Here is a 56,607-nt window from a genome sequence, read left to right as displayed (position 1 = left end):
CGCCGATCAGCATGGGATGACGCAGCAGCTGCGCGCCGGTGAGGGTCTTTTCGCCCGTGTTCATATGATCCTCCCTTGATCGCGAAGCTTAAGCCCCGCCCCGGCGTGACGCCGGGTTTCATACGCTTTTACAAAGTGTTGAAGCTCAGCCCTGTTCCCATATGCGGGGCATCTGGGCCACGAGATCGGCGAACACGCGCCCGCCCGTGGTGATGTGTTCATGCATGATGGAATTGGCGGTCGCCCCGTCGCCGCGCAGGATGGCATCGACGATTTGTGCGTGATCCTGATGGGACTGCTCGATCCGCCCGGGTTTCTGGAACGGATAGCGGCGGTAGACGCGCAGCCGCGCCCGCATGTCCTTGATGTTGAATTCAAGGTATTCGTTGCATGCCCCGCGATAGATGCACTCATGTAACCGCGTGTTCGCCAGATCGTACGCGGATGAATCTCCCCGTTCCACGAACGCGGCGGTTTGGGCGTGGATTTCGGCGAGCGCCTTGCGGTCGTCCGGCGGCATGCGGCTCGCCGCCAGCTTGGCGGCCATGCCTTCCATCTCGGTCATCACCTCGAACATGGAGACCACCTGCTCCACGCTGAGCACGGTGACGGTGGCGCCGCGCCGCTGGCGCAGATCGACCAGGCCGAGGGAGGCGAGCTGGATCAGCGCCTCGCGCACCGGCGTCTTGGACACGCCGAAGCGCTCGGAGAGGGGCCGCTCCTCCAGCCGCGCGCCGGGGGGCAGAGCACCGGATTCGATCTCGCCCCGGATCCACTTCGCGATCTCGCCTGTCCGGTTGATCTTCTGCACAGCGGGTTCGCCCATCAAATCGCGTCGTCCTTGCGTGTTGTCTCGCCCGCTCCGCCGCGATGCAAGGCGGATATTCCGAACAGCAGGTTACATATTTTTTTTAGATTGACTCATATTTTTTTTGAAATCAAAAATGAGAGAATGACCAACGCCAACGGGCAACGACCCGCCACTCCCCGCGCCGGCCACAGCGATGAAGGCAGCCCGCCGAGCCTGTCGATCGCAGGGGCGAAAGCCTGCATCCACCTCAATCGGCCACGCCAGCACAACCGCTTCCAGCGGGAGGATCTGGCCCATCTCGCGACGCTGCTGGATGAGGTGGAGCGCGACCGGGCGGTGCGGGTGCTGATGTTCACCGCGAGCGGACCGAGCTTCAGCGCCGGCTTCGATATCGGCGGCTTCGAGGCGGGCGGCGCGTCCCAGCCCCACGCCTTCGGCGATCTGTGCGATCGGGTGGAGGCGGTGAAGATCCCGACCCTCTGCGTGCTGAACGGCAGCGTCTATGGCGGCGCCACCGATTTCGCCCTGGCGTGCGACATCCGCATCGCCGTCGAAGGCGCGCGCATGATGATGCCGCCCGCCCGGCTGGGCATCCAATATTATTACGGCGGCCTGCGCCGCTATGTGGAGCGGCTCGGCCCGGCGGCCGCCAAGCTGCTGATCCTCACCGGCGAGCCCATCGACGCGCAGGCCATGCTGCGCATCGGCTTCGTGCAGGAATTGGTGGCGGCCGACGCCTTGATGGCGCGGGCCGATGCGCTCGCCACCGCCTGCGCCGAACGGGCGCCCGGCGCGCTGCGCGGCCTGAAGGCCTCGCTCGATGCGCTGGCCCAGGGCAAGGCCGACCCAGCGTTGATCCAGGCGCGCTTCGATGCGAGCCTGACCTCGGCAGAAGCGCAGGAAGGCCTGCGCGCCTGGGCGGAAAAGCGCCCTCCCATATTCAAGGACGAGGTGCCGGCGGCCTGAAGGGGCTCCCGCGGACAGGCGAAGGCGGTTCGAGCAAGAACGGCCGATTCGCGAAAACAGAACAAGCCGCGCGGTCCGCAAGAGACCGGCCGGCGCGAGGTGGAAACGAAACGGGCGGACGATCGTCACGCCCGCAAAACTGGGAGGATGAACCATGCGCCTTGGATTGATCGCGGGGCTCGCAGCCACGTCGCTGCTTGCGCTGACCGCCGCGAATGCCGCCGACGGCCCCGTCCGCATCGGCGTGCTGAACGACCAGTCGGGCCTCTATAGCGAGTTCGGCGGCATCGGTTCGGTGGAAGCCGCGAAGATGGCGGTCGAGGATTTCGGCGGCAAGGTCCTCGGGCGGCCGATCGAGATTCTCTCCGCCGACCATCAGAACAAGACCGACGTCGGCGCCGCCACCGCGCGCAAATGGTTCGACGAGGAGAATGTGCTCGCCATCGCCGACCTGACGAATTCCGCGGTCGCGCTGGCGGTGCAGGGCATGGCGAAGGAGCGCGGCAGGATCACCCTCTCCTCCGGCCCCGCCACCACCCGCCTCACCAATGAGGATTGCTCCCCCACCGGCTTCCATTGGCCGTGGGACACCTATTCCCAGGCGGTCGGCACGGCCCGCGCGGTGCTGCAGGACGGCGGCAAGAGCTGGTATCTCGTGGTCGTGGACTATGCGTTCGGCCACCAGATGTCCGCCGACATCGCCAAGACCGTCGCCGCCGGCGGCGGCACGGTGGTCGGCCAGGTGCGCTATCCGACCGGGGCTGCGGACTTCTCCTCCTTCCTGCTGCAGGCGCAGGGCTCTAAGGCGCAGATCATCGGCCTCGCCAATGGCGGCATGGACACCATCAATTCCATCAAGCAGGCGGCGGAATTCGGCATCACCGACGGCGGCCAGCGCCTGGTGGGCCTCGCCATCATGATCAGCGACGTCAACGCCCTCGGCCTCAAGGCCGCCAAGGGCCTGATCGCCACCACCGCCTATTATTGGGACCGCAACGACGCCAGCCGCGCCTTCGGCGAGCGCTACATGAAGAAGACCGGCCGGATGCCGGACATGATCCAGGCCGGCGTCTATTCCTCGGTCCTGCACTATCTCAAGGCCATGCAGGCGGCGAACAGCGACGACGGCAAGGTGGTCGCCGAGAAGATGCGCGAGATGCCGGTGAACGACTTCTTCGTCACCAACGGCAAAGTCCGCGCCGACGGCCGCATGGAGCACGACATGTACCTGATCCAGGTGAAGGATCCGAGCGAATCCAAGTATCCCTGGGATTATTACAAGATCCTGCGCACCATTCCCGCCGCCGAGGCCACCATGCCTCTGTCGGAAAGCAAGTGCCCGCTGGTGAAGAAGTGAGAAAGACGGCGGAAAGCCGTTTCAAAATGCGCTGAGGCCGGCGCATGCGGGGCTGGATGGGGGTACGCCGTCGTCACGACGGGGTTCGCCTATCCAGCCCCGACGGCCTGAACGGATTGTCCGAGGGGACACGCGCGGAGCTGTCCGCAGGCCGGCGCGAAGCCGGGCTTGCAGGCGGCGAGAGCAAGCAGGCGAAACCTGCCGCCGCACGGTCCCGATACGCTCTAAGGGGAGTTGAAATGCCAAACGTCACCTTCATCGGGCTCGGCAATATGGGCCGGCCCATGAGCCGAAACCTCATCAAGGCCGGCCACGCCGTCACCGGGTTCGATCTCTCGCAGGCGGCCCGCGAGGCTTTGGTCGCGGAAGGCGGTCGCGCCGCCGCCAGCATCGCGGAAGCGGTCGCCGGGGCAGACGCAATCGTCACCATGGTGCCCACGGGCAAGCATGTGCGCGAGGTCTACGAGGGGCCGGGCGGCATCCTCGCCAGCGCTTCCAAGGGGGCGATCCTGATCGACAGCTCCACCATCGACGTGGACAGCGCGCGGGCGGTCGGCAAGGCTGCTGCCGCCGCCGGCTTCGACATGGTGGATGCGCCCGTTTCTGGCGCGGTACCGGCGGCGGAGGCGGGCCGGCTCACCTTCATGGTGGGCGGCACCAAGGCGGCCTATGCGCGCGCGCTGCCGATCCTGGAAGGCATGGGCGCCAATTTCTTCCATGTGGGGGATTCCGGCCTCGGGCAGGCGCTGAAGATCTGCAACAACATGATGTCCGGCATGACCATGGTGGCCATCAGCGAGGTGTTTACGCTCGCCGAGAAGCTCGGGCTCGACAACCAGACCGTCTATGACGTGATCACCAAGTCGTCGGGCAATTGCTGGGCGCTGCAATCCTATTGCCCGGTGCCCGGCCCGGTGCCGACCTCACCGGCCAATCGCGATTATGCGCCCGGTTTCACCGCCGCCATGATGCTGAAGGACATGCGCCTGTCCCAGCAGGCAGCGGGCGCGGGCGGCGCGGCGACGCCGCTTGCCGGGGCTTCCGCCGCCATCTACCAGATGGTCGTGGCCGCCGGCTATGGCGACCGCGACTTCAGCTGCGTGTTCAACCTGCTGTCCGGCCGCATGGCCGCGCCGCAGAAGAGCTGACCCAAGCCGCCGCGTCCCATGCGGATGCGGCGTTTTTGCCCCAAACCGGAGCAGGCAGATGAGCAAGGCGATCCGCGTCCACGAGGCCGGCGGCCCCGACGTGCTGAAGCTGGAGGAGGTGACGCTGCCCGCCCCCGGCGCCGGCGAGGTGCTGCTGCGGCACACCGCCATCGGCGTCAATCTGGTGGATACCTATCACCGCTCCGTCACCTCCGGCCAATATCTCATCCCGCGCCCCGCCACCCTGGGCGTCGAGGCGGCGGGCATCGTCGAGCAGGTGGGGCCGGACGTGACGGACCTCGCAGTGGGCGACCGCGTCGCCTATTGGAACGTGCTCGGCGCCTATGCGGAGCGGCGCATCCTCCCCGCCTGGCGGGCGCTGAAAATCCCGGACGGCATCGACGATGCCACCGCCGCGGCCGCCCTTCTGAAAGGCGCCACAGCCTTCTATCTCATCCATCGCATCTATCCGGTGAAAGCCGGCGACACGATCCTGGTGCATGCGGCCGCCGGCGGGGTCGGGCGCATCCTGTGCCAGTGGGCGACCCATCTCGGCGCCAAGGTCATCGGCACCGTGGGCTCGGCCGGCAAGGCGGAAGTCGCCCGTGCGGCGGGCTGTGCCCATGTGGTGGTGACGGGCGAAGAGGATTTCGTCGCTGAGGCCCGCGCCTTCACCGATGGCGCGGGGGTGGATGCGGTGTTCGATTCCATCGGCCGCGATACGTTCGACAAGTCGCTCGATACGCTGCGGCCGCTCGGCATGATGGTGAATTTCGGCCAGGCGAGCGGGCCCGTGCCGCCGCTCGATATCAGCGTGCTCGCGCAGAAGGGCTCGCTGTTCCTCGCCAAGCCCACGCTCGCCACCTTCGTCAAGGATCGCGCGAGCATCCTCGCCCTGGCGCAGGGTGTGTTCGGGGCCCTGCTGTCCGGCGCAATCAAGGTGGAGATCGGGCTCAGCGCCCCCCTCGCGGAGGCCGCGCGGGTGCATCGCGAACTGGAGGCGCGGCGCACCACCGGCTCCATCGTGCTCGTGCCGTGAGCGCTAAGATGTCTGCCAATCTCTACGATGTCCTCTTCCCCGCCTCGCTCCCCGGCACGGCGACCGCCCTGACCATCGGCGCAAGCGATGTCTGGAGCCGCGCGCGGCTCGCCGACACCGCCGGGCGCATCGCGGCGGTGCTGCGCGCGGCCGGCGTTTCGCCCGGCGACCGGGTGGCCGCGCAGGTGGAGAAAAGCGGCGCGGCGGTGGCGCTCTATCTCGCGTGCCTCAAGGCCGGGGCGGTCTATCTGCCGCTCAACACGGCCTATACGCCGCACGAGATGGCGGCCTTCCTCGGCGATGCGGAGCCCACGGTGTTCGTCGGCCAGCCGCACGCCATGGCCGCGCTGGCGCCCCATCTGCCGGAAGGCTGCACGCGTTTTACGCTCGATGCGGCCGGCGGCGGCAGCCTGAGCGATGCGGTGGACGCGCAATTTCCCCTGGTCGAGGGCGTGCCGCGCGGGCGCGACGATCTCGCCGCCATCCTCTACACCTCCGGCACCACGGGCCGCGCCAAGGGCGCGATGATCACCCATGGCAACCTCATCCACGCCGCCGAAGCGCTCAATGCCTTGTGGGGCATCACGGGCGACGACGTGCTGCTGCATGCGCTGCCGGTGTTCCACGCCCACGGCCTGTTCATCGCCATCAATTGCGCGCTCTCCGCCGGCGCGCCCATCTGGTTCCTGCCGAAATTCGCGGTTGACCCGGTGATCGACCTTTTGCCCCGCTCCACCCTGTTCATGGGCGTGCCGACGCTCTACACGCGCCTGCTGGGCGATCCGCGGCTGACCCGCGACCTGTGCGGGCGCATGCGCCTGTTCACCAGCGGCTCGGCGCCGCTCTCGGGCGCCACCTTCGATGCCTTCCGCGACCGCACCGGCCACGCCATTCTGGAGCGCTACGGCACCACGGAAACCGCGATCATCTCCTCAAACCCGCTGATCGGCGACCGCATCCAGGGCACGGTCGGCTATGCCATGCCGGGCGTGGAGGTGCGCATCTTCGGCGAGGCGGGCGAAGAGATGCCCCGCGGCGAAGTGGGCGAAGTGGTGCTGCGGGGCCCCAACGTGTTCGCCGGCTATTGGCGCATGCCCGAGGAGAGCACCGAGGCCTTCACCCCGGACGGCTTCTTCCGCACCGGCGATCTCGCCCGCATGGACGCAGACGGCCGCATCACCATCGTCGGGCGGTCGAAGGACCTCATCATCTCCGGCGGGTACAACGTCTATCCGCGCGAGGTGGAAGCCGCCCTCGCCCGGCTCGACGGGGTGGAGGATTGCGCGGTGATCGGCGTGCCCCATCCCGATTTTGGCGAGGGGGTGATCGCCGTTGTGGAGCGCAAGCCCGGCCTCCCGGCGCCGGAGCCGGCGGCGCTGCTGTCCGGCCTCTCCGGCGCGCTGGCCCGCTACAAATTGCCGAAGCACGTGATCGTGCAGGATGCGCTGCCCCGCAATGCCATGGGCAAGGTGCAGAAGACCGAGCTGCGCCGGATCCATGCCGGGATCTTCCAGGACGGCAGCGACGCGGCCTGATCGCGGCCGGCCTCGGTCTCGGCCGCTACCGGCCGTGAGCCCCGATCCTATCCCTCGCTGGCGTAGCGGCGGATGAGGTGGGCCTTGAACACGGCGGCATCCAGCGGCCGGCCGGTGGCGCGGGTGAGCAGCTCGTCGGTCTCGTAGAGCGAGCCCTGGCTGTGGATGTTGGCCCGCAGCCACGCTACCAGAGGGGTGAAATCGCCTGTGCCGATGCCCGGCAGAATATCCGCATCGGCCTTGCAGGCGGCGTCGAACACCTGCGCCGCCGTCATGGCGCCGAGCGTATAGGTGGGGAAATAACCCCAGCCGCCGCTCGGCCAGTGGATGTCCTGGAGGCAGCCCAGGCGATCATCCGGCGGCGTCACGCCAAGCAGCTCCTGCATGCCCGCGTTCCAGGCGGCGGGCAATTCGGACAAGGGCATGGTGTCGGCGATCAGCGCCTTCTCCAGGCGATAGCGCAGGATCACATGGGCGGGATAGGTCACCTCGTCCGCATCGACGCGGATGAAGCCGCGCTCGACCCGGGTATAGCGCCGCCACAGCGCATCCGCCTCCCAGCCCGGCCCGCTGCCGCCGAAGGTCTCGCGCATGATCGGGGCAGCATAGCGGATGAATTCGCGCGAGCGGCAGGCCTGCATCTCCATCAGCAGCGATTGGCTCTCGTGCACGCTCATGCCGCGCGCCATGGACACCGGCTGGGAGAGATAGGCCTGCGGGCGGCCCTGCTCGTAGAGCGCATGGCCGGTCTCGTGCATCACGCCCATGAGGGCGCTCGTGAAATCCGCCTCGTTATAGCGGGTGGTGATGCGCACGTCGTTGTCGGCACCGCCGCAGAACGGATGGGTGGAAACATCGAGGCGGCCGCGCTCGAAATCGAATCCCACCACGCCCATCATGCGGATGCCCAGCGCGCGCTGTGCCTCCACCGCGAACGGCCCTTCCAGCATGCGGTCGGCGGGCCGGCGGGCCTGGATCGCCAGCACATCCTCGGTGAAGCCGGGCAGGAAGTCGGCGAGATCGTCGAACAGGGCGTCGATGCGCGCGGAATGGCCGCCGGGCTCGTAATCATTCAGCAACGCGTCATAGGCGGACAGGCCGAGCTTTTCGCCCTTGGCGCGGCCGATCTCGCGCTGGAGCTTCAGCACTTCGGAGAGATAGGGCAGCAGCGCCTTGAAATCGGCATCCGCGCGCGCCTGGCGCCAAGCCATCTCGCAGGCCGAGACCGCCTTGCTGGAGGCTTCCACCAGATCCGGCGGCAGCGCGGTTTCCACGGTCCAGATCCGGCGAATCTCCCGCAGGTTCGCCCGCTCCCAGGCGCCGAGGGCGTTGTCTTCCTCGGCGCGATCGAGCCAGTCGCCGATGCGCGCGTCGGTCACCATGCCGTGGCGCAGCACCTGCAGCAGCGCCATGCTCTCGGAGCGGGTGGCGGAGGCCCCCCTCGGCATCATGGCCGAAGTGTCCCATTGCAGGATGCCGACGGCGTTGGACAGAGCGGAAATGCGATCGAAATGGGCGGAGAGATCGGAATAGGCGGTCATCACAATTTCCTCGGCTGCGCGGTTCCGCGCGCGCCGCACCGTGATAGCCCACTTTTCCGCCGATCTCGACCTTGTCCCGCAACCCCGCGCAAATCGCCGGGGCCGCGCCGCCCCGCGGCCCCGGCGGACGGCGCGTCCGAGGGGATCAGGACGCGCTGACGCGACGTTGCTGGGGCAGGATGGTATTGCCGATCATCTCGCCGAACGGCCCGCGATGGGGCGTGTGCACCGCCGGGCGGCCGGTGGTCGCGGCGAGCGGCAGCAGGGGGAACACGCCCTCGGCGAAGCGATAGGCCTCTTCCAGGTGCGGATAGCCGGAGAGCACGAAGGTATCGATGCCGAGGCTCATATATTCCTTCATGCGTTCGGCGACCGTCTGCGGATCGCCCACCAGCGCCGTGCCGGCGCCGCCGCGCACCAGACCGACGCCGGCCCAGAGATTGGGCGAAACCTCCAGCTTGTCGCGCCGCCCGCCGTGCAGGCGCGTCATGCGCTGCTGGCCCACCGAATCCATGCGGGCGAACACCTTCTGCGCTTCCGCGATGGTGGCGTCGTCCACATGCTGGATCAGCTTGTCGGCAGCGGCCCAGGCTTCCTCATTGGTGTCGCGCACGATCACGTGCAGGCGGATGCCAAAGCTCAGTTCGCGGCCGGCCTTGGCAGCGCGCTGGCGCAGGTCGGCGATCTTCTCGGCCACCTGCGCCGGGGGTTCGCCCCAGGTGAGATATTTCTGGATCTGGTTCGCCGCCACATCCAGCGCCGGCTCGGAGGAGCCGCCGAAGAACAGCGGCGGGTGGGGCTGCTGCACCGGCGGATAGAGCAGCTTGCCGCCCTCCACCTTCAGATGCTTGCCGGTGAAGGTTACATCTTCGCCCTTCAGCAGGCGGGCATAGATGTCGAGGAATTCGGCGGTCACCTCATAGCGCTCGCCATGGTCGAGGAAGAAGCCGTCGCCCCGGTTCTCCACCGGATCGCCGCCGGTCACCACATTGATGAGCACGCGTCCGTTGGAGATGCGGTCCAGCGTCGCCGTCATGCGCGCCGCCACCGCCGGCTCCAGCAGGCCGGGGCGCACGGCGATGAGATAGCGCAGCTTCTCGGTCAGCGGGGCGAGCGCGGAGGCGACGATCCAGCTGTCCTCGCACGAGCGCCCGGTGGGAATGAGCACGCCGAAATAGCCGAGTTGGTCCGCCGCCTGCGCCACTTGGCGCAGATAGCCGAGCGAGACCTCCCGCGCGCCATAGGACGTGCCGAGATAATGCCCGTCGCCATGGGTGGGAAGGAACCAGAGCACATTGGCTTCGGTGGCGGGAACGAGGGAAGACGTTTCAGTCATCATGCAACTCTCAGTGCGAATTCATTCGGCGGCCGAAGCGAAGGCCGGGCGGCGATGGGCGGCGGCGGGATGGGGCGCGGCGAGGCGCGGGCCGCCCCCCGTGAGCTTTTCCCGCAGGGTTCCGGGCGCATAGGCCCGTTTGTAGCGGCCGCGCCGCTGCAGCTCGGGCACCAACAGGTCCGCGATGTCCGCGAAGGTCTCCGGCGCCACCACATAGGCGAGGTTGAAGCCGTCGATGCCGGTGGCGTCCGCGAACGCTTCGAGCGCGTCCGCCACCTGTGCGGGATCGCCGACAAACACCGGGCCGACGCCACCGATGCCCACGTGCTCGGCCACTTCCCGCACCGTCCACACGCGGCTCGGATCGGCGCGGGTCATGTTGTCCATGGCGCTGCGGCCGGCTTCGTTCTGAATGTGCCGCACCTGCTGGTCGAGCGCATAGGTGGAGAAATCCACCCCGGTCCAGCCGGAATAGAGGGTCAGCGCGCCCTCCAGGCTCACGTAGCGGCGATAGTCTTCGAGCTTCGCCCGGGCCTGCGCCTCGCTCTCGCCGAGGATCACCGTCGCGAGCGCGAACACCTTCACGTCGCGCGCCGCGCGGCCGTTCTCCACCGCCGCCTGCCGCAGCGCCGCGACGCGCGGGGCGATGACCTGGACCGAGGGGCCGGAGACGAACACCGCCTCCGCATGGCGCCCGGCGAAGCTGCGCCCCTTCGGCGAGGTGCCGGCCTGGTAGAGCACCGGCGTGCGCTGTTTCGATGGCTCGGAAAGATGGATCGCGTCGAGGCGGAAATTCGGCCCGTCGTGATGCACCGCATGCACCTTGGCGGGGTCGGTGAAGACGCCGCGCACGCGGTCGCGCACCGCCGCCTCGTCGTCCCACGATCCTTCCCAGAGCTTGTAGACCACGTCCATATATTCGTCCGCCACGTCGTAGCGGTCGTCATGGGCTTTCTGCCGGGTGAGCCCCATGCCTTTTGCGGCGCTGTTGAGATAGCCCGTGACGATATTCCAGCCGACGCGTCCCTCGGTGAGATGGTCGAGCGTGCTCATGCGCCGCGCGAACGGATAGGGCGGCTCGTAGGACAAGGTGGAGGTGACGCCGAAGCCGAGATGCGCGGTGACCGCCGCCATGGCCGGCACGATCATCAAGGGATCGTTGACCGGCACCTGGGTGGCGTTGCGCAGCGCGGCGTCCGGCGTGCCGCCATAGACATCGTAGACGCCCAGCACATCGGCGAGGAAGAGCCCGTCGAACAGGCCGCGCTCCAGGATGCGCGCGAGGTCGATCCAATAGCGCAGCGTGTTGTATTCGCCCGAGCGGTCGCGCGGGTGGCGCCACAGGCCGGGCGACTGGTGCCCGACGCAATTCATGGCGAAGGCGTTGAAGCGGATCTCGTTGCTCATGATCGCGGCCTCACACAGCACCGTGGCGGGGCGGGGCGACACCGTTCAGCCAGTAATTGCCCACCACGTGATATTTCCAGCGCACCGGATCGTGCAGCGTGTGGGTGCGGGAGTTGCGCCAATACCGGTCGAGATTGAGGCTGGTGAGGGTGGAGCGCGTGCCGGAGAGCTCGAACAATTTGTTCGCCGCATGCAGCGCCGCCTCGGTGGCCGCCACCTTCAGTTCCGCCACCGCGATGGAGGCATCGACCGAGCGGGCCTCGGGATCGAGGAAGGCCTCGTCGATGATACGCCCGGCCCGGCGCTGCAGCGCCTCGGCGGCGCGGATGCGCACGCGGATATCGCCGATATCGGAGATCACGTACGGGTCTTCCCAGGCGTGCTCCCTGCCGCTGTCGGCCCAGGGCCGCGAATGGGTGCGCACGAAGGCGACGGTCTCGGCAAGCGCGCCGCGCGCGATGCCCACCTCGATGGCGCCGTGCATGATCTGCGCGACCGCGCCCATGGGGGTCGGGCGCTCGAACGCCTGATAATGTGGCACGATCTCGAAGTCCGTCGCGCGCACATTGTCGAAGCTGGTGGTGCCGCTGGCCGTGGTGCGCTGGCCGAAGCTGGCCCAGTCGTTCACGAGCGTCAGCCCCTGCGCGCCGCGCGGAAGGAAGACGAGCACCCGCTTGCCGGCGGAATTGAGCGCGGTGACGACGATCCAATGGGCGAACAGCGCGCCGGTGGAATAGAATTTCCGCCCGTTCACCACATGGCCCGCGCCTTCCGGCAGCACGGTGGTGGCGATCTGCCCCTGGCGCTTGGCGTCGCGCTCGGACAGCGCATTGCCGAAGCGGTCGCCCGCCAGCACGCGGGAGAAGAAGAAGCGCTTCTGCGCCTCGGTGGCATCGAGCCGCAGCGCTTCCACCAGATAGAAATGGTTCTGCGGGATCTGGCCGAGATTGGGATCGGCGGCGGAAATGATGGCGATGACTTCCGCCAGCGTGACGGCCGAAACACCGGCGCCGCCATAGTCCTTGGGAACCGTGATCGCCCACAACCCGCTTTGGGAAAACGCCTCGACCTCGGCGAGCGGCAGGCGGCCCTCGCGGTCGCGCTCGCTCGCCTCGCGGGCGAAGACCAGCGCCAGCGCGCGGGCGGTCTCGATGGCCTCGGCGTCGCTGGCAATGCGGTGCGCGGGCGTCGCGCGCTCCGCCAGGACGGGCACTGGACCGGGCGCGGCGGGCGAAGACGCCGCGGGCGCGGGAAAGGGATGGATCGCGTTCATGATACGCTCCTCACAGCCAGGAATGGCGCGGCGGCTTCAAGCCGTTCAGCGCGTAATTGCCGATGGCGTGGAATTTCCAGCGCACCGGGTCGTGCAGGGTGTGGATGCGGGCGTCGCGCCAATAGCGGTCGAGATTGTCCTGCGCCAGCGCGGCGCGGGTGCCGGACAGTTCGAACAGCTTTGAGCCCGCGAGCAGGGCGATTTCCGTGGCGAGCACCTTCGCCTCGGCCACCGCGATGGAGGCGTGGGCGACGCTGTCCTCGGTCTCGTGATCAAGCGCGGCGTCGATGGCGAGGCCGGCCTCTTCCAGCACCGCCTCGGCGGCGTGCAGGCGGATGGCGAGGTCGCCGATGTCGCGCAGCACGTAGGGCTCCTGCGCCACCGCCTCCACGCCGCTGTCGGGCCAGGGGCGGGCGCGGGTCTTCACGAAGCGGATGGTTTCCTCCAGCGCGCCGCGCGCGATGCCGGCGTCGATCGCCGCCTGGATGATCTGCGCCACCGGCCCGTGCACCGAGGGCCCCTCGAAGGCGCGATAGCTCTCGATCACATGGCTCGTCGGCACGAACACGTCGTCGAGAACGACGGTGCCGCTGGCGGTGGTGCGCTGCCCGATACCGGTCCAGTCGTCGAGGACGGAAAGGCCGGGCGCATCGCGCTCCAGAAAGGCGAGGCGGCCCTTGCCGTCCTCGCCGATGGCGTTGACCGGCACCAGATGGGCGAAGGCCGCGCCGGTGCAATAGAATTTCTCGCCCCGCACGATGAAGCCGTCGCCGTGCGGGATCAGCCGGGTGTGAAAATCAAGGATGGTCTTGCCGGCGCGCTCGGAAATGGCGTTGCCGAAGCGCCGCCCCTCCAGCGCCGCCCGATAGAAGAAACGCCGCTTCTGCACGCTCGGATCGAAGCGGATCAGATCGATGATGCTGAGATGGTTCTGGGCAAGCTGCGCGATCGAGGCGTCCGCGGCCGCGATCAGGGCGAACATTCGCGCCAGGGTCGCATAGGACACCGCCGGGCCGCCCTCGGCCTTCGGCACATTCACGCTCCACAGGCCGCTTTGCGAGAAGCGATCGAGTTCCGCGATCGGCAATTGCCGCCCCGCATCGCGCGCTGCCGCGCCGGGTGCGAATTCGGCGGCGAGCGCCCGCGCCACGGTGAGCGCTTCGGCATCGGAAGCCACCACATGCGCCGGCCGGGCAGGCTTTGGCAGCGGCGCGAAGGCGGAGCGCTCCGCTGCGCGGGCGGGCTTCACATCATTCACGACCAGATCCTCCTAAATATATAAATTCGATAAAATCAGTGAACATTATTGACTAAACAAAATTCCGATGTCTATCATAATTTAACACATATTTTCCATGTAATTCGGAGACATGCCGTGAGCGAGAGCCGCCATCCAGCGCGACCGGGACGAGAGAAACGCGGATTTCGAAGCGTCCTGGCCGCCGCCTGCTTCTCGCTCGTGGCGGCCGGCGCGCAGGCCGAGGAACCCCACAAGGGCGGCACGCTGACCGCTATCATTCAGCCCGAGCCGGTGATCCTCACCGCCGCGCTGAACACCGCCGCCCCCACCGGCGTCGTTTCCGGCAACATCTTCGACGGGCTGGTGGATTACGACGCCAACCTGAACCCCGTGCCGGCCCTCGCCGAGAGCTGGGAAACCTCGGCCGACGGCCTCACCTTCACCCTGCACCTGCGCAAGGGCGTGCAATGGCACGACGGCAAGCCCTTCACCGCGGCGGATGTGAAATGGACGCTGGAGGAGGTGTGGCAGAAGATCCACCCGCGCAATCAGGCCATCTTCGGCAAGGTGACCTCGGTGGATACGCCGGACGATTCGACCGTGGTGCTGCACCTCAGCCAGCCCTCGGTGGCGATCCTCTCCTCGCTGAATTCCAACGGCGCCCAGGTGCTGCCCAAGCACCTCTATGAAGGCACCGACCTTCTCAACAATCCCTACAACAACAAGCCGGTTGGCACCGGCCCGTTCGTGTTCAAGGAATGGAGCCGGGGGAATTACATCGTCCTGGAGCGCAATCCAAATTATTGGGACAAGACCAAGCCCTATCTGGACAAGGTGATCTTCAAGGTGATCCCCGACGCCGCGGCCCGCGCCGCCGCGCTGGAGAAGGGCGAGGTGCAATATGGCGTGCTGAGCCCGGTGCCGCTGAAGGATGCCGAGCGGCTCTCCAAGCTGCCGTCGCTGCGCGTCACCACCCAGGGCTATGAGTGGCTCTCGCCCTTCCTGTTCGCCGATTTCAACGTGGACCGCGCGAACATCAAGGATGTGAAGGTGCGCCAGGCCCTGGCCCATGCCATCGACCGCAAGACCATCGCCAACGTGGTGTGGTTCGGCTTCGCCAAGCCCGCCGTGAGCCCGGTGCCCTCCACGCTCACCGCGTTCCACGACGCCGGCGGGATCGCCTACGATTTCGATCCCAAGAAGGCCGAGGCGCTGCTGGACGAGGCGGGCTACAAGCGCGGCGCCGATGGCGTGCGCTTCACGCTCGACATCGATTACATTCCCTATGGCGACGATTTCAAGCGCACCGCGGAATATCTGAAGCAGGCGCTCAAGCGCGTGGGCGTGGAGGCCAATGTCCGCTCGCAGGATACGGCCGCCTATACCAAGCGCGTCTATGGCGACCGCGATTTCGACATCGCCATCACCTGGTTCGCCGCCTTCTCCGATCCGCAGGTGGGCGTCAACCGCGCCTATTGGTCCGGCCCGATCGGCAAGAACATTCCCTGGACCAACGGCTCGGGCTATCGCAACGCCAAGGTGGACGCGCTGATCGCCGCCGTGCAGGGCGAGGCGGATCCGCAGAAGCGCATCCAGGAGTTCAAGGACCTCCAGAAGATCGTGCTCACCGACCTGCCGACCCTGCCGCTGGTGGAACTGAAGTTCTTCACCGTCGAGGCGGCGAACCTCAAGCACCCGACGCCGCGCGGCGACCAGGTCTACGGCTCGTTCCGCGACTTCTGGTTCGACGACGCGAAATCAAACTGAGCGCAGCACTCCGCAGCTGCCCCCTCTCCCGCGTGCGGGGGAGGGTTGGGAGGGGGAATTCCCCACCCTCGGAAGCGCTCCCCAAATCGCGACGCACGGCACCGGTGCCTGCGTCACCAGACAGACAGACTTTCGGAAACCCGACCATGGCCGCCTTCACCCGTCGCTTCTTCCTCGCTGCAGGCTCCTCGCTCGCGCTCGCCGCGGCCCTCGGCCTGCCGGCGTCCGCCGCCGAAACGCTTGCCGAAACGCCGAAGCGCGGCGGCACGCTGACGGCCATCCTCCAACCCGAGCCGGTGACGCTGACGCCCGCCAACAACACGGCCCAGCCCACCCAGTTCGTCGCCGCGAACATTTTCGACGGCCTCGTCACCTATGATTTCGACCTGAAGCCCCAGCCCTCCCTCGCCACCGCCTGGGAAGTGGCGCCCGATGGACTCACCTTCACCTTCCACCTGCGCAAAGGCGTGAAATGGCACGACGGCCAGCCGTTCACCGCGGCGGATGTGAAGTGGAGCCTGGAGAACGTGTGGAAGACCATCCACCCGCGCAATAAGGCGCTGTTCGAGAACGTGACCAGCGTGGACACGCCGGACGACCAGACCGTGATCCTCCACCTGTCGAAGCCGTCCCTGCCGATCCTGGCGGTGATCAATGGCGTCGGCGCGCCGATCCTGCCGAAGCATCTCTATGACGGCACGGATATCCTCAACAATCCCGTCAACAACAAGCCGGTCGGCACCGGGGCGTTCGTCTTCAAGGAGTGGAAGAAGGGTGAATATATTCTTCTGGAGCGCAATGCCGATTACTGGGACGAGGGCAAGCCCTATCTCGACCGCATCCTCTTCCGCGTCATCCCCGACGCCGCGGCCCGCGCCGCCGCGCTAGAGAAGGGCGAGGCGCAGTACGCCACCTTCAATCCCGTGCCGTTCCGCGACGTGGAGCGCCTCGCCGCGCTGCCGAACCTGAAGGTGGACACGCGCGGCTACGAATGGCTCTCGCCTTTGCTCTATCTCGATTTCAATGTGGACAATCCCTACTTCAAGGATGTCCGCGTGCGCCATGCGGTGGCCCATGCACTGGATCGCGAGGCCATCGCGAAAGTGGTGTGGTTCGGCTTCGGCAAGCCCGCCATCAGCCCGGTTCCCTCTACCCTGCGCACCTTCCACGACGCGAACGTGCCGCGCTATCCCTTCGATCCCAAGAAGGCGGAGGAGTTGCTGGATGCCGCAGGCTTCAAGCGCGGCACGGACGGCGTGCGCTTCTCCATCACCCACGATTTCCTGCCCTATGGCGACGATTACAAGCGCACCGGCGAATATATCAAGCAAGCACTGAAGCGCGTGGGCATCGAGGTCAATATTCGCAGCCAGGATACCGCCGCTTTCATTAAGCGCGTCTATGCCGACCGCGATTTCGATCTCTCTTCCTCCTATAACGGCGCCTTCCCCGATCCGCAGATCGGTGTGGTGCGCGCCTTCTGGTCCGGCTGGCTCGGCACCAAGACGCCCTGGACCAACGGCTCGGGCTATCGCAACCCGCAGGTGGACGCGCTCATCCAGAGCGCCGCCATCGAGGGCGACCAGAACAAGCGGGTGGAGATCTTCAATCGCTTCCAGGACACCGTGGTGGGCGATCTGCCCACCTTGCCACTGCTGGAACTGCGCTTCTTCACGATCCATGCCGCCAATCTGAAGGGCATCGTCATCCAAGGCGACCAGACCTATGGGTCGGTCAAGAACGCCTGGTTCGACGACGCCCCGAAGCAGAATTGAGGGCGCCCCGTGCTGACAGCCCGTTATCTGCGCCGCGGCCTCGCGCAGCTCGCCTTCGTGGTGTTCGGCATCGCCGTGGTGAACTTCTTCCTGCTACATCTTGCGCCCGGTGATGCGGCGCAGGTGATGGCGGGCGAGGCCGGCTCGGCGACGCCGGAATACATGGCGGCGCTGCGCAAGCAGTTCGGCCTCGACCAGCCGCTCTACATCCAGTTTTTCCAGTATCTTAAGAACATCCTCAGCTTCAACCTCGGCTATTCCTTCCGCCAGGGCCTGCCGGTATCGGAACTGCTGTTGCTGCGCCTGCCGGCGACGCTGCTGCTGATGGTCACCAGCATCCTGTTCGCGGTCAGCGTCGGCGGCACGCTCGGCTTCATCGCCGCGCGCCATGCCGGCAAGGCAATCGACACCGCCATCTCCACGCTCGCGCTGGTGTTCTATGCGACGCCCGTGTTCTGGATCGGAATCATGTTCATTGTGGTGTTCTCAGTGGGGCTCGACTGGCTGCCCGTGGGCGGCATGGCGAGCATCGAGAAGGGCTATACCGGCTTCGACCATGTGCGCGACGTGGCGCACCATCTGGTGCTGCCGGCGGCGACGCTCGGCCTGTTCTACCTTGCCATCTACACGCGGCTGATGCGCGCCTCCATGCTTGAGGTCTACGGGCAGGATTTCGTGCGCACCGCCCGCGCCAAGGGCGTGCGGCCACGGCGCATCGCGGCCCGGCACGTGCTGCGCAACGCGCTTCTGCCCATCGTCACCACGCTCGGCGTGCAGATGGGCTCGGTGCTGGGCGGGGCGATCCTGGTGGAAACCGTGTTCTCCTGGCCCGGCCTCGGCCGCCTCGCCTTCGAGGCGCTGTTCCAGCGCGACCTGAACCTGCTGCTGGGCATCCTGTTCTGCTCGTCCATCGTCGTGGTGCTGGTCAATCTCGCGGTGGACCTGCTCTATACGGTCATCGATCCGCGCATCGAATTGGCCTGACCATGTCGCTGCTCGATGTGGCGGCCGCGCCGCCCTCCCTCGCCACGCCCCGCAACGGGCTTTTGACGCGCCTGCTGCGCCGCCCCTCGGCGCTGGTGGGGCTCCTCCTGCTGGCGCTCATCATCGCCATGGCCGCCTCCGCTCCGCTGCTGTTCCCGGACGACCCGCTGGACATGGTGGCCCAGCCGTTCCTGTGGCCGGGCGCCGATCCCGCTTATCCGCTCGGCACCGACATGCTGGGGCGCGACCTTGCCTCCGGCATTTTCCACGGCGCCCGCGTCTCACTACTCATCGGCGCGGTGGCGACCCTGGTTTCGCTGGTGATCGGCACCGGCACCGGCGCGCTTGCCGGCTATTACGGCGGGCGGGTGGACGCGGTGCTGATGCGCATCACCGAGCTGTTCCAGACCATCCCGCCGTTCCTGTTCGCGCTCGCCATCGTGGCGATCCTGCAGCCCTCCATTCCCACCATCACGTTCGCCATCGGCATCACCTCCTGGCCCAGCCTGGCGCGCCTCGTGCGGGCGGAAGTGCTGAAGCTGCGCCACGGCGAGCTGGTGCAGGCCTCGATCGCGCTCGGCGCCTCGGACGCCCGCATCATCGCCCTGCACATCCTGCCGAACACGCTGGCGCCGATCATCGTCTCCTCGTCCATCCTGGTCGCGAGCGCGATCCTCACCGAATCCAGCCTCGCATTCCTGGGCCTGGGAGATCCCAATGTGGTGAGCTGGGGCGGCATGGTGGGCGCCGGCCGCGAGGTGCTGCGCACCGACTGGTATGTCGCGACGGTGCCCGGCCTCGCCATCGTCGCCGCCGTGCTGGCGCTCAACCTGCTGGGCGACGGGCTGAACGATGCCCTCGACCCCAAGGGGGAGCGCCGGGCATGAGCCATATCCCCGCGAAAAATCCCGTGCTCAGCGTCGAACATCTCGCCATCGGCTTCCGGTCCGGCGCGCGCACCCTGCGCGCGGTGCACGACCTCTCCTTCCAGGTGGCGCGCGGCGAGACGCTGGCCATCGTCGGCGAAAGCGGTTGCGGCAAGTCGGTGACGGCGCTTTCCCTGCTCGGCCTCGTGCCGCCGCCCGGCGTGGTGGACGGCACCGCCATCCGCCTGGAGGGCCGCAACCTGCTGGGCCTGCCGGAAGGCGAGCTGCGCCGCCTGCGCGGGGCGCGCATCGCCATGATCTTCCAGGAGCCCATGACTGCGCTCAACCCGGTGCTGACCATCGGCGAGCAGATTGTGGAGGCCATCCGCGAGCACGAGACGGTCTCCGCGAAGGCCGCACGGGGCCGCGCCATCGAATTGCTGCACCGGGTGCGCATTCCCGATGCCGAGCGGCGCTTCGCCGATTTTCCCCATCGCCTGTCCGGCGGCATGCGCCAGCGGGTGATGATCGCCATGGCGCTCGCCTGCTCTCCCGCTGTGCTGGTGGCGGACGAGGCGACGACGGCGCTGGACGTGACCATCCAGGCGCAGATCCTCGAGCTGATCGACACGCTGAAGCGCGAGAACGGCACGGCGGTGGTGCTCATCACCCATGATCTCGGCGTGGTGGCCGAACATGCCGACCGGGTGCTGGTGATGTATGCCGGCCGCAAGGTGGAGGAGCGCGCGGTCGCGGACCTGTTCGCCGATCCGCTGCATCCCTACACCCGCGGCCTCATCGCCGCGCGGCCGCGCCTCGGCGGGGCGGACCGCACGCGCACCCGGCTCACGGAGATCCCCGGCACCGTGCCGAGCCTTGCGGCGATGCCGGGCGGCTGCGCCTTCGCGCCGCGCTGCGGCTTCGCCCGGCCCGCCTGCGCGGCCGCCACCCCACCCCTCATGCCAGCGAAGAGTGGCGGCGTTGCCTGCCTTCGCGCGGGAGAGATTGATGCTGCAGAACCTGCCCGCCTTCGTGCCGTCGGCGCGTGAGCCGATCCTCAGCGTGGATGACCTCGCCGTGCGGTTTTCCACGGCGCGCGGCACCGTGCATGCGGTGGACGGGGTGTCGCTCTCGCTCGCGCCCGGCGAAACGCTCGGCCTCGTCGGGGAGAGCGGCTGCGGCAAGTCCACCCTCGGGCGCGCCATCATGCGGCTGATCCCGCCCAGCGCCGGCCGCATCCGCCTGGACGGGGAGGATGTGACCCATCGCACCCGCCACGAACTGCGCGCGGCGCGGCGCAAGGTGCAGATGGTGTTTCAGGACCCGTTCGCCTCGCTCGACCCGCGCTGGAGCGTGGGCGAGCTGATCGCCGAGCCGCTGCACATCCACGGCATCGGAACGCGGGCCGAGCGGCGCGCGCGGGTCGCCGACCTGCTGGACAAGGTGGGCTTGCCCCAGGACGCGGCGCGCCGCCAGCCGCATCAATTTTCCGGCGGCCAGCGCCAGCGCATCGGCATTGCCCGCGCGCTCGCGCTCGACCCCAAGCTGGTGGTGCTGGACGAGCCGGTCTCGGCCCTCGACGTCTCGGTGCAGGCTCAGATCCTCAACCTGCTGGTGGACCTGCAGCGCACCCTCGGCATCGCCTTCCTGTTCATCAGCCACGATTTGTCGGTGGTGGAATATATCTGCGACCGGGTGGCGGTGATGTATCTCGGCCGGGTGGTCGAAATGGCCGATCGCGAAACCCTGTTCCGGGCGCCGGCGCATCCTTATACCCGCGCGCTGCTGGACGCGGTGCCGCGCCTCGTGCCCGCCCCCGTGCGCCGGCCGGCGCCGCTGGCCGGCGACCTGCCGAGCCCCTATGCGCCGCCCCCCGGCTGCCATTTCCACACCCGCTGCCCCCATGCCGCCGCCCGCTGCCGCAGCGAGGCCCCGGCCCTGCGCGCCCTTGAGGACGGCCACCGGGTGGCCTGTCATTTCGATCTTCCGCCGGCGCACGGCGCCGATGCCCCTCCCCCGGCCGCGCGCGCCCAAGCGCCCCTCGCGACCCTCATTCCGGAGCCTTCCCATGGCGCGCGTCTCTGATATCGAGCTTGAACACACCAGCGGCCGGGCGCACGAGATCTATGCCCGCATCCAGGGCGAATACGGCCCGTTCGGCAACATGCTGCGCGTGTTCGCCCATCGCCCGCCGGCGCTGGAGCACATCTTCGGCCTGCTGCTGGACTCCAAGGCGGATGCGCTGATCTCGAAGCGCCATCTGGAAATCGTCCTGGTGGCCGCCTCGGCCGCCAATGCGTGCGCCTATTGCGTTTCCCACCACGCCCCGCGCCTGATCGCGGAAGGGCTGCCCTTCGATGCCGCCGACCGCATCCTGGAGGCGCAGGTGCCGGGCTTCGACGCGCTCGACCATCTGGTGCGCGACTACGCGGTGCAGGTGAGCCGGGAGGCCCGGCGCGTCTCCGACGCCCTGTTCGAAGGCCTGCGCGCCCATTTCAGCGAGGCCCAGATCGTGGAGCTGACGGTGCGGGCGGCGCTGTGCGCCTTCTTCAGCCGCTTCAACGAAGCCCTGCGGATCGATGTGGAAGAGGATGTCCTCGCCCTCGAGCTGACCCCGCCGGACCATTCCGCCGCCGCCTGAGGCCCCAGCCTTGCGGCGCCGGAGCGCCGACGCCATCTGAATGAAATCGAACCGAGTCTTGCCATGAATGCCCATTCCCACGCCCAGCCCGCCCGGCCCCATCCCGCGACGAGCGAACCGGCGACCGTCGCGCTGGCCTATCGCGCCGCCATGCGCAAGCTGGCGGGCGCCGCAAGCATTCTCACCGTCGGGGAGGGGGACAGCCGCAACGGCCTGACCACCACTTCCGTCTCCTCGCTCAGCGTCGATCCGCCGACGCTGATCGTGTGCGTGAACAAGGCCGCCTCCGCCCGCGCGGAACTTGCCCGGCGGCGCAGCTTCGCGATCAACGTGCTGCGCCCGCATCACCGCTTTCTCGCCGACCAGTTCGCCGGCAAGGACGGCGTGAAGGGGGCCGCGCGCTATGCAGGCGCGACCTGGACCAAACTTGAAACCGGCGCGCCGGTGCTGGCGGATGCGCTGGCCTCTTTCGATTGCGAGCTGGAAGAAGCGATCGAGCGGCATTCCCATCTCATCGTGCTCGGCCGGGTGGTGAGCGCCCGCATCACCGAGAATGCCGCGCCCCTCGCCTATTGGGCCGGGGACTACCGCACGCTCGCGCTTTGAGCGGCCGGCGCGCGGCCCCGGGCCGCGCCGTTCCGGCCATGGACAGGGCCGCGCGGATAGATTTTTCCATTGCCCTTGTGTTTTGCCGCCGAGGGTCTATATTCAGCTGGTCGATAGACAGCCAGATGACTTGGCTTTGCGCCGATTAAATTCCGCGCCGAACTAAAACTCTTCTTGCCTGAAAACGCGATTTCGACAGCACGCGGCCTTCGTCGCGGGCCAGCAACACTATGTTTATGAAGAGGGATTCCCATGTCTACGGGAACCGTGAAGTGGTTTAACGCTCAAAAGGGCTTCGGATTCATCGCGCCCGACGATGGCGGCAGCGATGCCTTCGTGCATATCAGCGCCGTCGAGCGCTCGGGTCTGGGCGACCTTCAGGAAGGCCAGAAGGTCGGCTTCGAGCTCGTCCCCGACCGCAAGAGCGGCAAGATGTCCGCCGACAAGCTCACCATTCTGGACTGATTGCAGCGTGGCCCGGCGCGGTTCTGCCCGCCGGCCGACGTTTCGCGGATGAGAAGACGCCGACCACGGATGTACTGGCGGCCCTTCGTTTCCCCCGCGACCGCATGATGCCTGAAGAGGCGCTCTGCGCCTGAGGGCCCCGCACCTTATCCAAGGTCGCGGGGCTTTTTTTTGCTCCGACACGCGTTTTGAAAACGCAGGAGATCCCCATGGCCAAATCGCAGAAACGCAGCAGCCGGGAAGTCCGCAAGCCCAAGGCCGTGAAAGTCGCCGCCCCGGCCGCGACCGGCAGCCTGATGACGAAGGGCCTGCTGACCCCCGTCACCATGCCGAAGAAAAAGGGCTGACGCCCGCCCGCGCTGGCGACGTCACGCCGCCGGCGCCACCTCGAACAGGCAGAAATCGTGACCCTCGCCGGCGCACTGCACCTCGCGGGATGCGAGCGTGCGCGGCGCGCCCTGCTGTTCGCACACGAATTCCAGCGCGCCGGCCAGCCAGGGCGCGAACATGTAGCAGAGCTTGCGCCCCGCCCCCTGCGTCGCGTCCGTGACGAACGAGGAATGGTCGAGCCGGATGGTCGCCGTGCCCGCCTTCGGATCGATGGCGAGGATGGAGAACTGGCCCCATCCGCGCTGCGACAGGCGCTTCATGTAATGGGCGAACACGTCCACCCCTTCCAGGCCATAAACCTCGCTCTGCTTCTTGCACCACACATAGGCCGAGGTGTGCCCCGCCGGCGCCAGCGCCGCATCGAACGCCTCCGCCCCCAGCGCCGCTTCGATGGCGAAGTGGTTGTTGTTGTAGAAATGCTGGGGCACCAGGATCATGGGCATCTGGTCCACGAACCAGCGCCCGGTTTGCGGGTCCACGTCGATTTCGACTTCCGGCTTGGCCATATCGCGTCTCTTGTCTCGTCTCGTTCAGCGCGCGGCGGGAGGGCGGCGTGCGGGGCTTAACTGCCCCACACGTCCTTCAGCAATTGCAGCCAGTTGCCGCCCATCACCTTCTCGATGCGCGACGTGCTCCAGCCGCGCTGCTCCATGGCGGCGGTCAGGTTCGGGAAATCGCCGATCTCGCGGAAGCCTTCCGGATTGATCACCGCGCCGAAGTCCGTGAGCTTGCGGCCGAAGCCCTTGTCGTGGGTGATCCAGTCGAAGAACGGCTTGCCGTAGCCCTGGGTGAAATCGGTGCCCACGCCGACGATGTCCTCGCCGACGATGTTGATCACATATTCCATCGCCTCGACATAATCGCCCACGTTCGCCTCCGGCCCCTTCTTCAGGAAGGGCGGGAACATGGTGACGCCGACAAAGCCGCCCTTGTCCGCGATGAAGCGCAATTGCGCGTCGGTCTTGTTGCGCTTGTGCTCCTTGAGGCCGGACGGCAGGCAATGGGAATAGGCGACGCGCTGCTTGGACGCGAGGATCACGTCCTCCGAGGTCTTCGGCCCCACATGGGAGAGATCGCAGAGAATGCCGAGCCGGTTCATCTCCGCCACCACGTCGTGGCCGAAGTCGGAGAGGCCGCTGTCCGTGCCCTCATAGCAGCCGGAGCCCACCCAGTTCTGCGTGTTGTACGTCATCTGGATGATGCGCACGCCCAGCTCGTGGAACAGCTCGAGATATTCGATATGGTCCTCGATGCCGGAGGTGTTCTGCCAGCCGAGGATGATGCCGGTCTTGTTCTCCGCCTTGGCGCGCAGGATATCGCCCGTGGTGTAGACCTGGGTGATGAGGTCGGCATTCGCGCGGAGGTTTTCCTTCCATTTCGCGATGTTGCGCATGGTTTCGGTGAAGTTTTCCCATACGCAGCAGGTGCAGTTGGCGGCGGTGAGCCCGCCCTTGCGCATGTCCTCAAATACCGGCCGGCTGAAATCGGAGATGATGAGCCCGTCGATGACGACGAGCGAGTCATGAAGCTTGGACACGTTCCTGTTCCTTATGCACGAAATTTGTGAAACCCACGGCGCCTAGAGCGGCACCAGGACGCCCGCTTCGGGGCGCCACGACATCTGAACCTTCTCTCCGGCGGCGAGCGGCGCGGGGCCGCCCACCGCAGGAGAAGGACGGCGGGCGATCACGGTGAGGCCGCTCTCGGTCTTCAGCCGGTAGTCGATGACGAGTCCGCGATAGGTGGCAAGGTCGATCTGCGCGAACAGGGCATTGCGGGCGAGCGGGTCGCCGGCATTGAGGCTCACGCTTTCCGGCCGCACCGCGATGGCGAAATCGCCCTCGGCGGGGCTCGCGGCGGCCACCGATACCACCTCTCCGCTGGCGAGGCGGAACAGGTCTGTTCCTTCCGGCCGACCTTGGAGCAGATTGGTGACGCCCATGAATTCGGCGACGAAATGCGAGCGCGGATGGGCGAACACCTCGTCCGGCGTGCCCTGTTGCTCGATGCGGCCCGCGCGCATCACCACCACCCGGTCGGCCACCGAGAGCGCCTCGTCCTGATCATGCGTGACGAAGATGGTGGTGATGCCCAGCGAATGCTGGATCTCGCGGATCTCCAGCTTCATGTCATTGCGCAATTGCGCATCGAGATTGGAGAGCGGCTCGTCCAGCAGCAGCACGTCCGGTTCGATGACAAGCGCGCGGGCCAGCGCCACGCGCTGCTGCTGGCCGCCGGACAATTGCTTGGGCAAGCGCTCGGAAAGATGGCCAAGGCGCACCCGGTCCAGCGCCACCTTCACCTTGCGGGCGATATCGGCCTTGGGGATCTTGCGCATCTCCAGCCCGAAGGCGACGTTCTCGCCGACGCTCATGTGCGGGAACAGGGCATAGTTCTGGAAGCCGAAGCCCATATTGCGCTTGGCGGGCGGCAAGGTGGTGAGGTCACGCCCGCCCACCGTGATGCGGCCCTCGCTCACCGGCACGAAGCCCGCGATCATGCGCAGGATCGTCGTCTTGCCGCAGCCCGAGGGGCCGAGCAGCGCCACCAGCTCGCCCTGGCGGATGTTCAGCGAGACATTGTCCACGGCGAGCATGCTCTCGTAGCGCTTGACGATGGAATGAAGGACGACGTCGGACATGGCTCACCCGTTTCCCTCGGCCGGCCCTTTTTAGAAGGCGCGGGCCAATCGTGCGTAGCGGTCGCTGATCAGGAGCAGCGCGCCGATGATGAGGATCTGGACCGCGGCCACCGCCGCCACCGTGGAATCGAGATTCCACTCCAGATAGGAGACCAGCGCAATCTGCAGCGTCGTGCGGCCCGGCCCGACGAGGAAGATCGACTTCTCCAGATCGATGAAGGAAATCACGAAGGAGAACAGCGCCGCCGCCACCAGCGCCGGCTTGATGAGCGGCAGCGTCACGCGGAAGAACACGGTGAGCGGCCCCGCCCCGAGGGAGGCCGCCGCCTCCTCGAACGAGCGATTGGTGCCGGCGAGCGAGGCCGTCACCAGCCGCACCGTCCAGGGCAAGGCGATCAGCCCGTGGGCCACCAGCAGTCCCGGCATGGTGCCGGCGATCTCCACGTCGAACAGCACTTCCAGCTCGATGAAGGTCATGAACAAGGCCGCGCCGCCGACGATGCCCGGCACGATCATGGGCGCGAGCAGCAGGGTCTGGATCGCATCCCGCCCCGGAAAGCGGTAGCGCACCAGGGCAAGGCTCGCCGGCACGCCGAGCGCGAGCGAGATGACGACCGCGCACAACGCTGTTTCCACGCTGGTGATGAAGCCGTCGCGGAAGGCATCCTGTTCCCAGGCGCGGGCATACCAGGAGAGCGTGTAGCCGGTGGGCGGGAAGGAGAGGATCTTGTTGGCGAAGAAGCTCACCCACACGATCGCCACCAGCGGCAGCACCACGAAGGCAAGCACCAGCATGGAGAGCGCGGCATAGATGCGGTTGACGGCGATCTGTCCCATCTCATTCGCTCCAGCGCCGGTAGCGCCGCTGCACCAGCACGTTGGCGATGGTGGTGAGCACCAGCGTCACGGCCATGAGCACGAAGGCGAGCGCCGCGCCGAACGGCCAGTTCATGGCTTTGGCCACCTGCTGATAGACGGTGGGCGCCATCATGTGGAAGCTCGGCCCGCCGATCAGCACCGGCGTTGCATAGGCGTTCATGGAGAGGATGAAGCACAGCATGGTGCCCGCCAGCAGCCCCGGCAAAGCGAGCGGCAGCACCACCCGCTTGAGGATCGTCAGATGCCCCGCCCCGAGGCTCGCGGCGGCGGCTTCCAGATTCTCGTCGATGCCTTCCAGCACGCTCTGCAAGGTCACGATCATGAACGGCAGCATCACCGAGACCAGGCCGATGATGACCGCGAGCGGCGTGTACATCAGCTTCACCGAACCAAGGCCGAGCGTGCCGATGGCGGCGTTGAACAGCCCCTTGTCGCCGAGGATCACCATCCAGGCCGCCGTGCGCACCGCATTGCCCATGAGCAGGGGCAGGATGATCAGCAGCAACAGCCGGCCCTTCCACTTCGCGCTGGCCTGCCGCACCAGGAAATAGGCGACCGGAAAGCCGGCCAGCAGGCACAGGAGCGTGGAGACGGCGGAGACCCACAGCGTGGTGAAGAGCACGTCCTGATAGAAGCTGTCGGCGAAGAACTTCTGGTAGTTCGCCAGCGTCAGAGCCTCCACCATCATCTGCCCCGGCACGAACCGGTTGAGGCTGTAGCGGAACATGAGGGCGAGCGGGCCGAGCAGCGCCAGCAGCACGAACAATGTCGCGGGCGCCGCCAGCCCGAAGGCGGGCGAACGGCGCCCGACCTCCCGCGCGCGCGGCGCGGGAAGAGGCACGGTCGCGGTGGAGGATGTCATCGCCGCCTCGGTCATCGGGCGATGTTCTTGTTCCACCATTCGAGCCATTCCGCCGTATTCTTGGCCACGTGCTCGTAGTCCGGGAACTTCAGGGCGGCCGCCTCGGCCGCGGTGAAATCCACCTTCGCCTTCAGCTCGGGCGAAAGCTCCGCCTTGCCGTTGGCGGGCGCATAGAAGCTGGCGCCGGCAAGGCCCGCCATGGCTTTGCGGTCCAGCATGGCGTTGAAATAGATGTAGGAGAGATCCGGGCTCGGCGCGCGGGTCGGCAGGGAGGCGCCGAACATGACGGCGATGGCGCCTTCGGAGGGATATTGGATCGCGAGCGGGGCGCCGTCATTGGCCCATTGCAGGCCGCGCGCCTTGTAGTTCACCGCGATGTCCACCTCGCCATTGACGAGGCCGGCGCCGAGCTGCTGGTGGGCGGCATAGATGCGCGGCTGGGTCATCTCCTTGAGCTGGATCAGCCGTTCCTTGCCCTGCTCGGTATTGGTCACGTTGCCGCCTTTGATCAGGCCGGCCATCATGATGTAGTTGAAGTAAAGCTGGTTGGTGAGGCCGAGCTTTCCGGCCCATTTCTTGTCCCACAGCTCTTCGTAGGATTTCGGCGGGTTTGGCACCTTGTCCTTGTTGTAGATGATCGAGACGCCGCTATAGAGCCACGGCACGAAGAAGGGCTTGGACTTCAGCGCCGGCACCACGTCCGCATAATTCGGCACCTTGGCGAAATCGATGTTTGAGATCACCTCCTGGCCGAACAATTCGACGCTGTCGCCCTCGTTGATGTGGATGACATCGATGCTGCCGCGCTTCAGGCGCTTCTCGGCGATCAGCTTCGCCTTGCGCTCCGGCTCCATGCCGAGATCGCGGACGATCTTGATGCCCTGGCTTTCCACCAGGGGCGCTTCGACGAACTTGATGGTGCGCTCATTCCAGTCGCCGCCCCAGTTGGAGACGACGAGCGTGCCCTCCACCGCCCGGGCGATGCGCGGGGCGGCCAGGGCGAATGCGCCGGCGCCGACCCCGGCGAGGACGGCACGCCGCGAGGGCGTGCCGAGCAAGGTTTCAAAAGGTTTCGTCATGTCCGCCTCTGGATTTTTATTGGGGAGCGGGGTGCGAATACGGATCAGGCGGCGGCGCGGGTGCCCACGTCGTCGAGATAAGCGATGCAGCGCGAGAGTGGCTCCACGTCGGCGAACTTCGCGTCGATGTCGAACAGGTTCCACGCCACCGCGCCGGGCACGCGGTCACCGATGCATTCCTTCACCGCGATGGTGCGGAAGCCTTCCGCGAGGCCGTCGCACAGCGTGGTGCGCACGCAGGCCGAGGCGGTGACGCCGGTGACCAGGATGGTGTCCACATTGTTGGCGCGCAGGAAGCCCGCCAGGTAGGTGCCGTGGAAGGCGGAGGCGCGCTTCTTGATCAGCACCTGCTCGCCCGGCACCGGCTCGATGCGGCTGTCGATGGCCCACAGTTCGGGCTTGGCCTGGTCCACCACCTCGATGGGGATCTTCTTGTGCCACAGGCCCATGTCGGTGGCGTCGCTATGGGTGTCGGTCACCTGGTAGCAGGTGGTGACGTGGACCACCGGGTGGCCGTTGCGGCGGCACGCGGCGAGCAGCGCCTGAACGCCGGGGATGATCTCCTCGTCGATCTTCTCGCAGGTGAAGGGATTGCCGGGGCGCGTCCAGGCATTGGCGAGGTCCACATTGATCAGCGCCGGGCGACGCCCGAAGCCGACGCGGCGCTGGAAGCCGCGGCCCTGGTAAAGGGAAGTCGCCTGAGTGAAGGCAGCCGCAAGGGCTGCTTCGAGATCGCTCTCGATGGCCATGTGTGTGTTTCCTGCTGTCGGGCGCCCCTCTTGACGGGCGGCTGACAACAGGTTGCGCATCCTATTTGAAAATGAGAAATTCTAATTTCGCGCTTATTAATACCAAAGGCGATATAGATAATGCGGTTCGATCTGCGCCATTTGCGGTGTTTTGTGCTGCTCGCGGAGGAGCTGCATTTCAGCCGCGCGGCGAAGCGGGCGCACATGACCCAGCCCGGAATGAGCCGTCTTATCAGTGAGTTGGAACAGGATGTGGGCGTGCCGCTGCTGCGGCGCACCACCCGCACCGTCGAGCTGACCGAGGCCGGCAAGGGCTTCCTCGCCGAATCCCGCCTCGCGCTGGAGCGGCTGGAGCGGGCGGTGACGCTCGCGCGCCGCACGGCGAGCGGGGAAACCGGCGTGCTGCGCATCGGCTACATGGATTTCGCCATCAACGGCCGCCTGCCGGAATTCCTGCGCGCCTTCAGCCGCTACCGCCCGGAAATCCGCCTGGAGCTCCTGTTCATCGCCACCTTGAAGCAGCAGGAGGCGCTGCTGGCGGAGCGGATCGACATCGGCTTCATGATCGGGCCGTTCGACCAGCCGCGCATGGCAAGCTATACGTTCGACGACAATCGCTATGTGGCGCTGCTGCCCATCACGCATCCGCTCTCCAACGTGCGTGCGCTGCGCCTCTCCGATCTGGCGCGCGAGCCGTTCGTGCTCGGCTCCGGCGACAATTGGGGCGCCTATCGCGCCAGCCTGTTCTCGCTCTGCCATCGCGCCGGCTTCACCCCGAACATCGTGCAGGAAGCCTCGTCCTCGGAAGGCATCTTCGGCCTGGTGGCGGCGGGCGCGGGGGTGAGCGTCTATGCCAGCTGTGTGCGCAACGTGCAGCGCCGCGGCATCGTCATCCGCGATCTCGACGACATACCGGAGAAGCTCTACACCTGCGCGGTCTGGGCCACCCCCGTGCAATCGCCCAGCATCGCGGTGTTTACAGAATTTCTTTCCACCATATGGGGCGGGAACTGAACGACATCTTTCCCCGCGCATGGGAGCACTGTGCCAAGCGCCCTTGTCTTCTTGCGCGAAATGAAGGATGAACCCGGCCCTGACGGTCCCGAAGCGGACCCGCAGCAGGCGAATATCCCATGCCCCTGACCCCCGACGACGTGCTGGATTTCCTCGAGCGCAACCAGATGGACGCGCGCACCTTCAGCCATCCGCCCGTCCACACGGTGGCCGAATCCCAGGCCCTGCGCGGCGATATTCCTGGCGCCCACACCAAGAACCTGTTCCTGCGGGACGGCAAGAAGACCTATTTCCTGGTTTCCATCGAGGAGAACACGCCGGTGGACCTGAAGGGCCTGCGCGCCAAGATCGGCGCCCGCGGCGGGCTTTCCTTCGGCTCGGCGGAAGCGCTCTACGAGCACCTCGGCGTGCTGCCCGGTGCGGTCTCGCTGCTGGCGGCGCTGAACGACACGCAGGGCCATGTGACGGTGGCGCTGGACGCGGCGCTGCTGGCGGCGCCGTTCGTCAATTGCCATCCCCTCACCAATGAGAAGACCACCTCCCTCACCCCCGAGCGTCTGCTCGCCTTCCTCGCCCTGACCGGGCATGAGCCGCTGCGCATCTCCCTGACGGGCGAGGACCAGACGCAGGCGGACGCGCCGGCCTGAGGCGTTCGGAACGCCGCGCGGGTAGCCGAAATCATCATCGGCGAAACTTCGGCCGAAAAGGCGGTTTCATCGGCCGAAGAGCCGCGGAGAAGGCCCAGAAAACCGCTGTTCGTCTGCGCCAAGCCCTTGTTTCACGTGAAACATTTTCCGCAAAACGAGGGCGCGCCACATGCCGGCGAAGATGTCGGCGGCGGGCGGATAGGGGCCGCGTCACGGTTCATTCAAACACGCGGCGGTCGGCATTCTCTCCCCCGCCCCGCCCCGACGGCGCCTTCGCTGACTTTCGGAACGCGGCCGGCGTGGCGCCGAACCTGGCCTTGAACGCACGGCCGAAATGCGAGCCGTCGGCAAACCCCAGCTCCGCCGCGATCTGGCCGGCGGAGAATTGCGTATTGGCCAGCATCCAGCGCCCATGCTTGAGGCGCAGCGCCAGATAGCTCTCCTGCGGCGTCTCGCCCAGCCGCTCGGCGAACAGGCGTTCCAGCTGCCGCACGCTCACATGCAGCGCCGCGGCCAGAGCCGAAACCGGCAGCGGCTCGGCGATGTTCTGCTCCATCAGCAGCAGCGCGCGCGACACCCGCGCATCATCGCTCGCCCCTTCAGAAAGGCGCGGCGCGGGCTGCGCGCTTTCGGCCGAGCGGGGACGGTCGATCAGCAGGATGTTCAGCGCCTTGTGCGCCGTTGCCGGGCCGAGATGATCGGCCACCAGCTTCGCCGCGAGGTCCGCCACACCAGCCCCACCGGAACAGGTGATGCGGTCGCCGTCGATCACGAACAGGCGGTCCGCCACCGGCACAAGAGCCGGGAATTCCTCAAGGAAATCGCGGTAATGATACCAGCTCACGCAGCATTTGCGCTGGCTCATCAGGCCGAGCCGGCACAGCACGAACGACCCGGTGCACACGCCGATCAGCGTCACCCCGGCGCTGGCCGCCGCCTCCAGATAGCGGGCGATGGCGGGCGGCAGCGGCGGCATGCCGTGCAGCAGGCCGCCGACCACCACGATATAATCGAAGCCGGCCGGGTCCAGCAGGTCCGCCGTCGGCTGGATCTCGATGCCGCACGAGGAACGCGCCGGGCGGCGGTTCGGGCTCATCAGATGCCAGGAGCAATCGATGGGCCGCGAGCGGTCACCCTTGTCGCCGGCGAGGCGCAGCACGTCCACGAAGCTGGAAAAAGCCGTGAGAGTGAAATTGTGCATCAGCACGAACCCCACCCGCAGCTTCGCCGCCGGCGCCGCAGCACGCCGTGCGCCGGCCCCGTCGCTCGGCCGCAAGAGGGGCGCCGCGGTCACCGGCATCGCCGCCCCACGCCGGTTTCGGCGCGCGCACAGGCCCCCAAGGTGGCACGGAGGAGAAGATGCGCGGGTTGGTCGCTTGCATGTCGCATTTGTTCCAGATGCTAGTCGTACCCGGCCGAGATGCAAGACACGCGTTCGGGCAAGGTCGAACCAGAGCCGGAAGAGACCGGCCGAACGCGACCAGGGAGGGCGAGAAGCAATGATCAGCGTGTTCGACCTCTTCAAGATCGGCATCGGCCCGTCCTCCTCCCATACGGTCGGCCCGATGGTGGCGGCCAAGCGGTTTCGCGACGCCTTGCCGGAGACCACCCACAGGGTGACCGCCGAGGTGTTCGGCTCGCTCGCCTGGACCGGCAAGGGCCATGCCTCCGACCGCGCCATCTGTCTCGGCCTCATGGGCGCGGTGCCCGCCGCGCTGGATCCGGACGACGTGCCGGCCCTGGTGGCCCGCCTCACCATCGAGAAGGCGATCTTGACCAGTTCCGGCCAGCGCGTGGCATTCGATCCCGACGCCGACCTGATCTTCGATTTCGAAACGCTGCTGCCCTTACATTCCAACGCCATGCGTTTCAGCGCCTTCGATGCGGACGGCGCCGTGGTGAAGGAGACGGTGTTCTATTCCATCGGCGGCGGCTTCGTGGTGGAGGACGGGGAAACCCTCGTACCCGATGAAAAGCCCGTGCCCCACCCCTTCGACAGCGCCGTGGATCTGCTGACCGCTTGCGCGCGCGGCGGCCTCTCCATGGCCGAAGTGCAGATGGCGAACGAATGCGCGCGGCGGCCCCGCGCCGAGGTGGAGGCGGGCCTCGATGCCATCGCGCAGGCCATGTTCGCCTGCATCGATCGGGGCTTGAGCGTCGACGGCAGCCTTCCGGGGCGGCTGCGGGTGAAGCGCCGCGCCAAGGCGATCCGCGAAAAGCTGGAGGCCGATCATTTGCGCAACCAGCGTCCGCCGCATGAAATCATGGATTGGGTGTCGGTGTTCGCCATCGCGGTGAACGAGGAGAATGCCGCCGGCGGCCGGGTCGTCACCGCTCCCACCAATGGCGCCGCGGGCATCGTGCCGGCGGTGCTGCGCTATGCCCGCGATTTCTGCCCCGGCGTGACGCGCGAGCATCTGCGCGCCTTCCTGCTGACGGCGGCGGCGGTGGGCGCGCTCATCAAGCGCAACGCCTCCATTTCCGGCGCCGAAGTGGGCTGCCAGGGCGAGGTGGGCTCCGCCGCCTCCATGGCCGCCGCCGGGCTCGCTTGCGTGCTTGGAGCGACCCCGGAGCAGATCGAGAACGCCGCCGAGATCGCCATGGAGCACCATCTCGGCATGACCTGCGACCCCATCGGCGGCTTGGTGCAAATCCCCTGCATCGAGCGCAACGCCTTCGGCGCCAACAAGGCCATCGCCGCCGCCTCGCTGGCGCTGCGGGGCGACGGAATCCATCACGTCTCGCTCGATCAGGTGATCGAAACCATGCGCCAGACCGGCGCCGACATGCAGTCCAAATACAAGGAGACCTCCCAGGGAGGCCTCGCGGTGAACGTACCCGAATGCTGAGGCGCCGCCCCGCCTGAGGGGCCCCCGCCCGCACTGAAGAACGGCCCGGCTCAGCCGCGCGCCGAACGATTTTCTATTGCCCGCGTCCAGAGGAAAAAAGCCATGAACATCCAGGTGAAAGCCGCCGCCGTCCCGTTCGCAGACACCGCCGTGTTCGACGCCATCGGCGCCGAACTGCGGCGCCAGCAGGACCAGATCGAGCTGATTGCCTCTGAGAACATCGTCTCGCAAGCGGTGCTTGCGGCCCAGGGCTCGGTGCTCACGAACAAATATGCCGAGGGTCTGCCCGGCAAGCGCTATTACGGCGGTTGCGAGCATGTGGACGTGGTGGAGGAAATCGCCATCGACCGCGCCAAGGCGCTGTTCGGCTGCGGTTTCGCGAATGTGCAGCCGCATTCGGGCGCCCAGGCCAACGGGGCGGTGATGATGGCGCTGCTGCAGCCGGGCGACACCATCCTCGGCATGTCGCTGGCCGCGGGCGGCCATCTCACCCACGGCGCGCCGCCCACGCTCTCGGGCAAATGGTTCAAGGCCATCGGCTACGGGGTGAAGCCGGACACGGCGCTGATCGATTATGACGAGGTCGAGCGTCTCGCCCTGGAGCATCGCCCCAAGCTGATCATCGCCGGCGGCTCCTCCTATCCCCGCATCATCGATTTCGCCCGCTTTCGCGCCATCGCGGACGCCGTCGGCGCGCACCTGCTGGTGGACGCGGCCCATTATGCCGGCCTGATCGTGGCCGGCGCCTATCCCTCGCCCTTCCCGCACGCCCATATCGTCACCACCACCACCCACAAGACCCTGCGCGGCCCGCGCGGCGGGCTGATCCTCACCAATGACGAGGCGCTGGCGAAGAAGCTGAATTCGGCGGTCTTCCCCGGCCTCCAGGGCGGCCCGCTGATGCATGTGATCGCCGGCAAAGCCGTGGCCTTCGGAGAGGCGCTGGAGGAGGATTTCCGCACCTATGCCCTCCAGGTGGTTTCCAATGCGCGGGCGTTGGCGGCGCGGCTCTCCGCGCGCGGCGCGGCGATCGTCTCGGGCGGCACCGACAGCCACATGGTGCTGGTGGACCTGCGCCCGTTTGGCGTCACCGGGAAGGCAGCGGAAGCCGCCTTGGAGCGCGCCGGCCTGACCTGCAACAAGAACGGCATACCGTTCGACCCGCAGAAGCCCGCCATCACCTCCGGCATCCGTCTCGGCACTCCGGCGGGAACCACGCGTGGCTTCGGCATCGCAGAGTTCGAGCAGGTGGGCGACCTGATCGCCGATGTGCTTCAGGGCCTGGCGCAGAGCGGGGATGAGGGCAACAGCCTGACCGAGGCGCGGGTGCGCGGCGAAGTCGCCGCCTTGTGCGCGCGCTTCCCGATCTATGCGGCGCTTTAGGCGCGCGGGTGCCCGGCTGAAACCGGGCGCCGCTCACGCGGGGCGCGGCCCGACATAAATGGCGCGGGGCCGGATGAGGGATTGCGTCGCCCGCTGCTCCCGGGCGTGGGCGATCCACCCCACGCACCGACCGATGGCGAACAGCAGAAAAGCCGCGCCCTCCGGCAGGTTCAGCGCCCGCCGCACTGCGACCAGCGCGAAGTCGACGGAGGGGTGGGTGCCGGTGAGATCGGCCACATGGGCAATGATCTCCCGCGCCTGCGGCACACGCAGAAGTACCTGCGCAAGCAGCGCCTTGGCGCGCACGTCCCCGTGGGGATAGAGCGGGTGGTGAAAGCCCGGAACCGCTTCGCCGCTTTCCAGCCGCCGGCGGATCTTGCCCGCCATATCTGCGCCCGACACGGAGTCCCAGAAATGCTCCACCCGCACCGTCATCGAGCCATGGCGCAAGCCGCTGAGTGCCGCCAGCCCGCCAATCACCGCCGCGCGCAAAGAGGCGCCGGTGGAGGCGACGCAGCGGGCGGTGAAGCCGGAGGCGTTCAGCTCATGATCGGCGCACAAAACCAGCGCCCGGCGGATGAGATCCGCACCGGCCGCATCGGTGTCGAACGCGCGGGCCAGCTGGAGATGCACCGGCGCCGCCGCAGGCGGCCCGCGCAAAGCCACGGCGGTGAGATGGCGCAGCAGCGCCCCTGCGCCCCGCGCCTCAAGGCTCGGATCCTGGCGCCACGCAGCGGTGGCGTCATCATCGGTGGCGGCGGCGAATAGGGTCAGCAGTGTCTCGTTGGCCGGCAGTGGCGCGAGCATGGGCAGCAGCGCCCCGTAGGCGGGAGAAATCTGCGGCGCCTCGGCCGGAAAGGCGAGGTCCAGCGGCACCTGCCAGAACAGGCCGGCGATGTCTTCCAGCGTCGCCTGATCCGCGAGGTCCACCGCATCGTGCCCACGGAAATAAAGACGTTCGCCCTCGATGAGCGTGAGCGCGGATTCCAGCACCGGCATGCCCCAATCGAGCGTCGATTGGGCAATCTCCTTGGGCCGGCGGCCGCGCCGCCGCTCCTTGGCCAAGCGGTCGACATCCTGCGCCAGGTATCGGCTCTGGCGCGGGTCCGCCCCGCCAAATGCCTTCAGCAAGCCGCGGCTGACATAGGCATACAGAGTCTGCCGCGAGACGCCGAGCCGGCGGGCGGCCTCCTCTGCCCCGAGATAGCAATCCATGGCACGCCGGATGTTGATTGAGATTATCAATATTGACGATATATGGTTCCGGTTCTCATGTGAAGCGCATCCGCACGACAGGAGCGCGCCATGCCCACTCCCCTTCCCGCCCACGCGGCAGAGCCCTTTTCCAACGCCCTGGCCGCCGCCTGGACCGCGCTGGGCGGCGATCCGGCGCGCATCGGACCGGCACGGCAGACCGGCGCGCAGAGCCTGCCCTCGGCCTTTGCGGTCAGTGACCTGGCGGCGGCGTCCGTGGCCGTGGCAGGCTTGGCGCTGGCGGAATATGCGGCCGATGGCGGCAGCGTGCCGTTCCTGGAGGTGGACCGGCGTCTTGCGTCCCTGTGGTTCGCGACTTCACTGGAGGCATCGGGCTGGACACCGCCGCCCGCATGGGATCCGGTTGCCGGGGACTATTCCACCACAGACGGCTGGATCCGCCTTCACACCAATGCCCCGCATCACCGCGACGCGGCGCTCGCTGTGCTCGGCGTCGCGGCCGAGCGTGAGGCCGTCGCCGCGGCGGTGGCGCGATGGAACGGCGAGGCGCTGGAAACCGCCATCGTGGAACAGCACGGCTGCGCTGCCGTGATGCGCGCCCGAAGCGAATGGATGGCGCACCCGCAGGGCCAGGCGGTTGCCGCCGAACCCCTGTTCTGGCGGGCGGAAGGCGCGGCAAGCGCGCGGCCCGAATGCCCGATCCGCAGCGCACGCCCGCTTGCCGGCCTGAAGGTCCTGGACCTTACGCGCGTTCTTGCCGGCCCCACCGCCACGCGTTTCCTCGCCGGTTTTGGCGCCGACGTATTGCGCATCGATCCGCCATTCTGGGACGAGGCCGCCGTGCTGCCGGACGTAACCCTCGGCAAACGCTGTGCGCGGCTCGACCTGCGCGAGAGAGACGGGCGCGACCGGTTGACGGCCCTGCTCGCCGAAGCGGACGTGTTGGTGCACGGCTATCGCGCGGATGCGCTAGAACGCATCGGCTTTGGGTCGGCGGAGCGGCAGGTGATCCGGCCCGGCCTGGTGGACGTCTGCCTGGATGCCTATGGCTGGACCGGCCCTTGGGCGAAGCGGCGCGGCTTCGACAGCCTGGTGCAGATGAGCTGCGGCATTGCCGAGGCCGGCATGCGGGCGTTCGGCACAGATCGGCCCAAGCCCTTGCCGGTGCAGGCGCTGGACCATGCAACGGGCTATCTGCTGGCAGGGGCTGTGCTGCGCGGCCTCACGCTGCGGCGGACGACGGGGCGCGGTTCACTCTGGCGCAGTTCCCTCGCGCGGGTGGCGGAGTTGCTAGTCTCTCTACCGGCAGCGGCCGCGTCGGACCAGCTGGATGCGCCGCAGGCTGCGGACTATGCGTCGGGCCTGGAGCAGACCGGATGGGGGCCAGCGCATCGCCTGTGTCCGCCGCTTCGTGTGCAAGGCTGCCCCATGTTCTGGGAGCTGCCGGCCGGCCCGCTGGGTACAGCGGCCGCGAGCTGGTAGCCGCGCGGCGTCAGGTCCCGCGCCGCAGCAGGCCGCGATAGATCTCGTCGTCGTCGCACAGGCCGGCAAGGCGGCCGAGTTGGTCCACCAGCAGAATCGGATGATCAGTCTGGCATTTGAGCGCGATGGCCGCTTTCAGCTTCAGGTCCACCGGCGCGACGATCACATCCGCATGGGGCGCGACCGCTCCGCTCTCCGGGTCCGCCGCGACCAGCCGCCCCTGATGCCCGTTCAGCGTAACGGAGACCGGGCGCCCCTCGCCATCCATGGTGACACGCACCTGCCCTTCCTTGCCGAGCAGGATCACGCCGTCGTCGCGCCGGAGCGCGCTCGCCGGCGTCATCACCGCATTGCCGCGCAGCACGTTCAGCGGGTTCATGTGCTTGACGAATTCGGCGACGTAATCGTTCGCCGGCCGCAGCAGGATGTCTTCGGCCGTGCCGGCCTGGACGATCCGCCCGCCCTCCATGATGGCAATGGTGTTGCCGATCTTCAAAGCTTCATCCAAATCATGACTCACGAAGACGATGGTCTTCTGGATACGCTTTTGCAGATCCAGCAATTCGTCCTGCAATTTGTCGCGGATCAGCGGGTCGAGCGCGGAAAACGGTTCGTCCATGAGCAGGATGTCGGCGTCGGTGGCAAACGCGCGGGCGAGGCCCACGCGCTGCTGCATGCCGCCGGAGAGTTCATTGGCATATTTGTCCGCCCACATGGAAAGCCCCACCATGGCGAGCTTCTCGTCCACCAGGCGATTGCGCTCGGCGGCGGGCGTGCCGCGCAATTCCAAGCCGAAGCCCACATTCTCGCGCACCGTGCGCCAGGGCAGAAGGCCGAACTGCTGGAACACCATGGAGACCGTGTGCATGCGGATTTCGCGGAGCATGCGTGCCTCGCAGCGCGCGACGTCCACGAGCGTGCCCTCGTGGCGCACGAACACCTCGCCCCGCGCCACGGTGTTGAGGCGGTTCACCGCCCGCAGGATGGTGCTCTTGCCTGAGCCAGACAGGCCCATCAGCACGCAGATTTCCCCACGCCCGATCTTCAGGTTCACCCCGGCGGCACCGAGCACGCATCCCGTCGCCTCCAGGATCGTGTCGCGCGTCGCCCCACCGTCGATCATGCCGAGCGCGCGCTGACGCTGCCGGCCGAATACGATGTCCACATTGCGGAATTCCACCGATGTGGAAGCGGGCGCCGCTTCCTGTTCCGGCGCGGAGAGGCTCACGGGAAGCGCGGTCATGGCTCAGGCCTTCCTGGAACGGCGCGCCCGGTGCTCGGGCCGCTTGCACACCCGGTCGAGCACGATGGCGAGGATGACGATGGCCATGCCGGATTCAAATCCCATGGCGACGTTCACGGTGTTGAGCGCCCGCACCACCGGCTTGCCGAGCCCGTCGGAACCGACCAGGGCGGCGATCACCACCATGGAGAGGCTGAGCATGATGCATTGGGTGATGCCGGCCATGATGGTGGGCAGCGCATAGGGTAGCTCCACCTTGAACAGCAATTGCCGCTTGGTGGCGCCAAAGGCTTCCCCGGCTTCCACCAAAGCCGGCGGAACCGAGGAAATGCCGAGATGGGTGAGGCGGATCGGCGCCGGCAGGGCGAAGATGACCGTTGAGATGAGCCCCGGAACCACACCAAGGCCGAACAAGACCAGGGTCGGAATGAGATAGACGAACGTGGGGATGGTCTGCATCAGGTCGAGGATCGGCCGGATGGCGGTGTAGAGCCAGGCCCGGTGCGCGGCCGCAATGCCCACCGGCACGCCGATGATGACGCACACGAAGGTGGCGCACAGCACCAGCGACAAAGTCTCGATGGTGGCGTTCCAATAGCCGAGATTGGCCACCAGCAGCAGCGCCGCCAGGATGAATGCCGCGAGCCCGAAGGAGCGGTGCACCAGATAGGCGCCGACCGCGCAGAGCGCGATCAGCAGCAGCGGCGGCACGAACAGCAGCAGGTCGGTCAGCCCGCCGATCATCGCTCCAAGCACCAGCGAGATGAGATCGAACACCGCCTGCGCATGGGTGCTCAGGAAATCGACCACCGCCTTGAGCCACTGGCCGAGCGGAATCTTATGTTCGGTGAGCCAGTCGTACATGGGCCAATCCCCGCCTGCGCTGCGATGATGACGATGGTCGCTGCCCACGGGCACCCCTGCCCGCAGAGGACAGCCGCGGCACGCATGCCGCGGCCCATGCTCAGATCTTCAGAGAGGCCTTCACGGCCTCAAAGCCCGGCTTGCCGTCGATGGTGGTGACACCCTTCAGCCAGGGCTCCCACACCTTGGGATTGGCCTTCAGCCACTTCTCGGCGGCCTTGTCGGCTTCCATGCTGTCGAAAAGGATATAGCCCATCACGACGTTTTCCAGCGGCAGCGAAAACTTGAGGTTCTTGATCAGCGTACCCGCATTGGGGCATTCGCCGAGCCAGCCGGCGCGCACATTGGTGTAGATGGTCGCGCCGCCCAGATCCGGGCCGAATACGTCGTCGCCGCCTTCCAGATACTTGATGGAGAACTTGGTGTTCATCGGATGGGGCTCCCAGCCGAGGAACACGATGGGCTCCTTGCGCTTGGTGGCACGTTCCACTTGCGAGAGCATGCCCTGCTCGCTGGATTCGACGATCTCAAACTTGCCGAGGCCGAACTTGTCGTCCTTGATCATGCCGATGATCAGCCGGTTGCCGTCATTGCCCGGCTCGATGCCGTAGATCTTGCCCTTCAGCTTGTCCTTGAACTTGGCGATGTCGCCGAAGGTCTTCAGCCCGGCATCGTAGAGATAGGTCGGCACCGCCAGGGTATATTTGGCGCCTTCCAGATTGGCGTTGAGCACTTCGACCGACTTGTCGTCCACATAAGGTTTGCGGTCGGCTTCCATGGTCGGCATCCAATTGCCGAGGAAGACGTCGATGTCCTTGTTCTTAAGGGAGGTATAGGTCACCGGAACGGCCAGCACCTGCACCTTCGGCGTATAGCCCAACCCCTTGAGGATGGTGGAGGTGATGGCGGTGGTGGCGGCGATATCGGTCCAGCCCACATCGGCGAAGCGCACCGTCTTACAGGACGGCGCGTCGGCGGCCCCGGCGGGCGTCCCGCCGAAGGCGAACAGCGCGGCGCCCAGGGCGAGCGCCGCGGTCAATGTCTTGAACACGCGAAAGCCAGTCATGTCGGTTCCCCTGCGAAAAGGCCCGGGGCCGGCCATGCGCGCGGCCCCTCACTCCGTAAGAAGGTGGCGGCCGCTTTTGACGGGCCGTCTTGTTTCACGGGTCCCATTGGAGGGACTCCATTGAACGACCATTCAACACATGAAACGCCAACTTGTCACGCCCATTATTTGCGCGTTCAACGCTCCAAAGATAGGCATTACATGGTGCAACGCATGACGACTGATAAAGTGAAGGAACGCGGGCCGTGCCGCACATTTGCGCTGGGCATATGACTGATTGAACGTATAATCAACGAAGCGGTCAAGATGGGAGACGAGCATGGCAGAGGCAGCGCAGGCCCGGTTCGAGGCGGAAGACGCGCGCCGCCAGCAACTGATCGACGCGACCATCGCCTGCCTCGCGGATATCGGCTTCGTCGCCACCACTTTGGTGCAGATCGCCCGGCGCGCGAACGTTTCGCCCGGCCTCGTGGCGCATTATTTCGGCGACAAGAACGGGCTTCTGGAAGCCACCTTGCGCCATCTCGCACGCCGCCTCGCCACCGGCACCGCAAGCCGACTTGCCGCCGCCCGCACCCCCCGTGAGCGCGTCCAGGCAGTGATCGAGGCCAATCTCGCCCCCGCAGAATTCGACCGCCGCACCTCTTCGGTGTGGCTCGCCTTCTGGGGCCAGGTGATCCACGAGAAGCGCTTCGCGCGGGTGCAGAACGTCTATCAGCGCCGCATGATTTCCGATCTCGTGCATGCGCTGAAAAAGCTTGTGCCGGCAGCCGATGCCCAGCGCATCGCCGTCTCCATCGCCGCCGTGATTGACGGCCTGTGGCTGCGCGCAACCCTTTCCAGCGACGGCGAGCCGGACAGCGCCGCCGCCCGCGCCATCGCCACGGCGTTCGCGGATTCCCAGCTCGCCGCAGCCGGGCCATTGAACGCGCCCGTCGGCGCGCCCGAGACCAAGACGGCCGGCGCGCCGATCCGCAACCAGATCGGCGGCGGCCCCGTGGGCACACGGGAGAAGGCCACCTTCACCACCGAAAACCCCGCCACCGGCGAGATCCTGGCGGAAATCGAGATCGCCGGCGCCGCCGAGATCGATCGCGCCCTCGCCGCCGCCACGGCGGGACAGAAGATATGGGGCGCCATGACCGGCACCGAGCGCGGCCGCATCCTGCGCCGCGTCGCCGATATCCTGCGCGCCCGCAACGGGGAACTGGCCCATCTGGAGACCCTGGACACCGGCAAGCCGATCCAGGAAACCAGCGTGGTCGATGTCATTTCAGGCGCCGATTGCCTGGAATATTTCGCCGGTGTCGCCCCGACCATTACCGGCGAACACCTCGACCTCGGCCCCGAGGCCTTCGGCTATACGCGGCGCGAGCCGCTGGGCGTGGTGGCGGGGATCGGGGCCTGGAACTATCCGCTCCAGATCGCCTGCTGGAAGGCCGCGCCCGCGCTCGCCTGCGGCAATGCCATGATCTTCAAGCCCGCGGAACTGACCCCGCTCACCGCCGTGAAGCTCGCGGAAATCATGAGCGAGGCGGGCGTCCCTGACGGCGTGTTCAACGTGGTGCAGGGCTTCGCCGATACCGGGCGCCTGCTGACCCGTCATCCCGACATCGCCAAGGTCTCCCTCACTGGCGAAGCCGGCACCGGCAAGAAGGTGATGGCGGACGCCGCCGGCACGCTCAAGCAAGTCACGCTGGAACTCGGCGGAAAATCCCCGCTGATCGTGTTCGAGGATGCCAATATAGAGGATGCGGTCTCCGCCGCCATGTTGGGGAATTTCTATTCGGGCGGGGAAATCTGCTCCAACGGCACGCGCGTCTTCGTACACGCCTCCATCCGCAAGGCCTTTCTTGAACAGCTTGTGGCGCGCACGCAAAAGATGATCGTGGGCGACCCGCAGGATCCGAAAACCCATGTGGGCGCGCTCATTTCCCGGGCGCACATGGAAAAGGTGCTCAGCCATATCGAGGCAGCCAAAGCGGCGGGCGCCAAACTGGTGACGGGCGGGCATCGCATCGAGACAGGGGCGTTGAAGAAGGGCTATTTCGTCGCCCCCACCATTTTCGCCGATTGCAGCGACGACATGCCGAACGTGCGCGCGGAGATCTTCGGGCCGGTGATGTCGGTGCTGGAATTCGCGAGCGAGGAGGAGGTGATCGCCCGCGCCAACGACACCGTTTTCGGCCTCGCGGCGGGCGTCTTCACCCGCGACCTCGCCCGCGCCCATCGTGTGATCGCGCGGATCGAGGCTGGAACCTGCTGGATCAACCAATACAACATCACGCCGGTTGAAATGCCGTTCGGCGGATACAAGCAATCGGGCATCGGCCGAGAGAACAGCCGCGCGGCCATCGCGCATTACACCCAAATCAAGAGCGTCTACGTCAATCTCGGACGCGTGGACTCGCCCTATTGATGGAGCGCATCGTGCCCTTTTCGCAAGCAAGCGCGCAAGAATTCGATTATGTCATCGTCGGCTCGGGCTCGGCCGGAGCGGTGCTGGCGGACCGGCTCTCCGCCGATGGCAAGAATAGCGTGCTGGTGCTGGAATTTGGCGGCTCCGACCGCTCGGTGCTGATCCAAATGCCGGCGGCGCTGTCCATGCCCATGAACATGCCGAAATACAATTGGGGCTTCGAGACCGAGCCGGAGCCGGGCCTCGGCGGGCGGCGCCTCGTGTGTCCGCGCGGCAAGGTCATCGGCGGCTCGTCTTCCGTCAACGGCATGGTCTATGTGCGTGGCAACCCTCACGATTTCGACCGGTGGGAGGAAGAGGGCGCGCACGGCTGGGGCTATCGCGACGTGTTGCCCTATTTCCAGCGAGCGGAAGGCCGGCAGGACGGCGGCGATGAATATCGCGGCGCCTCCGGTCAGCTCGCAACAAGTTACGGTCCTATCGAAAACCCGCTGTACAAAGTCTTCGTAGAGGCCGCACAGCAGGCCGGCTATCCCGCGACCTCCGACATCAATGGCGCCCAGCAGGAAGGCTTCGGACGCATGGACATGACGGTGAAGGACGGGGTGCGCTGGTCCACCGCCAATGCCTATCTCAAGCCCGCCCTGAAACGCCCCAACCTCAGCCTGATCACCCATGCGCTGGCCTCGCAGATCCTGTTCGATGGCCGCCGGGCGGTCGGCGTGCGGTACGAGCGCGAGGGCACGCAGCATGTGGCGCGGGCGCGGCGGGAGGTGATCGTTTCCAGCGGCCCGATCAATTCGCCCAAGCTGCTCAAGCTCTCCGGCATTGGCGCGGCGGGTGAACTTGCGGAGCTGGGCATCGATGTGGTGGTGGATCGTCCTGGCGTCGGTGAAAACCTTCAAGATCATCTGGAATTCTATTTCCAGGTGGCCTGCACCCAGCCGATTACGCTTTATTCCAAGACCGGATTCATCCCGCGCACATTGGTGGGCGCGCAATGGCTACTGACGAAGACCGGGCTTGGGGCCACCAACCATTTCGAAACCTGCGGCTTCATCCGCTCCCGGCCGGGCATCCGCTATCCCGACATCCAGTATCATTTCATTCCCTTGGCCGTGACCTATGACGGCAAAGGTCTTGCGAGCGAGCATGGCTTCCAGGCCCATGTCGGCCCCATGCGCACCAAAAGTAGAGGCTTTGTGCGGCTGAAATCGCGCGATCCCAAGGAGCATCCGCGCATCCTCTTCAACTATCTCAGCCATGAAGATGACATGGTGGAGATGCGCGCTTGCGTGCGGCTGACCCGCGAGATCTTTGCCCAGAAAGCGTTCGATCCCTATCGCGGGCGGGAGATCCAGCCGGGTGCCGACGTCACCGGCGATGAGGAGATCGACGCCTTCGTGCGCGCCCATGTGGAGAGCGCCTATCACCCCTCATGCAGCTGCAAGATGGGCCGGGCGGACGACCCCATGGCGGTGGTGACGCCGGACACAAAAGTGATTGGCGTCGAGGGGTTACGGGTGGTGGACAGCTCCATCATGCCGTCCGTGACGACGGGAAACCTGAATGCGCCCACCATCATGATCGGGGAAAAGGCGGCCGATATCATCCTCGGCAAGCCGGCGCTGGCGGCGTCCAACGCCCCGTATTATACGGCGGAAAACTGGCGAACCGCCCAGCGCTGAGCAAAATGTTTCATGTGAAACATGGGCTTGGCAAAGACGAACGGCGGTTTAGAGCAAGATGTCGGCGGCTCGTCCGCGCTCTAAACGGCAATTTCGGCGCATGTTCAGGGCACGGATGTCAACACGCCGATCTGGCGCAGGAAGGCGAGGATCTCGCGTGCCGCGTCCTCCGGCGCGGAGCCGACCAGCACCCGCCCGCCGGCCGTCGAGCCTCCGGTCGCGGCGGCGAGGCGCTCCGCCGCCGTTCCACCCGCCGGGCGCGCCGCCAGTTTCGGCCGCTTGCGATAGGGCCGCTCCTCGCCCTCGGGAGCGCACACCGGCCCCTGCGCCGCCCGCACCGCAATCTCCCCGCCCCGGGCCTTGGCGAAGGCGAACGGCAGGGGAGCCGGGGCGCCGGCATGAACCGTGACGACCATGGGCAGGCGGACCGTCACGCGGCGGCGCGCGCCCTTGGGCAGGGCCTGCTCGACCACCATTGTGCCCGTCTCGACGCCCGGCATGAGCGCCACCGCGTCGGGGATCAGCGGCCAGCCGAGGCGATGGGCCAGCGCATAGGGGACGAGCCCGGTATCCTCGCCGCCCTGGCCGCGCGGGCCGGCGAGCACCACATCGGGTGCCGCCGTCGCGATCTCGGCGGCAAGCGCCGGAACCGGATCGGCATCCGCCGCCATCCGCAAGTGCGTCAGACTGGCGAGCCCGCGCCCGAGGGCATCGCGGGCGGCGCCGAGCGCGGGCCCGGCGTGCAGGCCGGTCGCGCGCGCATCGAGCCCGGCCGCAAGGCGCGCCGCCTGGGCCTCGGCGCGCAGCAGGCAGGGCTTGCCCGAAACCGGATGGCGGCCTTGCGAGAGCAGAACCAGCGCCTTCATGCGCCCTCCTCCTGCAGCGCCTGGAGCAGCGCGGGCATGACCAATTGCGCATCCTGCACGATGGCAAGCCCCGCCCGCTCCACCATGGCGGCGTGCAAATCGGTGTTCACCGCCAGGACATGCTCGCATTTGGCGATGCCTTGCAGGTGCTGCGGCGCGCCGGCGATGCCGAGGGCAAAATAGCAGCGCGCCTCCAGCACGGTGCCGGACGCGCCCACCTGCGCGGCGCGGGGCATGAGGCCGGCGTCGCACACCATGCGGCTCGCCCCCGGCGTTGCGCCGAGCGCCGCTGCCAAGGCGCGAAAGGCGGCGAAATCACTCACGCCATTGCCGGCGGAGAGCACGAAATCCGCCTCGCCCAAGGCCACCGTCGCGGGATCTGCGGGCACGGTTTCCACCGCCAGAATGCGGCTGTCGCCCGCTTCCTCGGGCAGGGAAAGATCCAGCATGCGCGCCTCGTGCGGTGTGCGGCCATGGGGCGCCGCCGCGCCGTCCGCGAGCGTGATGAGGCGCGGCGGCGCGCATCGCCGCTCCACCGTTCCGCCCTGCGCCGGCCGCGCCACGCTCTTGGCGCTGACCTGCTCCGCGCCGCAGAACAAGGGTTCGCCAAGGCGCACCGCCACGCGCCGCGCGAGGTCGCCGCCCACCTGGGTCTCGGGAAACAGCACATGGCGCGGGGCAAGGGCGCTGATGGCCGCTTGGATCGCGCCGGCACGGGCCTGCGGATCGGCGGCCCACAGCACGCCCACGCGGTCCGCGCCGGCCGTGCCCGCGTCTTCCGGCAGGAGGGGCGCGAGCAGCAGCACCGCTCCGCCGCCGGAATCGGCGAGCAGACGCGCGGCGCCGAGGAGCTGACGGTCCTGCGCCGTGAGATGGCCGCCCGGCGCATCGGCGAGGGCGAACACAAGGAAAGCGGGATCTTCGATGATCCGAACTGGCGGCGCCTTCGGCGCGGGTTCGTCCGCGGGCGCGAGCACCGCGGGGCCACCGCCCTGCCCCAGCAGGCTGAGGTCGAACCGAAGCCGTGCGCCGCCCGCCACGCGAGCGGCCGCCCAATGGGCGCGGGGATCGCGCCGCGATACCGGAGCGGCGGGCGATGCGAACAGATCGAACCGCGGGCGCGCGCCCGCTCCCGCTGGCGCCGCCGCGATCTGCCGGGCCATGCGCTCGGCCCTCGGGTCGCGGCGCGGGCGGCTCACCGCTGAAGCTCCAGGGCGCGGCGCCGGGGCGTGGGCGCGGTTTGGCCGGCTTCGAAGGCGGCCAGCACCAGTTCGGCCACATCGCGCACCTCGGGCCGGGCGCCGGCGACACCCTCCAGCATGGCGGTGCAGGTGGGACAAGCCACCGCCACCACGGCGGCGCCGGTCTCCCGCGCCTGGTCCATGCGCATGTCGGGAATGCGGCGCTCGCCCTCGATGTCGCTCAGCGGCGCGCCCCCGCCGCCGCCGCAGCACTGCGCGCGCGTGCCGTGGCGCGCCATCTCGCTGCGGTTCAAGCCGAGCGCGTCCAGCAGCCGGCGCGGAGCGTCCACCTCGCCATTGTAGCGGCCGAGATAGCAGGGGTCGTGATAGGTCACCGCGAGGCCCCCGAGCGCGCCGAGCGCAAGCTTTCCCTCGGCCACCAGCGCATCGAGGAAGGCGGTGTGGTGCCACACCTCGTAATGGCCGCCGAAGGCGGGATAATCGTTGCGCAAGCTGTTCAGCGCATGGGGATCGGCGGTGAGGATGCGGGCGAAGCGCAGATGGGAGAAGGTGGCGACATTCTCCCGTGCGAGCCGCGCGAAGGTGGCCTCGTCCCCAAGGCGGCGGGCAAGATCGCCGCAATCGCGCTCGTCCGCGCCGAGAATGGCGAAATCAACCTTCGCCTCCCGCAGCAGCCGCACCAGCGCCCGCAACGTGCGCCCATAGCGCAGGTCATAGGCGCCTTCCCCGAGCCACAGCAGCACATCCACCGGAACGCCCGGCCGCGCGACCGGCAGGTCCAGCCCGGCGGCGAAATCGGCGCGAGCGGAAAGCGCCCGCCCGCCCGCCTCGTCGGTGTCGCGCAGATCGTCGAGCGGGATCGCGGCCTTTTCCGGCACGGCGCCCAGCATCAAGGTCTGGTGGCGGCGCAGGTCGATGATCGCGTCCACATGCTCGATCATCATCGGGCATTCCTCGACGCACGCCCGGCAGGTGGTGCAGGACCACAGCGTATCGGGATGGATCATCGCCGCCGCGCCGACCAGGGGCGCATCGGTACCGCCCGTGCCGGCCGCCGGCCGGGCATGGGGATGAGGGCTGCCGGAATAGGTGCCCGCGCCGCTGCCTTCCATGGCGCCGACGAGATCCTGGATCAGCCGCTTGGGATTGAGCGGCTGGCCGGCGGCAAAGGCCGGGCATGCGGCCTCGCAGCGCCCGCATTGCACGCAGGCATCAAAGCCCAGGAGCCGGTTCCAGGCGAAATCCGCTGGCGTCTCCACGCCGAGCCGCTCCGCCTCAAGATCCACGGGCGCCAGCGCGACGGCGCGCGACCCGGAAAAGCGCGCCGGGCGCGGATGCACCGCAAGATGCAGCGCGCCCGCCAGCGCATGGCGCATCGGCCCGCGTCCCGTCTGCCATGCCAGCGCGAGACCCGCGGCGGCGGCGCAGGCGAGCGGCACGAAGCCGCCGGGCACGCCCAACGCCGCGAACGCCGCAACCATCAGCGCGCCCGCCGCATAGCCCAGGAGCAGCAGCGGCAAAATCTGAAACCGCCCGCCGGAGAGCCGCGTGGGGCGCCTTGGATAGCGGCGCAAGCCGGCCACGCCGGCACCGGTGAGCATCACGGCGAAGGCGAGCGCCACAAGCGCCCAATAGGCGCGCGATCCGCCGAGGCCCGGAACGATGCCGAGCGCCGCCAGGCCCGAGCCCGCGAGCAGCCCGCCCGCCACCAGCATATGCATGCGCGCGGCGCACACATCCCTCTGGACGATGTGATGCACATCCACCAGATAGCGCTTCGGCATGGCCAGGAGGCCCGCCACCCAATCCACCCGCGCCGCCCGGCCCTTGCGCCAAAGCCCCGCGCGCGTGGCGATGCCGGCGAGCGCGACCAGCGCCATCAGCCAGACGAGGAGGGACAGGCCGAAGGCGGGGCTCATCGCTCAGATGTCCTTGCAGAGGCGCAAGGCGTCATAGATGGCCGCGTGGATGTTGCGCCCGGCGAGCGCATCCCCCACCCGATAGAGTGCGAAGCCCTTGGCGAGATCGAACGGCTGCGGCGCGCCGGCGACGATGGCGTCGAGATCGATCTGCCCCGCATTCACCGAACGGGCTTTCAGCGCGCGATAGAGCCCGTCCACCGGCAAGGTGCCATATTCGACGACCACATGATCGACGATCCGCTCCTCCTCCGCATCGGTGAAGGTGTTGCGCAGCGCCGCCACGAGGCGATTGCCCTCGGGATAGATCTCAATCAAATCGAGATTGGGCGAGAACACCACGCCGAGCTTGTAGAGCTCGCGATAATGGATCGGTTGGTTGGTGGTGCCCACCTCCTGCGCCGGATAGCGATCGGACGTGACGAACTCCAACAGGCACCCACGCTTCGCCAGCATTTCGGCGGTGGAGGCGGCATTGTGCTGGCCCATTTCGTCGAACAGCAGCACCGAGCCGGAAAGCTCCACCTTGCCGGTGAGCACATCGCTGGTTGAAACCGCGCGCTCGGCGCCCTTGGCGTGGCCGAGGCTCGGCGTGCCGCCGGTGGCGAGGATCACCACGTCCGGGGCTTCGGCGAGGATGGCTTCTTCGCTCGCCTCGGTGCCGAGGCGCAGGTCCACCCCCAGCTTGGTGACCTGCCCGACCAGCCAGCGCGGAATGCCCGAGAGCGCCTCGCGCCAGCTGGCCTTCGCGGCGATGTTGATCTGCCCGCCGGCGGCCGCGTTCTTCTCGAACAGCACCACCTTATGCCCGCGCGCAGCGCACACCCGCGCCGCCTCCAGCCCGCCCGGCCCGGCGCCGACCACCACCACCTTGCGCCGCACGTCGGCCTTGGGGATCACATGGGGCATGCTGGCTTCGCGGCCCGTGGCGGCGTTCTGGATGCACAAAGCATCGCCGCCCACATAGATGCGGTCGATGCAATAGCCCGCGCCGACGCACTGGCGGATATCGTCCTCGCGCCCCTCGCTCAGCTTCTTCACGAGGTGCGGGTCGGCAATATGGGCGCGGGTCATGGCGACCATGTCCACATGGCCTTCCGCCACCGCGCGCGCCGCGCTGGCAAGGTCGGTGACGCGCTGGGCATGGAACACCGGCACCTCCACCTCGCGCTTGATGGCGCTCGGCAGGTGCAGGAACGGCGCGACCGGGAACGCCATGTTGGGCAAGGAAACGGCATGGGCCATGTCGTCTCGCGCCTGCCCGCCCAGCACATTGATGAAATCCACCAGCCCCTCGCGGGCGTAGCTGGCGGCGATCTCCACGCATTCCTCGTGCGCGAGGCCGTCGGCGATCATCTCGTCGCCCGACATGCGGATGCCGATGACGTAATCGTCGCCCGCCGCCCGGCGCATGGCCTGGAGCACTTCGCGGCCGAAACGCATGCGGTTTTCCAGGCTGCCGCCATAGCGGTCGGTGCGCCGGTTCACGGCCGGCGACCAGAACTGGTCGATGAGATGGCCGTGGGCGGCGGAGACCTCGCAGCCGTCGAGCCCGCCTTCCTTGCAGCGCCGCACCGCCGCCGCGAAATCCTTGACGATGCGGGCGATGTCCTCCTCCTCCAGCTCCTTGGGAATGGTGCGGGAGGCCGGCTCGCGGCGCGGCGAGGAGGAGACGGTGGGAAACCAGTTCTCGGTGTCCCATTTGGTGCGCCGGCCCATGTGGGTCAGCTGGATCATCAGCTTGGCGCCGTGCCGGTGGATGCGCTCGGAAAAGCTCTGGAAGAAGGGGATGACGCTGTCGTCCGCCACCGACACCTGGTTCCAGGGCGCGGCGGGGCTGTCCAGCGCCACCGAGGAGGAGCCGCCAAACATGGTCAGCCCGATGCCGCCCTTGGCCTTTTCCTCGTGATAGAGCTGGTAGCGCTCCTGCGGCTTGCCGTCCTTGCCATAGCCGGGCGCGTGGGAGGTGCTCATCACCCGGTTGCGGATGGTGAGGCCCTTCAGCGTCAGGGGTTTGAGCAGGGCGTCGGCATTCGCGATCATGAGCGGGCTCCGGCGCCGCGGGCGCAGGCGTAAGGGGAAATCATGCGGCACGCTCCGCCTTGGGGGAATGGCCGTAGCGCCGCCCATAGGCGACGGAGAAATGCGCCGCCGACTGGAAGCCGCAGGCGAATGCCACATCGGTCACCGGCAAGGGCGAGAGGCGCAGCAATTCGCGGGCGCGGCCGAGCCGCAGGCCCAGATAGAACACCCCCGGCGACTGGGCGAGATGATGCTGGAACAGGCGTTCGAGCTGGCGCTGGGAGAGCGCGACGGCGGCCGCCACATCGGCCACCGACATGGGCTTTTCCACATGGCGCGCCATCAGCTCCACCGCCTTGGCGAGCGCCGGCTGGCGCGCCGCGATTTCCGGCGAAACATGGGCCTTGCGCCCCTCCGGGGCGCCGCTGCGCCGCACGATGAACTGGTCGGCCACGGCGCCCGCCGTGCGCGGGCCGAGCGCGGCGGCGATCATCACCAACATCATCTCCAGCGGCGCGACGCCGCCGGTGCAGGTGAGGCGGTCGCGATCGATGACGAAGGCATCCTCCTGGAACGCGACATCGGGGAATTCCTCGCGGATGGCGGCGAGATTCTCCCAATGGATGGCGCAGCGATAGCCGTTCAATAGCCCGGCCTCGGCCAAGGCAAACGTGCCGGTGCAGAGCGCGCCCAGCGCCACGCCCTTGCGCGCCGCGCGGCGCAGGGCATCGCGCGTGGGCCGCGCCACCGCATGGCGCACGTCGATGCCGCCGCACACGATCAGCAAATCCAGCGGACCTGCCTCCGCGAGCCGCACGGTGGGGCTGAGGCTGAGGCCGTTGCTGGCGGGGCACGCCGCGCCGTCCACGGTCAGTACCTGCCAGGAATAGGCCTCCCCGCCGCTGACATAATTGGCCATGCGGCAGGCTTCGAGCGCATTCGAGAGCGCGATCATGGAATAATTGGGCAAGGTGAGAAAGCCGATGCGCCGCATCCGGGCCATCGGCGCGTCGGCCGGTTCCGGTGCCGCGGGCGCGGCGGATTTCAGGGCGCCGTGCATGCTCACCGCTCGATCACGAGGTCGCTGGTGGGCTTGGAACAGCAGATCAGCACCATGCCCGCGTCGATCTCCCGCTGGCGGATGCCGCCGCCGTGCTTCATCTCCACCGTGCCCTCCACCATCTTGCTTTTGCAGGTGCCGCACAGGCCCTTGGTGCAGGAGGAGGGTAGCCGCAGGCCGGCGCGGCGCGCGGCTTCCAGCACGTTCATGTCGGCCGCGCATTGGATGGTGCGGCCGGATTTGCGGAATTCGACGCTGTAGGTCTGCACCGCCGGCGCCCTGTCCATGCTCGCCTCTGCCGCGATGACGGCCTCGGCCACCTCCGGCTCCGCACCGGCGAGGGCCGCGAAATCGAAGCTTTCCTCGTGATAACGCGCCATGTCGAAGCCGGCGCCGGCCAGCATCGCGCGCACCGCCGCCATGTAGGGCGCGGGGCCGCAGACGAAGACTTCCCGCTCGCGGAAATCGGGCGCGGCAATCTCCAGGTGCGACGGGCGCAGCCGCCCCATGAAGCCGTGCCAGGGATGGAATTCGCTTTCCCGCTCGCAGATCGCCGCGAAGCGGAAGGCGGGCTGATTGCGCGCCATCAGCTCCAGCTCGGCGCGGAAGATGATGTCGTCCGGCGTCCTGGCGCTGTGCAGGAACACGATGTCAGCGCCGCTCGAAAGATCATGATGGGCGCGGGCCATGGACATGAGCGGGGTGATGCCGCTGCCGCCGGATAGAAACAGATATTTCTCCGCCTTATGTCGCGCGCAGGTGAAATCCCCCATGGGGCCGACCGCGCGCAGCACGCTGCCCTCGCGCACATGGTCGTGCAGATGATTGGACACCGGCCCGCCCGGCACCCGCTTCACCGTAATCGAGACCGTATCCGGCCGGGTGGGCGTGGAGGAAAGCGTATAGCAGCGGTTGACGCGCTCCCCCGCGATGTCGAGATCCAGCGTGATGAACTGCCCCGGCTCATAGGCGAAACGGGCGGGCGTCGCCGGGGCGACGACGAAGGTTTTCACATCCGCGGTCTCGGCGCGCACCTGCCGCACAATCAAAGCATCGTCGCGCTCGCAATCCCAGAGCGGGCGTTCGGCCGCGAGGGTTGCCAGCAGCGGGTCGGGGCGGAAGGCGGGCGCGTCCATCGCTCAGCGCGCGCCATGGGCGCGCATGCGGCCCACGTACCAATTGCAGAATTTCTCCACCAGCATCTCGGTGTGGGGCGAATAGGGGCCGGGCTCGTAGGCCGGGCTTTGCGCGCCCTGCTGGCAGAAGCCCACCAATTCGCTGTCCTGCGCATTGGTCGCCTCCCACACGGCGGTGAGGTTGGCGATATCGTAATCGACGCCCTCCACCGCATCCTTGTGCACCAGCCATTTGGTGCGCACCAAAGTGCGCCCGGCATCCAGCGGAATGGCCGAGAAGGTCACCACATGGTCGCTCATGAAATGGTGCCAGCTGTTGGGCTGGGTCCAGAAATGCAGCGCCCCGTGGCGGGGATCGTTGATGGCACCGAGCAGCTTCTTGCACGCCGCCTTGGTGTCGCCCGTGTGGCTCTCCCCCGCCCCGTCCAGCGGCAGGCGCTCGGTGCGATAGCCGGTGACCTTGTCGTCCAGATGCTCGATCATCTGCGAGGGGAAGCCGCAGCTTTCCCAATTGCCGTGGCTTTCCTTGACGAGATCGGCATAGCGCGCTGCTTCAAGGCGGCCCATCTCGTCCAGCTCCTCCGGTGCGAAGCCGAAGCCATAGGCGAACAGCGGCACGGTGAGCTCGGGATGATTGCCCGCGCAATGATAGCATTCGCGGTTGTTCTCCATGGTGAGCTTCCAATTGCCGGGCTCGATCAATTCGCTTTCGAACGCGACCTTGGCGTTGCGCAGATCGTGCGGCGCCAGATACGGCGCCATGCGCTGCGCCATCTCCTCGAAATCCTCCGGCGGACGCTCGGCGAGGCAGATGAACAAAAGCCCTTCCAGCGAACGCAGATGCACCGGCTTCAGGCCGTGGCAGGCGGCATCGAAGTCCTTGCCCATATGCTCGGCGAACAGCAGCTTGCCGTCGAGATCATAGGTCCAGGCGTGATAACGGCACACGAGGTTGCCGACCGTGGTCTTGTAGTCGTGCAGCAGGCGCGCGCCGCGATGGCGGCAGACATTGTGGAAGGCGCGCACCTCCCCATCGTCATTGCGCACGATGATGATGGAAGTGGCGCCGATATCCACCGCCATGGCATCGCCCGCTTCCGGCACATCCGGTTCCACGCCCACATAGATCCAGTGGCGGCCGAAGATGATGTCCATGTCGGCGGCGAAGATGGCGGGGCTGGTATAGAACGGCGCTTCCAGGCTGTAGCCCGGCCGGCGGCGGCGCAGCAGGGTTTGCAGGTCCGTATCGGTGGTGTCCAGCATGTCGCTCTCCCGCGCGGTGCGATGATCCGACTTCGGCGCGCCGTGACTGGAATTGTTCGACTTAAAAGCGTCGCCCGCTTTTCCATTTGCGACGGATTTTATCCTAAAATCGTCAGCTTCACGAGTACGCGCGCAAACGAGGGCTTTGCCGCATCGAATGTCGGATTTGTTCCAGAACGGGGTCGCAAGCCGACGAGATAAAGCCACGCCTCTGGTGCACCTTGGCGGCAGGAACCAGGGGACCGAGGCCCATGCGCCGTTTTTCCTTACCATCGCTGCTGTCGGAAGCGCTGAACGCCCACCAGGGCTGGCAGCGCCAATGGCGCGACCCCGCGCCCAAGGCGAGCTATGACGCCATCATCATCGGCGGCGGCGGCCACGGCCTCGGGGCAGCCTATTATCTCGCCAAGGAACACGGCCTCACCAATATCGCGGTGCTGGAAAAGGGCTGGATCGGCGGCGGCAATGCCGGGCGCAACACCACCATCATCCGCTCGAACTATCTCTACGACGAGAGCGCCGCGCTCTATGAGCATGCGGTGAAGCTGTGGGAGGGCCTCTCCCAGGAGCTGAACTACAATGTCATGTTCTCCCAGCGCGGCGTCTTGATGCTGGCGCACAATGTGCACGATGTCCAAAGCTTCAAGCGCCACGTCTATTCCAACCGCTTGAACGGCATCGACAATGAATGGATGACGCCGGAGCAGGCGAAGGACTTCTGCCCGCCGCTGAACATCTCGCCCGACATCCGCTATCCCGTGATGGGCGCCGCGCTCCAGCGGCGCGGCGGCACGGCGCGGCATGACGCGGTGGTGTGGGGCTATGCCCGCGCGGCCGACGCGCTGGGCGTCGACATCCTGCAGAATTGCGAAGTCACCGGCATCAATCGCGGGCCGGACGGCGCGGTGACCGGTGTGGAGACCACGCGCGGCCCCATCAAGGCGAAGAAGATCGGCGTTTCCGCCGCGGGCCACACCAGCGTGGTCATGGGCATGGCGGGCGTGCGCATGCCGCTGGAAAGCTTTCCGCTGCAGGCTTTGGTCTCAGAGCCGGTGAAGCCGTGCTTCCCCTGCGTGCTCATGTCGAATGCCGTGCACGCCTACATCTCCCAGTCCGACAAGGGCGAACTCGTCATCGGCGCGGGCACGGACCAATATGTCTCCTACAGCCAGCAGGGCGGGCTGCACATCACCACCCACACGCTGGACGCCATCTGCGAATTGTTTCCGCAATTCACCCGCATGCGCATGCTGCGCTCCTGGGGCGGCATCGTGGACGTGACGCCGGACCGCTCGCCCATCATCGGCAAGACGCCAGTGAAAGGGCTCTATGTGAATTGCGGCTGGGGCACCGGCGGCTTCAAGGCGACGCCCGGCTCGGCCAACGTTTTCGCCCACACCATCGCCCGCGACGAACCCCACCCCATCAACGCCCCATTCACCCTCGATCGCTTCCGCACCGGCCGCCTCATCGATGAAGCGGCGGCGGCGGCGGTCGCGCACTGAAGGCCCGCGCCATGCTCCTCGTCACCTGTCCCTATTGCGGCGCGCGGCCGGAAATCGAATTCCGCTGCGGCGGCGAAGCCCATATCGCCCGCCCCGCCGACCCTTCCGCCCTCTCGGATGCGGAATGGGCGGAGTATCTCTTCATCCGCACCAGCCCCAAGGGCGTGCATGCGGAGCGCTGGCTGCATGCCCACGGCTGCGGCCGCTGGTTCAATGCGATCCGCAACACGGTGAGCGACAGCTTTCTCGCCACCTACAAGATGGGCGAGAAGCGGCCCGACATCGCGGCGGCAGACCCCGCCCAGGGAGGCAAGTGATGGCCCAGTCTCATCGCCTTCCCACGGGCGGCCGGGTGGACCGCGCCCGCCCCCTCACCTTCGCCTTCAACGGCCGCACGGTGGAGGGAT

The 56,607-nt window shown here is 67.3% G+C and carries 51 protein-coding genes (2 of these 51 running past the window's edge); 25 read left to right on the top strand and 26 right to left on the bottom strand.

All coding sequences use genetic code 11. From position 1 onward, the window contains the following. Positions 1 to 64, bottom strand: the start of a protein-coding gene (locus tag V5F68_RS00535) for an aldehyde dehydrogenase family protein (RefSeq protein ID WP_394012687.1). Its footprint begins 1,424 nt before the window's first position; 64 of the gene's 1,488 nt are visible here — the first part of the coding sequence; its start codon is at positions 62 to 64; its stop codon lies beyond the left edge, outside the window. 81 nt (positions 65 to 145) lie between these two features. Next, entirely contained in the window at positions 146 to 826 is a 681-nt protein-coding gene (locus tag V5F68_RS00530; RefSeq protein WP_394012688.1) for a GntR family transcriptional regulator, read from the bottom strand. A gap of 126 nt (positions 827 to 952) precedes the next feature. Between V5F68_RS00530 and V5F68_RS00525 the strand changes: the two genes are divergently transcribed. The 5 genes from V5F68_RS00525 (at position 953) to V5F68_RS00505 (ending at position 6,856) form a co-directional block, all read left to right on the top strand. After that, positions 953 to 1,777 carry an enoyl-CoA hydratase/isomerase family protein gene (locus tag V5F68_RS00525; protein WP_394012689.1) on the top strand — a complete coding sequence of 275 codons (825 nt, stop codon included), beginning with the start codon at positions 953 to 955 and terminating at the stop codon, positions 1,775 to 1,777. Positions 1,778 to 1,931: 154 nt separating this feature from the next. Next, positions 1,932 to 3,134 (top strand): ABC transporter substrate-binding protein, encoded by a 1,203-nt coding sequence (locus V5F68_RS00520; protein ID WP_394012690.1) that lies wholly within the window; start codon positions 1,932 to 1,934, stop codon positions 3,132 to 3,134. A 239-nt stretch (positions 3,135 to 3,373) separates the two neighbouring features. Continuing rightward, positions 3,374 to 4,282 carry a 3-hydroxyisobutyrate dehydrogenase gene (mmsB, locus tag V5F68_RS00515; protein ID WP_394012691.1) on the top strand — a complete coding sequence of 303 codons (909 nt, stop codon included), beginning with the start codon at positions 3,374 to 3,376 and terminating at the stop codon, positions 4,280 to 4,282. A 58-nt stretch (positions 4,283 to 4,340) separates the two neighbouring features. After that, on the top strand, positions 4,341 to 5,321 hold the full coding sequence (locus tag V5F68_RS00510) for a quinone oxidoreductase family protein (RefSeq protein WP_394012692.1): 981 nt from the start codon (positions 4,341 to 4,343) through the stop codon (positions 5,319 to 5,321). Positions 5,322 to 5,329: 8 nt separating this feature from the next. Then, positions 5,330 to 6,856, top strand: a complete 1,527-nt coding sequence (locus V5F68_RS00505; RefSeq protein ID WP_394012693.1) for an AMP-binding protein — start codon at positions 5,330 to 5,332, stop codon at positions 6,854 to 6,856. A 47-nt stretch (positions 6,857 to 6,903) separates the two neighbouring features. Here the strand turns inward: V5F68_RS00505 and V5F68_RS00500 are convergent, their stop codons facing one another. From V5F68_RS00500 to V5F68_RS00480, 5 genes are all read right to left on the bottom strand, one after another. Next, a complete protein-coding gene (locus V5F68_RS00500; RefSeq protein WP_394012694.1) occupies positions 6,904 to 8,397 on the bottom strand; it encodes a carboxypeptidase M32 in 1,494 nt (497 codons plus the stop codon). 145 nt (positions 8,398 to 8,542) lie between these two features. Next, the gene (gene ssuD / locus V5F68_RS00495) at positions 8,543 to 9,733 is read right to left on the bottom strand and encodes an FMNH2-dependent alkanesulfonate monooxygenase (RefSeq protein WP_394013041.1); all 1,191 of its coding nucleotides are present in this window, start codon (positions 9,731 to 9,733) and stop codon (positions 8,543 to 8,545) included. A 21-nt stretch (positions 9,734 to 9,754) separates the two neighbouring features. Then, positions 9,755 to 11,140, bottom strand: a complete 1,386-nt coding sequence (locus tag V5F68_RS00490; RefSeq protein ID WP_394012695.1) for an LLM class flavin-dependent oxidoreductase — start codon at positions 11,138 to 11,140, stop codon at positions 9,755 to 9,757. Positions 11,141 to 11,150: 10 nt separating this feature from the next. Further along, positions 11,151 to 12,413 (bottom strand): SfnB family sulfur acquisition oxidoreductase, encoded by a 1,263-nt coding sequence (locus V5F68_RS00485; protein WP_394012696.1) that lies wholly within the window; start codon positions 12,411 to 12,413, stop codon positions 11,151 to 11,153. Positions 12,414 to 12,423: 10 nt separating this feature from the next. Beyond that, the gene (locus V5F68_RS00480) at positions 12,424 to 13,677 is read right to left on the bottom strand and encodes an SfnB family sulfur acquisition oxidoreductase (protein ID WP_394013042.1); all 1,254 of its coding nucleotides are present in this window, start codon (positions 13,675 to 13,677) and stop codon (positions 12,424 to 12,426) included. A gap of 111 nt (positions 13,678 to 13,788) precedes the next feature. Here V5F68_RS00480 and V5F68_RS00475 point away from each other — a divergent pair, with 111 nt between their 5' ends. The 10 genes from V5F68_RS00475 (at position 13,789) to V5F68_RS00430 (ending at position 23,104) form a co-directional block, all read left to right on the top strand. Further along, positions 13,789 to 15,420, top strand: coding sequence for an ABC transporter substrate-binding protein (locus V5F68_RS00475; RefSeq protein WP_394012697.1), 1,632 nt, complete (start codon positions 13,789 to 13,791; stop codon positions 15,418 to 15,420). Between the two features lie 146 nt (positions 15,421 to 15,566). After that, on the top strand, positions 15,567 to 17,195 hold the full coding sequence (locus tag V5F68_RS00470; RefSeq protein WP_394012698.1) for an ABC transporter substrate-binding protein: 1,629 nt from the start codon (positions 15,567 to 15,569) through the stop codon (positions 17,193 to 17,195). A 9-nt stretch (positions 17,196 to 17,204) separates the two neighbouring features. Beyond that, on the top strand, positions 17,205 to 18,179 hold the full coding sequence (locus V5F68_RS00465) for an ABC transporter permease (RefSeq protein WP_394012699.1): 975 nt from the start codon (positions 17,205 to 17,207) through the stop codon (positions 18,177 to 18,179). A gap of 2 nt (positions 18,180 to 18,181) precedes the next feature. Beyond that, positions 18,182 to 19,066 carry an ABC transporter permease gene (locus V5F68_RS00460; protein WP_394012700.1) on the top strand — a complete coding sequence of 295 codons (885 nt, stop codon included), beginning with the start codon at positions 18,182 to 18,184 and terminating at the stop codon, positions 19,064 to 19,066. Continuing rightward, positions 19,063 to 20,094: an ABC transporter ATP-binding protein gene (locus V5F68_RS00455; RefSeq protein ID WP_394012701.1), complete on the top strand. Its 1,032-nt coding sequence runs from the start codon at positions 19,063 to 19,065 to the stop codon at positions 20,092 to 20,094. The genes V5F68_RS00460 and V5F68_RS00455 overlap by 4 nt, the downstream gene beginning before the upstream one ends. Beyond that, positions 20,054 to 21,130, top strand: a complete 1,077-nt coding sequence (locus V5F68_RS00450) for an ABC transporter ATP-binding protein (protein WP_394012702.1) — start codon at positions 20,054 to 20,056, stop codon at positions 21,128 to 21,130. The genes V5F68_RS00455 and V5F68_RS00450 overlap by 41 nt, the downstream gene beginning before the upstream one ends. Next, positions 21,114 to 21,686, top strand: a complete 573-nt coding sequence (locus tag V5F68_RS00445) for a carboxymuconolactone decarboxylase family protein (protein ID WP_394012703.1) — start codon at positions 21,114 to 21,116, stop codon at positions 21,684 to 21,686. Before V5F68_RS00450 ends, V5F68_RS00445 begins: the two co-directional genes overlap by 17 nt. Positions 21,687 to 21,749: 63 nt before the next feature. Then, a complete protein-coding gene (locus V5F68_RS00440; protein WP_394012704.1) occupies positions 21,750 to 22,292 on the top strand; it encodes a flavin reductase family protein in 543 nt (180 codons plus the stop codon). Positions 22,293 to 22,544: 252 nt separating this feature from the next. Next, the gene (locus V5F68_RS00435; RefSeq protein WP_348847587.1) at positions 22,545 to 22,757 is read left to right on the top strand and encodes a cold-shock protein; all 213 of its coding nucleotides are present in this window, start codon (positions 22,545 to 22,547) and stop codon (positions 22,755 to 22,757) included. A 209-nt stretch (positions 22,758 to 22,966) separates the two neighbouring features. Further along, entirely contained in the window at positions 22,967 to 23,104 is a 138-nt protein-coding gene (locus tag V5F68_RS00430; protein WP_348847588.1) for a hypothetical protein, read from the top strand. A gap of 21 nt (positions 23,105 to 23,125) precedes the next feature. Here V5F68_RS00430 and V5F68_RS00425 read toward each other — a convergent pair whose 3' ends face one another. Genes V5F68_RS00425 through V5F68_RS00395 form a run of 7 tightly spaced genes read right to left on the bottom strand, consistent with a single transcriptional unit; the run spans position 23,126 to position 29,357 of the window. Further along, on the bottom strand, positions 23,126 to 23,653 hold the full coding sequence (locus V5F68_RS00425; protein WP_394012705.1) for a DUF5943 domain-containing protein: 528 nt from the start codon (positions 23,651 to 23,653) through the stop codon (positions 23,126 to 23,128). Between the two features lie 56 nt (positions 23,654 to 23,709). After that, positions 23,710 to 24,684: a dipeptidase gene (locus V5F68_RS00420; RefSeq protein ID WP_394012706.1), complete on the bottom strand. Its 975-nt coding sequence runs from the start codon at positions 24,682 to 24,684 to the stop codon at positions 23,710 to 23,712. Positions 24,685 to 24,726: 42 nt separating this feature from the next. Then, entirely contained in the window at positions 24,727 to 25,788 is a 1,062-nt protein-coding gene (locus tag V5F68_RS00415; RefSeq protein WP_394012707.1) for an ABC transporter ATP-binding protein, read from the bottom strand. 30 nt (positions 25,789 to 25,818) lie between these two features. Next, on the bottom strand, positions 25,819 to 26,625 hold the full coding sequence (locus V5F68_RS00410) for an ABC transporter permease (RefSeq protein WP_394012708.1): 807 nt from the start codon (positions 26,623 to 26,625) through the stop codon (positions 25,819 to 25,821). A gap of 1 nt (position 26,626) precedes the next feature. Then, complete coding sequence (locus V5F68_RS00405) at positions 26,627 to 27,529, bottom strand: ABC transporter permease (RefSeq protein ID WP_394012709.1); 903 nt, start codon at positions 27,527 to 27,529, stop codon at positions 26,627 to 26,629. Between the two features lie 11 nt (positions 27,530 to 27,540). Next, a complete protein-coding gene (locus tag V5F68_RS00400; RefSeq protein WP_394012710.1) occupies positions 27,541 to 28,608 on the bottom strand; it encodes an ABC transporter substrate-binding protein in 1,068 nt (355 codons plus the stop codon). A 44-nt stretch (positions 28,609 to 28,652) separates the two neighbouring features. Beyond that, entirely contained in the window at positions 28,653 to 29,357 is a 705-nt protein-coding gene (locus tag V5F68_RS00395; protein WP_348847595.1) for an isochorismatase family protein, read from the bottom strand. A 120-nt stretch (positions 29,358 to 29,477) separates the two neighbouring features. On the opposite strand from V5F68_RS00395, the gene V5F68_RS00390 reads away from it, so the two are divergent. Next, entirely contained in the window at positions 29,478 to 30,371 is an 894-nt protein-coding gene (locus tag V5F68_RS00390) for a LysR family transcriptional regulator (protein ID WP_394012711.1), read from the top strand. Between the two features lie 119 nt (positions 30,372 to 30,490). Then, positions 30,491 to 31,018 carry a prolyl-tRNA synthetase associated domain-containing protein gene (locus V5F68_RS00385; protein ID WP_394012712.1) on the top strand — a complete coding sequence of 176 codons (528 nt, stop codon included), beginning with the start codon at positions 30,491 to 30,493 and terminating at the stop codon, positions 31,016 to 31,018. A gap of 217 nt (positions 31,019 to 31,235) precedes the next feature. Here V5F68_RS00385 and V5F68_RS00380 read toward each other — a convergent pair whose 3' ends face one another. Continuing rightward, positions 31,236 to 32,312 carry a GlxA family transcriptional regulator gene (locus V5F68_RS00380; RefSeq protein WP_394012713.1) on the bottom strand — a complete coding sequence of 359 codons (1,077 nt, stop codon included), beginning with the start codon at positions 32,310 to 32,312 and terminating at the stop codon, positions 31,236 to 31,238. 205 nt (positions 32,313 to 32,517) lie between these two features. Between V5F68_RS00380 and V5F68_RS00375 the strand changes: the two genes are divergently transcribed. Together V5F68_RS00375 and glyA are read left to right on the top strand one after the other, a co-directional pair. After that, positions 32,518 to 33,867 carry an L-serine ammonia-lyase gene (locus V5F68_RS00375; protein WP_394012714.1) on the top strand — a complete coding sequence of 450 codons (1,350 nt, stop codon included), beginning with the start codon at positions 32,518 to 32,520 and terminating at the stop codon, positions 33,865 to 33,867. A gap of 102 nt (positions 33,868 to 33,969) precedes the next feature. Continuing rightward, complete coding sequence (gene glyA, locus V5F68_RS00370; protein ID WP_394012715.1) at positions 33,970 to 35,250, top strand: serine hydroxymethyltransferase; 1,281 nt, start codon at positions 33,970 to 33,972, stop codon at positions 35,248 to 35,250. Positions 35,251 to 35,283: 33 nt separating this feature from the next. On the opposite strand, the gene V5F68_RS00365 is transcribed toward glyA, so the two are convergent. After that, positions 35,284 to 36,465 (bottom strand): citrate synthase family protein, encoded by a 1,182-nt coding sequence (locus tag V5F68_RS00365; RefSeq protein WP_394012716.1) that lies wholly within the window; start codon positions 36,463 to 36,465, stop codon positions 35,284 to 35,286. 90 nt (positions 36,466 to 36,555) lie between these two features. Between V5F68_RS00365 and V5F68_RS00360 the strand changes: the two genes are divergently transcribed. Beyond that, positions 36,556 to 37,947 carry a CoA transferase gene (locus tag V5F68_RS00360; protein WP_394012717.1) on the top strand — a complete coding sequence of 464 codons (1,392 nt, stop codon included), beginning with the start codon at positions 36,556 to 36,558 and terminating at the stop codon, positions 37,945 to 37,947. 10 nt (positions 37,948 to 37,957) lie between these two features. On the opposite strand, the gene choV is transcribed toward V5F68_RS00360, so the two are convergent. The 3 genes from choV to V5F68_RS00345 all read right to left on the bottom strand — a co-directional run bounded on the left by choV (position 37,958) and on the right by V5F68_RS00345 (position 41,120). Then, entirely contained in the window at positions 37,958 to 39,190 is a 1,233-nt protein-coding gene (choV, locus tag V5F68_RS00355) for a choline ABC transporter ATP-binding protein (protein WP_394012718.1), read from the bottom strand. 3 nt (positions 39,191 to 39,193) lie between these two features. Then, positions 39,194 to 40,054 (bottom strand): choline ABC transporter permease subunit, encoded by an 861-nt coding sequence (gene choW, locus V5F68_RS00350; RefSeq protein WP_394012719.1) that lies wholly within the window; start codon positions 40,052 to 40,054, stop codon positions 39,194 to 39,196. A 100-nt stretch (positions 40,055 to 40,154) separates the two neighbouring features. Further along, positions 40,155 to 41,120, bottom strand: a complete 966-nt coding sequence (locus V5F68_RS00345) for a choline ABC transporter substrate-binding protein (RefSeq protein WP_394012720.1) — start codon at positions 41,118 to 41,120, stop codon at positions 40,155 to 40,157. A 319-nt stretch (positions 41,121 to 41,439) separates the two neighbouring features. On the opposite strand from V5F68_RS00345, the gene betB reads away from it, so the two are divergent. Both betB and betA read left to right on the top strand, forming a co-directional pair. Next, positions 41,440 to 43,539, top strand: coding sequence for a betaine-aldehyde dehydrogenase (gene betB / locus V5F68_RS00340; RefSeq protein WP_394012721.1), 2,100 nt, complete (start codon positions 41,440 to 41,442; stop codon positions 43,537 to 43,539). A gap of 11 nt (positions 43,540 to 43,550) precedes the next feature. Next, on the top strand, positions 43,551 to 45,227 hold the full coding sequence (gene betA, locus V5F68_RS00335) for a choline dehydrogenase (RefSeq protein ID WP_445322308.1): 1,677 nt from the start codon (positions 43,551 to 43,553) through the stop codon (positions 45,225 to 45,227). A gap of 104 nt (positions 45,228 to 45,331) precedes the next feature. On the opposite strand, the gene V5F68_RS00330 is transcribed toward betA, so the two are convergent. The 7 genes from V5F68_RS00330 to V5F68_RS00300 are packed head-to-tail and all read right to left on the bottom strand — an operon-like array spanning position 45,332 to position 54,695. Next, positions 45,332 to 46,093 (bottom strand): electron transfer flavoprotein subunit beta, encoded by a 762-nt coding sequence (locus V5F68_RS00330; RefSeq protein WP_394012723.1) that lies wholly within the window; start codon positions 46,091 to 46,093, stop codon positions 45,332 to 45,334. Continuing rightward, positions 46,090 to 47,292 (bottom strand): electron transfer flavoprotein subunit alpha/FixB family protein, encoded by a 1,203-nt coding sequence (locus tag V5F68_RS00325; protein ID WP_394012724.1) that lies wholly within the window; start codon positions 47,290 to 47,292, stop codon positions 46,090 to 46,092. Before V5F68_RS00325 ends, V5F68_RS00330 begins: the two co-directional genes overlap by 4 nt. Next, positions 47,289 to 49,214: a (Fe-S)-binding protein gene (locus V5F68_RS00320; RefSeq protein ID WP_394012725.1), complete on the bottom strand. Its 1,926-nt coding sequence runs from the start codon at positions 49,212 to 49,214 to the stop codon at positions 47,289 to 47,291. The genes V5F68_RS00325 and V5F68_RS00320 overlap by 4 nt, the downstream gene beginning before the upstream one ends. A 3-nt stretch (positions 49,215 to 49,217) precedes the next feature. Next, positions 49,218 to 51,257, bottom strand: a complete 2,040-nt coding sequence (locus V5F68_RS00315) for an oxidoreductase (RefSeq protein WP_394012726.1) — start codon at positions 51,255 to 51,257, stop codon at positions 49,218 to 49,220. Between the two features lie 40 nt (positions 51,258 to 51,297). Then, on the bottom strand, positions 51,298 to 52,296 hold the full coding sequence (locus V5F68_RS00310) for a GlxA family transcriptional regulator (RefSeq protein ID WP_394013043.1): 999 nt from the start codon (positions 52,294 to 52,296) through the stop codon (positions 51,298 to 51,300). Between the two features lie 2 nt (positions 52,297 to 52,298). Further along, positions 52,299 to 53,432, bottom strand: coding sequence for an FAD-binding oxidoreductase (locus V5F68_RS00305; RefSeq protein WP_394012727.1), 1,134 nt, complete (start codon positions 53,430 to 53,432; stop codon positions 52,299 to 52,301). 3 nt (positions 53,433 to 53,435) lie between these two features. Beyond that, complete coding sequence (locus V5F68_RS00300; RefSeq protein ID WP_394012729.1) at positions 53,436 to 54,695, bottom strand: aromatic ring-hydroxylating oxygenase subunit alpha; 1,260 nt, start codon at positions 54,693 to 54,695, stop codon at positions 53,436 to 53,438. A 251-nt stretch (positions 54,696 to 54,946) separates the two neighbouring features. Here V5F68_RS00300 and V5F68_RS00295 point away from each other — a divergent pair, with 251 nt between their 5' ends. The 3 genes in view from V5F68_RS00295 to V5F68_RS00285 are tightly spaced (at most 11 nt apart) and all read left to right on the top strand, a layout consistent with a single transcriptional unit that may run on beyond the window. Then, a complete protein-coding gene (locus tag V5F68_RS00295) occupies positions 54,947 to 56,200 on the top strand; it encodes a sarcosine oxidase subunit beta family protein (protein WP_394012730.1) in 1,254 nt (417 codons plus the stop codon). Between the two features lie 11 nt (positions 56,201 to 56,211). Further along, a complete protein-coding gene (locus tag V5F68_RS00290) occupies positions 56,212 to 56,517 on the top strand; it encodes a sarcosine oxidase subunit delta (protein ID WP_394012731.1) in 306 nt (101 codons plus the stop codon). Then, on the top strand, positions 56,517 to 56,607 hold the beginning of the coding sequence (locus V5F68_RS00285; protein ID WP_394012732.1) for a sarcosine oxidase subunit alpha family protein. The gene runs 2,921 nt beyond the window's last position; only the first 91 of its 3,012 coding nucleotides appear in the window; the start codon lies at positions 56,517 to 56,519; the stop codon falls past the right edge of the window. Before V5F68_RS00290 ends, V5F68_RS00285 begins: the two co-directional genes overlap by 1 nt.

This window comes from Roseixanthobacter pseudopolyaromaticivorans (assembly GCF_043195145.2).
Classification (GTDB): domain Bacteria; phylum Pseudomonadota; class Alphaproteobacteria; order Rhizobiales; family Xanthobacteraceae; genus NCEH01.
Note: the sequence above shows the minus strand (reverse complement) of the source record. Positions and strands in the feature narration are given on the sequence as shown.

What these genes read in the sequence shown, in the direction of transcription:
- V5F68_RS00530 (WP_394012688.1), bottom strand. Translation starts at nt 826, where the DNA reads ATGGGCGAACCCGCTGTGCAGAAGATCAACCGGACAGGCGAGATCGCG.
- V5F68_RS00525 (WP_394012689.1), top strand. Translation starts at nt 953, where the DNA reads ATGACCAACGCCAACGGGCAACGACCCGCCACTCCCCGCGCCGGCCAC.
- V5F68_RS00520 (WP_394012690.1), top strand. Translation starts at nt 1,932, where the DNA reads ATGCGCCTTGGATTGATCGCGGGGCTCGCAGCCACGTCGCTGCTTGCG.
- mmsB (WP_394012691.1), top strand. Translation starts at nt 3,374, where the DNA reads ATGCCAAACGTCACCTTCATCGGGCTCGGCAATATGGGCCGGCCCATG.
- V5F68_RS00510 (WP_394012692.1), top strand. Translation starts at nt 4,341, where the DNA reads ATGAGCAAGGCGATCCGCGTCCACGAGGCCGGCGGCCCCGACGTGCTG.
- V5F68_RS00505 (WP_394012693.1), top strand. Translation starts at nt 5,330, where the DNA reads ATGTCTGCCAATCTCTACGATGTCCTCTTCCCCGCCTCGCTCCCCGGC.
- V5F68_RS00500 (WP_394012694.1), bottom strand. Translation starts at nt 8,397, where the DNA reads ATGACCGCCTATTCCGATCTCTCCGCCCATTTCGATCGCATTTCCGCT.
- ssuD (WP_394013041.1), bottom strand. Translation starts at nt 9,733, where the DNA reads ATGACTGAAACGTCTTCCCTCGTTCCCGCCACCGAAGCCAATGTGCTC.
- V5F68_RS00490 (WP_394012695.1), bottom strand. Translation starts at nt 11,140, where the DNA reads ATGAGCAACGAGATCCGCTTCAACGCCTTCGCCATGAATTGCGTCGGG.
- V5F68_RS00485 (WP_394012696.1), bottom strand. Translation starts at nt 12,413, where the DNA reads ATGAACGCGATCCATCCCTTTCCCGCGCCCGCGGCGTCTTCGCCCGCC.
- V5F68_RS00470 (WP_394012698.1), top strand. Translation starts at nt 15,567, where the DNA reads ATGGCCGCCTTCACCCGTCGCTTCTTCCTCGCTGCAGGCTCCTCGCTC.
- V5F68_RS00460 (WP_394012700.1), top strand. Translation starts at nt 18,182, where the DNA reads ATGTCGCTGCTCGATGTGGCGGCCGCGCCGCCCTCCCTCGCCACGCCC.
- V5F68_RS00455 (WP_394012701.1), top strand. Translation starts at nt 19,063, where the DNA reads ATGAGCCATATCCCCGCGAAAAATCCCGTGCTCAGCGTCGAACATCTC.
- V5F68_RS00450 (WP_394012702.1), top strand. Translation starts at nt 20,054, where the DNA reads ATGCTGCAGAACCTGCCCGCCTTCGTGCCGTCGGCGCGTGAGCCGATC.
- V5F68_RS00445 (WP_394012703.1), top strand. Translation starts at nt 21,114, where the DNA reads ATGGCGCGCGTCTCTGATATCGAGCTTGAACACACCAGCGGCCGGGCG.
- V5F68_RS00440 (WP_394012704.1), top strand. Translation starts at nt 21,750, where the DNA reads ATGAATGCCCATTCCCACGCCCAGCCCGCCCGGCCCCATCCCGCGACG.
- V5F68_RS00435 (WP_348847587.1), top strand. Translation starts at nt 22,545, where the DNA reads ATGTCTACGGGAACCGTGAAGTGGTTTAACGCTCAAAAGGGCTTCGGA.
- V5F68_RS00430 (WP_348847588.1), top strand. Translation starts at nt 22,967, where the DNA reads ATGGCCAAATCGCAGAAACGCAGCAGCCGGGAAGTCCGCAAGCCCAAG.
- V5F68_RS00425 (WP_394012705.1), bottom strand. Translation starts at nt 23,653, where the DNA reads ATGGCCAAGCCGGAAGTCGAAATCGACGTGGACCCGCAAACCGGGCGC.
- V5F68_RS00415 (WP_394012707.1), bottom strand. Translation starts at nt 25,788, where the DNA reads ATGTCCGACGTCGTCCTTCATTCCATCGTCAAGCGCTACGAGAGCATG.
- V5F68_RS00410 (WP_394012708.1), bottom strand. Translation starts at nt 26,625, where the DNA reads ATGGGACAGATCGCCGTCAACCGCATCTATGCCGCGCTCTCCATGCTG.
- V5F68_RS00405 (WP_394012709.1), bottom strand. Translation starts at nt 27,529, where the DNA reads ATGACATCCTCCACCGCGACCGTGCCTCTTCCCGCGCCGCGCGCGCGG.
- V5F68_RS00400 (WP_394012710.1), bottom strand. Translation starts at nt 28,608, where the DNA reads ATGACGAAACCTTTTGAAACCTTGCTCGGCACGCCCTCGCGGCGTGCC.
- V5F68_RS00395 (WP_348847595.1), bottom strand. Translation starts at nt 29,357, where the DNA reads ATGGCCATCGAGAGCGATCTCGAAGCAGCCCTTGCGGCTGCCTTCACT.
- V5F68_RS00390 (WP_394012711.1), top strand. Translation starts at nt 29,478, where the DNA reads ATGCGGTTCGATCTGCGCCATTTGCGGTGTTTTGTGCTGCTCGCGGAG.
- V5F68_RS00385 (WP_394012712.1), top strand. Translation starts at nt 30,491, where the DNA reads ATGCCCCTGACCCCCGACGACGTGCTGGATTTCCTCGAGCGCAACCAG.
- V5F68_RS00375 (WP_394012714.1), top strand. Translation starts at nt 32,518, where the DNA reads ATGATCAGCGTGTTCGACCTCTTCAAGATCGGCATCGGCCCGTCCTCC.
- glyA (WP_394012715.1), top strand. Translation starts at nt 33,970, where the DNA reads ATGAACATCCAGGTGAAAGCCGCCGCCGTCCCGTTCGCAGACACCGCC.
- V5F68_RS00365 (WP_394012716.1), bottom strand. Translation starts at nt 36,465, where the DNA reads ATGGATTGCTATCTCGGGGCAGAGGAGGCCGCCCGCCGGCTCGGCGTC.
- V5F68_RS00360 (WP_394012717.1), top strand. Translation starts at nt 36,556, where the DNA reads ATGCCCACTCCCCTTCCCGCCCACGCGGCAGAGCCCTTTTCCAACGCC.
- choV (WP_394012718.1), bottom strand. Translation starts at nt 39,190, where the DNA reads ATGACCGCGCTTCCCGTGAGCCTCTCCGCGCCGGAACAGGAAGCGGCG.
- choW (WP_394012719.1), bottom strand. Translation starts at nt 40,054, where the DNA reads ATGTACGACTGGCTCACCGAACATAAGATTCCGCTCGGCCAGTGGCTC.
- V5F68_RS00345 (WP_394012720.1), bottom strand. Translation starts at nt 41,120, where the DNA reads ATGACTGGCTTTCGCGTGTTCAAGACATTGACCGCGGCGCTCGCCCTG.
- betB (WP_394012721.1), top strand. Translation starts at nt 41,440, where the DNA reads ATGGCAGAGGCAGCGCAGGCCCGGTTCGAGGCGGAAGACGCGCGCCGC.
- V5F68_RS00330 (WP_394012723.1), bottom strand. Translation starts at nt 46,093, where the DNA reads ATGAAGGCGCTGGTTCTGCTCTCGCAAGGCCGCCATCCGGTTTCGGGC.
- V5F68_RS00320 (WP_394012725.1), bottom strand. Translation starts at nt 49,214, where the DNA reads ATGAGCCCCGCCTTCGGCCTGTCCCTCCTCGTCTGGCTGATGGCGCTG.
- V5F68_RS00315 (WP_394012726.1), bottom strand. Translation starts at nt 51,257, where the DNA reads ATGATCGCGAATGCCGACGCCCTGCTCAAACCCCTGACGCTGAAGGGC.
- V5F68_RS00310 (WP_394013043.1), bottom strand. Translation starts at nt 52,296, where the DNA reads ATGCACGGCGCCCTGAAATCCGCCGCGCCCGCGGCACCGGAACCGGCC.
- V5F68_RS00305 (WP_394012727.1), bottom strand. Translation starts at nt 53,432, where the DNA reads ATGGACGCGCCCGCCTTCCGCCCCGACCCGCTGCTGGCAACCCTCGCG.
- V5F68_RS00300 (WP_394012729.1), bottom strand. Translation starts at nt 54,695, where the DNA reads ATGCTGGACACCACCGATACGGACCTGCAAACCCTGCTGCGCCGCCGC.
- V5F68_RS00295 (WP_394012730.1), top strand. Translation starts at nt 54,947, where the DNA reads ATGCGCCGTTTTTCCTTACCATCGCTGCTGTCGGAAGCGCTGAACGCC.
- V5F68_RS00290 (WP_394012731.1), top strand. Translation starts at nt 56,212, where the DNA reads ATGCTCCTCGTCACCTGTCCCTATTGCGGCGCGCGGCCGGAAATCGAA.